Below are 42,762 nucleotides of genomic sequence, written 5' to 3'. Positions count from 1 at the left end.
GGCCTCGGCGGCCGCCGCCCAGGCGCGCACGGGCCGTGCCGCGTCGCGCGGCGCCGCGGGGTGGGCGCCGCCGCCCAGTTCGAGAGCCAGGACCGGAGCGCGGCGAGCGGGCGTGGTCACGAGGAACCTCCGTTCAGGAGTAGCGAGTTGAGGGGACGGCGCCATCGGTCCCATGCCGGGCGCGGGCGGGCGCGGGACAGCGCCGGGACCGCCGAAGCCGCTTCCCGCGGCGCCGCGTCACCCCTCCCCGCCGGGGGCACGCACGAGCAGGAAGGAGGTGCGGCGCCGCAGGGTGAAGCCGATGGACTCGTAGAGCCGGATGGCCGTGGTGTTCGCCGCCGACGCGTGCAGGAACGGGGTGTCCCCGCGTTCCCTGATCCCGGCCGCCACCGCGCGGACCAGGCGCGTGGCCAGGCCCTGGCCGCGGTGGTCCGGGTCCGTGCAGACCGCGCTGATCTCGGTCCACCCGGGCGGCCGCAGCCGCTCCCCCGCCATCGCCACCAGCCGGCCGCCGCGCCTGATGCCCAGGTAGGTGCCGAGCTCGACGGTACGCGGCAGGAACGGTCCGGGCCGGGTGCGGGCGATCAGGTCCAGCACCTCGGGGACGTCGTCGAGCCCCAACCGGACCGCCTCCGGGGCGGGTTCGGCATGCAGCGCCGTGTCGACCAGCTGCACGCCCTGCCCCGACTCCACGACCTGCCAGCCGTCCGGCGGTCGCGTCACTCCGTTCGCGGCCGTGAGGTTGCCGGGCCCGACCAGGGCGGCCAGGTCGTCCCACGCACGCGGGTCGTCCGGATCGGACAGCGCGGTGAAGGGCGAGACGTCGACCGGGTAGCGCGCGGCGCGGCCGACCCGTTCCGCGAAGCGGGCGTGCGGGCCGGTGAGCGCGGCCCAGGCGGGGTTGTCGAGGACGTGGGGTCCGACGGGGATGTGCGGGTGCGCGGGGTGGACGCTGGTGGACACCGGGATCTCCATGCTGAAGGCGGGCCGGAGGCGGTCCCGGATCGTTCCGGGACCGCCTCGGCACCGGGCGGGCTGTCAGGAGTTGCTGAGCGGCAGGCCCGGCGGGTTGATCTGCGAGGTGCTGACCGCCTCGTTGGACAGGTTCCACGCGGCCAGCCACTTCGCGTACTGGCCGTTCTTGATCAGGTAGTTGATGGCGTCCGCGACGGGCTTCACCAGTCCACTGTCCTTCTTGGTGGTCGCGGCGATCAGCCCCTGCAGGCTCGCGCCCGCGCCGGAGTACGTGCCCGCGTTGCGGGTGGGGTTCGGCGTGTTGGCGTCCTGCCTGATCTGGTAGGCGATCCCGGGGTTGGGGCCGAAGTAGGCGTCGATCTTGCCGCCCACCAGTGCCAGATGGGTGCTGTTGTTGTCCGGGAAGTACTTGATGGTCAGCTGCTTGCCGGCGGCCTTCAGCTTGGCCTGCCACTCCAGCAGGATCTTCTCCTGGTTGGTGCCGGAGCCGACGGCGACCGTCTTGCCCGCGAGCGTGGTGTAGTCGCCGTTGAAGTTCCAGGTGCTGCTCTTGACGACCTCGAAGGCCAGGTTGTCCTGGCGGTAGGAGGCGAAGTCGTACTTCCGCTTGCGCTCCTCGGTGTCGGTGATGTTCGAGAAGCCGACATCGGTCTTCCCGCTGTCGATGCCGACGAAGAGGTTCTCCCACGTGGCGTTCTCCAGGACCGGCTTGAGACCGAGGACCGCCGCGACCAGTCGGCCCAGGTCGGGCTCGGCCCCGGTGAGGGTCTTCTGGTCGCTGCCCACGTAGGCCAGGGGCGGGAAGCCGGCCGGCAGTGCGCCGACGCCGATGACCAGCTGGCCGCTCTTGGCCACCGAGGCCGGCAACTCGGCGTGCAGGGACGCGACTTCGGAGACCTTGAGGTCGGTCTGCGTGCCGGCGCCGTTGGACAGCGCGGCCACCGTGACGGTGCCGTTGGCGGCCTGGTCGGCGGAGGTGGCGGCGGTCGAGTCAGAGGCGGAGCTGCCGCAGGCGGCGAGGCCCAGGGCGAGCGTGGCGGTGGCCGTGCCTGCGGACAGGCTGCGGAGGAGTCTGGCGCTGCGGATGCTGGGCATGGGATGTCCTTGGTTCGGGTTTCGGTTGCGGGTTTCGGGTGTGGAGGGAATGCGTTCCGACGCACGCGCCGGGTCGGCGCGCCGGCGAACGAGGGGAACTGACCGAGGGGTTCAGAGCACCTTGCTCAGGAACTCCTGGGTACGGGGGTGCTGCGGCCGGTCCAACACCTGCTCGGGCGGCCCCTGTTCGAGGATCCGGCCGCCGTCCATGAAGACGACGCGGTCGGCGACCTCGCGGGCGAAGCCGATCTCGTGGGTCACGATGACCAGCGTGGTGCCGCTGGTGGCCAGGTCCTTGATGACCGCCAGCACCTCCCCGACCAGTTCGGGATCGAGGGCGGAGGTGGGCTCGTCGAAGAGGATCACGCCGGGCCGGAGCGCGAGGGCGCGGGCGATCGCCACCCGCTGCTGCTGCCCGCCGGACAGCTGCCGGGGGTAGGCACCGGCCTTGTCGGCCAGCCCGACCCGACCGAGCAGCGTACGCGCCGACTCCTGTGCCTCGGGCTTGCGCAGCAGGCCGGTGGCCACCGGGGCGGCGGCCACGTTCTCCAGCACGGTCAGGTGCGGGAACAGGTTGAAGTTCTGGAAGACGAAGCCGATCCGGCTGCGCTGGGCGAGGATCGCCCGCTCGCTCAACTCCTTCAGCCGCTCGCCGTGCCGGCGCACGCCGATCAGCTCGCCGTTCAGGCTGACATGCCCGATCTGCGGCTTCTCCAGGTGGTTGATCACGCGCAGCAGCGTGGACTTGCCCGAGCCGGACGGCCCGACGATCACCGTGACCTCGCCCGGACGCACCGTCAGATCGATGCCGTCGAGGACGCGGTGGGCCCCGTACCACTTGTGCACATCGCGGATCTCGATGGCCAGTGCGGGCGCGTCGGCGTCGGCGGGACGCGGCAGTTGGGACGTGGGGGTGCTCATATCGCGGTCTCCCTGCGGATGCGGGCCCGCAGCGCGGGCAGCCCGGCACGCAGGCGCTGCAGCGGGGTCGGCGGCAGGGTCCGCAGCGCGCCGCGCGAGTAGTGGCGCTCGACGTAGAACTGGACCACCGAGATCACGCTGGTGAGGATCACGTACCAGACGGTGGCGACGAGCAGCAGCGGCACGACGTCGCCGGGGTAGGTGCTGCCCATGCTCTGCACGGAGCCGAACAGGTCGAGCAGCGAGACGTAGAAGACCAGGGAGGTGCTCTTCACCAGGCCGATCAGCTGGTTGACGTAGGAGGGCACGATGGCGCGCAGGGCCTGCGGGAAGACGATCCGGGCGAACTGGTAGTGCCGGGGCAGGCCGAGCGCGGCGGCGGCCTCGTGCTGGCCCTGGTCGACGGAGAGGATGCCGGCGCGGACCACCTCCGCGGCGTACGCGGCCTCGTTGAGGCTCAGCCCGACGACGGCGATCACCATGTCGGTGGCCAGCTTGGACTCGTCGAAGTGCCAGAAGGCCGGCCCGAACGGCACGCCCAGGCTCAAAGTCCGGTACAACGCACTGAAGTTGTAGAGGAAGAGCAGCACCACGATCAGCGGCACCGAGCGGAACAGCCAGACGTACAGCCAGCTCGTCGCCCGCAGGACGGGGCTGCGGGAGAGCCGCGCGAGCGCGAGCACGACGCCCCCGGCCAGGCCGAGGACGGCGCTGAAGGCGGTCACCTCCAGGGTCACCACCAGGCCGTTGGTGATCACCGGCCGGGCGAACCAGTAGCCGAAGCGGTCCCACTGGTAGAACCGGTTGGTGGCCAGCCCGTGCACCACCTGGGCGGCCAGGACCAGCGCGACCGCGCTGCTGATCCAGCGGCCGGGGCTGCGCAGCGGGATCACCCGCTGGGCGGACAGCGCACGAGTGCCGGACTCGCTTGTGGTGGACGCGAGTTGAGGGGAAGGGGCCGGGTCCGGCGGACGTCCGGCGCCCGAGGGCACGGCAGGGGCGAGTGAGTCGCTCATGGGGGTACTCCAGCGAAGGCCGGCGGCGGGGCTCGTGCCGACGAGCCCGCGCACCGGGATACCGGGGGAGGGAAGCCGCCTCGGGGCGTGCCGGGGCACGCCGCAGCGCAGGCGAGAGGTCGAAAGGTGCACGCCCGAGGCGTGCGTCAGCCAGCTGTCGTCAGCGCGGACAGCGGGCGCAGCCGGCGCCCGTACACAGGGCGCTGTTGACGCGCAGCAGGTCGACGGCCCGGTTCAGGTACGGCGCGACGCGGCCGCGGTGCCGGCGTGCGGCCGTCCCCGACGCTGCGTCCATCACCGTCACCCTTGCCATTCCGCCCCGAAGGGCCTCGCGCTTACCGACAGTTCGGTCCGGTCCTCACCTGGGGCACCCCGCCGCGCGGGAGGGTTGCCGGTCAGCCAGCCAGGGCTTTGACGCCGACACTCATGACCGTTCTGGTCGGCAAAGCTAGAAGGCCTTCGCGACGAATGTCAACGGGCATCCGAAGCTTGAGATCCATGTCCGAACGATTCGTCAACCTTCGCATCCCGTCCGCCCCTTGGCACCGGTCCGCGCAACCGGCCGGGAAGAAGCGCCCGTTGATCGTTATTGCTTCAACGGGATTGTGCCCGAGGCCGCGGTCGGGCTACGGTGCAGCCAGGTCACGAGTGTCAGCGTCAAGCCCTGGCTTGCTGAACGGCAACCCTCCTCCGCGGCGGGGTGCTCCAGGTGAGGACCCGGCGGAGCCGAAGACGGCTCCGCAAGCGCGAGCTCGAGCCGGTGGCGACCGATCGGGACGGAGGTGACGAGAGTGCGACACGGCCTGCTGCTGCGGTCGGCCCCCGTCATGGTCAAGGACCGGTGCCGCGTCACCACCACCTGTGCGCGCCTCCACATCGATCTGCAGCGCGTCACCACCGCGCTGTGTCCGGCGTCCGACGACGCCCTCGCGCCGCGCACCGCCGCGCGGCACGCCGCTGCCTGACGCGCCCCAGCGCTCCTTTCGTTCCGTCCCCCGTCCGGCCCCGCATCGCCGGACGGCCGACGGCTGCGTCCGGAACTGCCGCCGCGCGTCTCCAGCCCCCGACTCCCCTTCGAGCAGGAAGCCGCTCCCGTGCCCGAATCCCCGGTGCCCGCACCTCCGGTGTCCCCGTCCCCCGTCACCGCATCCCACGAGCCCGCATCTCACGCGCCCGCGTCCCCGCCGCAGGCGGTGGCCCTGTGAGGTTCCTGACCATCACGTTGATCGCCCACGCACCCGACCCGGTGACCGGTGTGCGGAAGTCCACGCAGCAGCGCTTCCGGGAGGTGATCGACCACGCGCTGCTCGCCGAGGAGCTCGGCTTCGACGGCTTCGGCGTCGGCGAGCGCCACGAGCGGCCGTTCATCTCCTCCGCACCGCCCGTCGTCCTCAGCCACATCGCGGCACTGACCCGGCACATCCGCCTCTTCACCGCGGTGACGACACTGAGCCTGCTGGACCCGGTGCGTGCCTACGAGGACTACGCGACCCTGGACCACCTGTCCGGGGGCCGGCTCGAACTCATCATCGGCAAGGGCAACGGCGCCGCCCAGCGCGAGCTGTTCCAGGTGACCCCTGAGGACCAGTGGGACCGCAACGCCGAGTCCTACGAACTGTTCCGCACCATCTGGCGGCAGGACAAGGTCACCTACGCACCGCGCTTCCGGGCGCCCCTCACCGAGGCCGAGGTCTGGCCCAGGCCGCTGCAGCAACCCGTCCGGGTCTGGCACGGCAGCGCGACCAGCCGGGAGTCGGTGGACCTGGCCGCCCGCTACGGCGACCCGCTGTTCTCCGCCAACGTCACCAACCCCGTCGCGCCCTACGCCGAACTCGTCCGCCACTACCGCGAACGCTGGGCGCACTACGGCCACGACCCCGCCCTGGCCGCCGTCGGCGCGGGCACCGCCGGTTACTACGCCGCCCGCACCTCCCAGCAGGCGCTGGCCGTCTACCGGCCGATCTTCGAAGGGCGGCTCGCCTTCCAGAAGCGCCTCGGCCTGGAGCCGGTCTTCCTCACCCTGGAGGACTTCGTCGAGCGCAGCTCCGCGCTGATCGGCAGCCCGCAGCAGGTCATCGAGAAGGTGCACCGCTACCACGAACAACTCGGCCACAGCGTCCTGCACCTGCACGCCGACGGAGACGGCCTCACCGACGCCCAGCACCGGGACAGCCTGGAGCTGTTCCAGTCCGACATCGCCCCCGTGCTGCGCCGCGACATCCCCGACCCGCCGTGGCCCTGGGGCCCGGCCACCCCGCTCGACGGGACCGCCCCCCTCGATGGGACCGCCCCGGCCGCCCCCGCCGACGCAGCACCGGCACCGACCGCCGCGGCGCGCTGACGAAGGACCCGACTGATGGCCAACACCCCGCTCACCGTTCTCGACCTGGTCCCCATTTCCTCCGGCTCCACCCCGACCCAGGCTCTGCGCAACAGCGTTGACCTGGCCCAGCGCGCCGAGGCGGTCGGCTACGCCCGCTACTGGTTCGCCGAGCACCACCTCAACCCCGGCGTCGCCGGCACCTCCCCCGCCGTGGTGCTCGCGCTCACCGCCGCGGCGACCTCGACCATCCGACTCGGCGCAGGCGCCGTCCAGTTGGGCCACCGCACCGCCCTCGCCACCGTCGAGGAGTTCGGCCTGCTCGACGCGGTGCACCCGGGCCGGTTCGACCTCGGTCTCGGCCGCTCCGGCGGCCGCTCGGCGGCCACGTCGCGGCAGCCGGCCCTCGTCGGCGCCACGCCCGTCACCGACGGCCTGACGCCCGGCGGCCTGCGCATTCCGGCGCGGTTCTCCTACGAGCACCTGCTGGGCCACCCGCGCTTCGTGCTGCACCAGCGGCTGCTGCAACTACCAGGGGCCCAGTCCCAGCCCTACGACGAGCAGATCGCCGACATCCTCGCGCTGCTGTCCGGCAGTTACACCACCGCGGACGGCGTCGAGGCGCACGTCGTGCCCGGCGAGCACGCCGACCTCCAGGTCTGGATCCTGGGGAGCAGCGCCGGAATCAGCGCCGAGGTCGCCGGCGCGCACGGCCTGCGCTTCGCCGCCAACTACCACGTCAGCCCCGCCACCGTGCTGGAGGCCGTCGAGGCGTACCGCGCGGCCTTCCGGCCCTCCGCGGAACTGGACCGACCGCACGTCAGCGTCTCCGCCGACGTCGTGGTCGCCGAGGACGAGGCCACCGCCCGGGAACTGGCCACCGGCTACGGGCTGTGGGTGCGCAGCATCCGCAGCGGCGACGGCGCGATCCCCTTCCCCACCCCTGCCGAAGCCCGCGCGCACATCTGGACCGAGGCGGACCTGGCCCTGGTGGCGGACCGCACCGGGACCCAGTTCGTCGGCTCGCCGCCGCAGGTGGCCGACCAGTTGGAGACCCTGCGCGACGCCACCGGCGCCGACGAACTCATCATCACCACGATCACGCACCAGCACGAGGACCGGGTCCGGTCCTACCAGCTGCTGGCCGAGGAATGGGGGCGGCGATGACCGCGACACAGGAGGAGACGCGCGTGCTCGGACCCGCGCAGCTCCGGCACGCATTCGGCGCCTTCCCGAGCGGCGTCACCGCCGTCGCGGCCCTGACCGGGGGCACACCCGTCGGCCTGGCCGCCAGCTCGTTCACGTCCGTCTCGCTCGATCCGCCCCTGGTGTCCGTCTGCGTGGCCCACGGCTCGCGCACCTGGCCGCTGCTGCGCGACCGGGAACGCCTCGGCGTCAGCGTGCTCGGCGCCCACCAGGAACGCGCCTGCCGCCAGCTCGCCGCGCGCGAGGGCGACCGCTTCGCGGGGCTCGACTGGACCGCCACCGCCGACGGGGCGGTCCTCATCGACGGTGCCGCCGCCTGGTTCGACTGCAGCGTCGAGCAGGTCGTCCGCGCCGGGGACCACGACATCGTGCTGCTGCGGGTCCACGAAATCGACGCCGACCACGCTGTGGCGCCGCTGGTCTTCCACGCCAGCCGCTTCCACCGGATCACCTCCGCCGCACCGTCCACCGAGGAGCACCGATGACCGTTCCGGACACCCGCCAGGACGCCGTCCACGACGACCGCACCAGCGAGCTGACCCGCGACTTCACCCGTGACTGGGAGCAGTGGCACGCCGACCACGAGCGGGCGCTCGCGGATCCGCACGGGTTCCTCGCGGTGACCAGCCTGCGCTGGCTCGACGCCGAACCCACGCGCTTCTCCGACGCGCCGGGCGCCTGGTCCAGCACCGAGGACGGCGTCAGCGTCGAGCTGGACGAGGGCGAGGAGCTGGTGGTGGACGGCGTGGCCGTCAGCGGGCGCCACGACTTCGGGGTCCTCGCGGAGCGGACGAGCGTGTTCGCCGGCGCGGGCGAGGCCGTGATCGAGGTCGCCAAGCGCGGCGGTCACGACATCCTGCGGCCGCGCCACCCCGATCACAAGCTGCGCCTCGACTACACGCACACCCCTGCCTACGCCCCGGATCCCGCCTGGTCCCTGACGGGCCGTTACCTGCCCTTCGACACGCCGCGCGCGGTGACCGTGGAGGCGGCCGTCGAGGGCCTGGAGCACGTCTACGACGCCCCTGGCGAGGTCGAGTTCGCGGGGCCGGACGGCGGTCCGCACCGGCTGACGGTGTTCCACGGCGGCCGCTCCGGCAGCCTGCTGGTGCTGTTCACCGACGCCACGTCAGGGGTGACCACCTATGCGGCCAACCGCGCGATCACCGTCCCGGCGCCGGACGAGGAGGGCCGCGTCGTCCTCGACTTCAACCGGGCCACCAACCTGCCCTGCGCCTACACCGACCTGGCCACCTGCCCGCTCCCCCCGGCCGGGAACCGCCTGCCGTTCGCCGTCGAGGCCGGCGAGCGGATCCCGTACGAGCGTGGCGGAAGGCGGTAGCCCCCTACGCCACTGCGGTGACCTCCTGCTGACACTCCGTCAGCGCAGGGCGTCCGCACCTCGCGGACGCCCCTTCCTCCACGACGGCCGGCGATCCGCCGGTCGGGCAGTCCGCAACCGGCGGGCGCGTCGGGCGCGGTCCGTCGGAGCGCATGGGTGTCGGCACCCCTCCGGCCGACGGCGCCGACGCCGACGCGAACAGCCACGGAATCGGCACGATCAACGACATGGCGACCCTCCCCTCGAAGTCACAGCGGCAGCTCACAGCGCACCCGGCACGGAGCCGACGGTCGGCGGATCTCCGGCCCGCGTCCGTGGGCGGGGACGGAGACCGCTGGACACGAGGGCAGCGATGCCCGTGTGCGCGGGGTCGAGACTTCTGTCCATCCTTCACACCTTGCTTCGTGGCGCTCCGTCAACTGCGGGACGTGCCCGGGTACCTGCCCCCGGGCCGGGTCGTCCCACTGAGCTCATGCCGTCAGCCTGGCCGGAAGGTCCGCCGTGAACAACGGCCAAGTCCGCAAGGCACCGTTGCGCGGCGGGTCACCGATGCGCGTTGTGTCAACGCCGCGATGACCGCTAGGTTCACGATCAGGAGGGGGCATGGAACTGCGCGACATCGAGATCTTTCTGACCCTGGCGGAGGAACTGCACTTCGGGCGAACCGCGGAGCGGCTGCACATCACCGCCTCACGGGTCAGCCACGCCATCAAGAAGCAGGAACGGCGCATCGGCGCCCCGCTGTTCGAGCGCACCTCGCGCTCGGTCCGCCTCACCCCGGTGGGCGACCAGCTCTACCGGAGCCTGCACCCCGCCTACCGGCAGATCCTCGACGGCATCGAGGACGTGGCGGCGTCCACCCGTACCGGCGGCGGCACGCTCACGCTGGCCACCATGGGTCCGCAGGGCTGGATGATCCAGGACGTCCTCGCCCGTTTCCGCGCCCGCCACCCGGGCGTGCACCTGGTCCATCGCGACCTCAACCCGGTCGACCCGCTGACGCCGCTGCGCTCCGACGAGATCGACGTGGCACACCTGTGGCTGCCCGTGCGCGAACCCGACATCGTGGTGGGCCCGGTCACCCACACGTCGCCGGTGGTGCTCGTCCTGGCCGCCACCCACCCCTGGGCGGACCGGGACTCCGTATCGCTGGAGGACTACGGCGACCTGACCTTCGTCGCCCACCGGTCGCCGATCCCGCCGTCCATGGAGGAGGCGTTCCAGCCGCTGCGCACACCCTCGGGCCGCCTGGTCCCGCGCGGTCCGGAGGTCGCCAACTGGGACGACCAGCTCAAGGCGGTGCTCGCCGGCCAGGCGGTCATCGCCTGCCCCGCCGAGGCCGAGCGGTTCTACCCGTGGCCGGACCTGGTCTACCTACCCGTGCGCGACGCGCCGCCCTGCCGCTGGGCCTTCGCCTGGCGCAGCGGCAAGGACAACCCGCTGATCCGCGAGCTGGCCGCCGCGGTCGGCCCCGACTGCCTTGCGCCGCATGGCGGTTCACCCGCCTGAGCCGCGGCCGCGCCGACCGCCACGGCGGATCACAGGCCCGGTATGGGCCCCGTCCACACCAGTTCCGCCGCGGTGTGCTGGGCCTGCCGCAGTCGCGCCGCAGCGCGTTCGATGTCGGCGATCGCCTCTCCGAGTTCGAGCGCGACCCTCGCCTTGTACTCCTCCGGGGTCGGCGGGTCGGCATGGACCGCCAGGTGGTCCGCCGGAAGGGCGTGCAGTCCGGCGGCGAGCCGGTGCAGGGTGTCCGGCAGCTGTTCCAGCATCCCGGCCAGGGCTCCGAGGGTGTGGTGGACATCGGTCGGGAAGGGAAAGGCGTCCGGCCGCAGGGCGCGCCGGTTGAGGCAGCGGACCGTGTCGGCGGCCTGGACGGCGAGGTCCCACGGGGTGTGCTCGGAGCTCATCACGGCTCCCTCGCTGACGACGGCTGGGGGCGGCTGCCGGTCCGGCCGCGCCGTCCCGGCAGCCTGATGGTTACCGCTCGACCGGCAACGGGCCGTCCGACCGGGCCAGTTGGAACAGCCGGCGGACCGCCGCGCTGGGTCGGCGCACCGTCAGGCGGTGGCCGATCCGGGTTGCGTAGCGGTGGGCGTCCAGCAGGGGGCGCAGGCCGGAGCAGTCCATGAAGGGGACGGCGGACAGGTCCGCGACGACCTCCCGGTGCCCGGCCGGCGCACTGGACAGTCGCGTGCGCAGCGGCTCGGCGGCGGCCAGATCCAGTTCCCCGGCGACGACGACGGTCGCGCACTCCGCCACCTCGGCGGGCCCCGGCGCCGCGGTGCGGGAGGACAGGCCGCAGGTCTGTTCGGCGGGGATGGCGAGGGTCACAGCAGCCTCCTTGCCGCTGCGTGCGGGTGCCCTGCCGCGGAGGGCGGCAGGGCGACGCAGGGCCGTCTCAGGCCTGGATCTGCTTCCGGTCCGAGCCGCCGCTCTGGCTGATCTCGATCCGGCGGGGCTTGGCCCGTTCGGCGATCGGGATGCGCAGGGTGAGCACGCCGGCGTCGTAGTCGGCCTTGATCCGCTCGGTGTCCAGGGTGTCGGCCAGCATCACCTGGCGGGAGAAGACGCCCAGCGGGCGCTCGGAGAGTTCGACCTGGACGTCGTCGCCTTCGGCGCGCGGCCGGCGTTCGGCCTTCACGGTCAGCATGTTCCGCTCGACGTCGATGTCGATCGCGTCGGCGGGGACACCGGGGAGGTCGAGGACGATGACGTACTCGTCGCCGGAGCGGTACGCGTCCATCGGCATCAGCGACGGACGGGACCAGGTGCCGGTGCTGCCCAGCAACTGCTGGGTGAGCCGGTCGAGCTCGCGGAAGGGGTCGGTGCGCATCAACATCGCGGTACACCTCCTGCATCGGGTCGTGCCAATGCGCCTAACCTGTCTCCTTTGTAGCATGTCATCGGAACGATGACAAATGTGAAGTCGTGCGTTCCGCTACGCCGCGGTGCCGACCCCCGGCTCCCCGCGGGCCGCGGCTGGGTGGGGTCGTCAACGGCCAGGCGCGCCATGGTGCTTGTCCGCCTCGCGGCCGTTGCGCCCGGCCGGTTGCGGCGTCGGCGCGAACGCGCCCGGGCCGGGGGGCCCGAGCTGTTCGGGCTGGGTGTGCGCCTCCGCGCCGAGCAGCGGTGCGCCGCTGCGCTCGGAGCGGTGCTCGGCCGCGTCCAGGATCTGGTGACGCGGGGTCTGCTCCGGCCCGGGCGGCAGCGCGACGGGACGCCGGGCGACGATCCGGCCGACCCAGTGCCGCCCGCAGGCCGGGCAGGGGACCGCTCCGGCGGGGGTGTAGGGGGAGGCGGCGGGGATCCCGTCGCGGGAGAAGTACTCCCACTCCTCCCCGTTCTCCTCGTCGCGCCACTGCTGCACGTCGAAGTCGACACTCCACTGGTGCCAGCAGTGGCCGCATGCGAACTCCACCCGCTCCACGGCCAGTTCGGTGATCATCGGCTCGTCACCTCCGTGCCCGTGCGCCCAGCACACCGGCCGGGCCGCGCCCGGGACCGCAGTCGGATCCACTCCTCGGTTCCCGTATACCCCGACGACGGATTCCTGACAAGCACCGCCCGGACCCGCCCCCGCCGGTCGGCGCGTCAGGCGTAGAAGCGGGACAGGCTCTGCAGAACCGCAGCCGGCTTCGGCTCGCCCTCGATCTCGACGGTGCCGTCGACGGTGATCTGCAGGCCGCCGGGCACCTCCTCGACCTCGGCCAGCCGTGCGGCGAGGCGGATGCGGGAGCCGACCCGGACCGGGGCGGGGAAACGCACCTTGTTGAGGCCGTAGTTGACCTTCGTGGTGACCCCCTCCACCTCCAGCAGCTCGGTGAAGAGGGGGATGAACAGCGACAGCGTCAGGTAGCCGTGCGCGATCGGGGCCCCGAAGGGGCCGGCGGCCGCGCGCTCGGGGTCGGTGTGGATCCACTGGTGGTCGTCGGTGGCGTCGGCGAAGCCGTTGACGCGTTCCTGGGTGACCTCGATCCAGCCGCTGGTGCCGAGGTCGGTCCCGGCGAGGGCCTTGAGTTCGTCGAGTCCGTTGACGGTGAGGGCCATGGGGTGTGCTGCCTTTCGTGAGCGGGATGAGCGGGATCAGCGAGAGGTCTCAACTGCCGTGCTGGGCACGGATGTCGTTCTTGCGGAGCTTCCCGGACGCGGTCCGCGGCAGGCTGTCCACCAGGACGACCGACTTCGGGAGCTTGTACCGGGCGAGCACGCCGGCCAGGGCGGCCAGCACCTGCTCCGGGTCGAGCCGGACGCCGGGTTCGGGGACGACGACCGCGCGGCCGACTTCGCCCCACTTCTCGTCGGGGACGCCGATGACGGCGCACTCGGCGACCCCGGCCACGGCCAGCAGGGCGTCCTCCACCTCGGCCGGGTAGACGTTCTCGCCGCCCGAGATGTACATGTCCTTGATCCGGTCCGCGATGGTGATGTACCCGTCCTCGTCGGTACGGGCCGCGTCGCCGGTGCGGAACCAGCCGTCGGTGAAGGCCGCGGCGGACTCCTCGGGCAGGCCCCAGTAGCCGGGGCTGACGTGCGGGCCGCGGACCACGACCTCCCCCGACTCCCCCGGTGCGGCGGGCGATCCGTCCGGCGCGAGGACCCGGACGTCGCTGAAGAAGTGCGGGACGCCGGCCGAGCCGGCCTTGCTGACGGCGTGTTCGGCGTCGAGGAAGAGGGTGCCGGGGGACGCCTCGGTCATGCCGTAGCCCTGGAGGAAGGTGAGTCCGCGCTTCTGGTAGGTGGCGATCAGCGACGTCGGCACCGGCGCGCCGCCGCAGGTGAGCAGCCGCAGGCTGCTCAGATCCGCGTCGTCCCAGCCGGGTTGGCGGGCCACCAGGTCGAACATGGTGGGGACGCCGAACATGAAGGTGATCCGGTGCCGCTCGATCAGGTCGAGGGTGGCGGCGGGGTCGAAGGACTCGACGAGGACGCAGGCGCCCCCCTTGAGCAGCACCGGCAGGGTGAGCATGTTGAGCCCTGCGGTGTGGAACAGCGGGGCGGAGACGAGGGCGCGTTCGTCGGCGACCAGGTCGTGGTCGACGAGGACGTTGACGGCGTTCCAGGTGAGGTTGCCGTGGGTGAGCATGGCGCCCTTGGGGCGGCCGGTGGTGCCCGAGGTGTACATGATGAGGCACAGGTCGTCCAGGGCGACCGCCTCGTCGATGGGGTCGGTGCCGGCGTCGGCCAGCAGCTGCTCGTAGGCGGGCCCCACCTCGACCGTCACGTCGGGTCCGTCGCCCGCGAGTTCGGCGCAGGAGGGGGCGTACAGCAGGGCCTTGGCGCCGCAGTCGTGCAGTTGGTAGGCGATTTCGGGGGCGGCCAGGCGGATGTTGAGGGGGACGAAGACGGCCCCGAGCATGCCGGTGGCGAACAGCGTCTCCAGGAAGGCGGGATGGTTGGGCCCGAGGTAGGCGACGCGGTCGCCGCGCCGGATCCCGGACGCGCGCAGCCCGTGGGCCAGCCGGGTGCTGCGCTCGTGCAGGTCGGCGTAGCTGTACTGCAGGTCGCCGTGGACGAGAGCGGTGCGGTGCGGGGTCTTCCGGGCCCGGCGGGTGGGCCAGGATCCGATTCCCTCGTTGCGCATGGGCGGGTGCCCTTCTCAGGTGAGCCCGAGCAGCCGGGCGGCGTTGTCCTTGAGGATCTTGGGCCTGACCGAGTCCTTGATCGGCAGCTTCTCGAAGTCCGCGAGCCACCGGTCCGGGGTGAGCACGGGGTAGTCGGAGCCGAACAGGACCTTGTCCTGGAGCAGCGAGTTGGCGTACTGCACCAGTTGCGGCGGGAAGTACTTGGGCGACCAGCCGGACAGGTCGATGTGCACGCCGGGCTTGTGGGTGGCGACGGCCAGGGCCTCGTCCTGCCAGGGGAAGGACGGGTGCGCCAGGATGATCTTCAGGTGCGGGAAGTCCGCGGCGACGTCGTCCACGTGCAGCGGGTTGGAGTACTTCAGCCGGATGCCGCCTCCGCCGGGCACGCCGGCGCCGATCCCGGTCTGCCCGGTGTGGAACAGGGCGATGGTGCCGGTCTCCTCGATCAGCTCGTAGAGTCCGTACGCCATCCGGTCGTTGGGGAAGAAGCCCTGGATGCTGGGGTGGAACTTGAAGCCCTTGACCCCGAACTCCTCGACCAGGCGCCGGGCTTCGCGCACCCCGGCCTTCCCCCGGAAGGGGTCGATGGAGGCGAAGGGGATCAGCACGTCGGGGTGGGCGGCCGCCGCCTCGGCGACCTCCTCGTTGGGCACCGGCGGGGTGCCGGTGGCGTGCTCGGCGTCCACGGTGAAGACGACGGCGGCCATCCGGCGCTCGCGGTAGTACGCGGCCATCTCGGGGAGCGTGGGCTTGCGGGCGCCCTCGACCTTGAAATAGGCGCTGGATGCCTCGTGCAGTTCGTCGGCGAGCGAGGCCTGGCCGCGGGAGGAGACCTCGGCGTGGGTGTGCACGTCGAGGGCGGTCAGCTGATCGACGTTCACGTTCCGCTCACCTCGGGGAGCTTGGGGGCGGGGATGCCCACGGTCTGGGGCTCGCGGCCGACCGAGGTGTCCCAGGCGGCGGCGATGGTCTGCGGGGTCCAGCCGCCGTCGGCGTAGGCGACGGCGGTCTCCTGCGGGTGGGACCACAGGGCCAGTCTGTCCCCGCCGATGCCGATGCACTGCCCGGTGACGGCGCGGGCGGCGTCGGAGGCGAGGAAGGGGACGAGGGCGGCGCAGTCCTCGGGGGTGCCGAAGCCCTCCCCCTTGCGCAGGAAGTCGGGCAGCGGGCGCCCCTGCTTCATGGCCTCGATATAGGGGGCGAAGGCGGGGATGGTCTCGGTCATGGCGGTGGCGGCGACGGGCACGATCGCGTTGACGGTGATGCCGCTGCGGGCCAGCTCCATCGACCAGGTGCGCACCATGGCGGCGATGCCGGCCTTGGCGGCGGCGTAGTTGGTCTGGCCGAAGTTGCCGCGCTGGCCGGCCGGCGAGCCGACGAGGACGAGGCTGCCGCCCTCGCCCTGCTCGCGCATGCGCACGGCGGCGGCGCGGGCGCAGGTGAAGGTGCCGCGCAGGTGGGTGGTGACGACCGCGTCGAAGTCCTCGTCGGTCATCTTCCACAGCACCTTGTCACGCAGGATGCCCGCGTTGGTGACCATCACGTCGAGTCGGCCGAACTCGGCGACGGCCCGGTCCACCAGTTGCTGGGCGGCCTCGCTGGTGCCGACGGCGGCGGCCGCGGCGACGGCCCGGCCGCCGGAGGCGGTGATGCTCTTCGCGGCCTGCTCGGCTGCCTCGGCGTCCAGGTCGTTGACGACGACGGCGGCCCCGGCGCGGGCGAGGGCGGTGGCGTAGGCGAGTCCGAGGCCGCGTCCGCTGCCGGTGACGACGGCGACCTTGCCGGTCAGGTCCACGGGGTCGGTGGGGTGTTCAGCGCTCATGCCGATCGAAGCTAGGAGCAATCATTGTTCCCGTCAATAGTTGTTTCGAACCGGGGTTCTGCGCCATGATGCTCTCCATGAGTGACGCCCCCTGGATGCGCGGTCTGCACACCGACACCGGCTACCTGCTGTACCGGTTGGGCCTGCGCTCCGGCAGCCTGTTCAACGCCGGCCTGGAGCAGCACGGCCTCCGGCTGCGCCACTACGCGGTGCTGCGCTACCTGGCCACCGTCGAGGGCGTCCGGCAGCGGGAGTTGAGCGAGCGCCTGGGCTACGACCCCAGCGCCATCGTCAGCCTCGTCGACGACCTGCAGCGCCTGGGCCTGGCCGAGCGCCGGCCCGACCCGGGCGACCGGCGCAACCGCATCGTCGTGCTCACCGACGCCGGGCAGGGCCTGCTCCGCGACAGCGAGAAGGACGGCGCCCGGGTCACCGACGACCTGCTCGCCCCGCTGTCCGACCAGGAACGCACCACCCTGCACCGCCTGCTGCTGCGCATCGCCGAACCCGGCGACGCCGAGGGCTGAGGCCGGTGCCCGGCCCGGCCCGCTCCGCCGCCGACCGCCTGCTCGACGTGCTGGCCGCCTTCGCGCACGAGCACCCGGCGCTGACGCTCACTCAACTCGCCCGCCGTGCCGACCTCCCGCTGCCCACCGCGCACCGGCTGGTGGCCGCCCTCACCGAGTGGGGCGCCCTGGAACGCGACGACTCCGGCCGGTACCACATCGGCCTCCGACTGTGGGAGGTCGCCGCGCTCGCGCCCCGTGGTGTCGCCCTGCGCGAGATCGCGCTGCCGTTCCTGGAGGACCTCTACGAGGCCACCCACGAGAACGTCCACCTCGCCGTCCGCGACGGCCTCCAGGTGGTCTACCTCGAACGCCTCTCCGGCCGCTCCGCAGTCGGCGTGCACTCCCGGGTCGGGGCGCGCTGGCCGCTGCACGCCACCGGCGTCGGCCTGGTCCTGCTCGCACACGGCGGGTCCGAGCTCCAGGAGCGCTACTGCGCCGGGGAGTTGGCCTCCTTCACCCCCTACACGGTCACCGATCCGGCGCGGCTGCGCCGCATGCTGGCCGAGGTGCGGCGCAGCGGCTGCGCCGTGAGCGACCGTCAGATCACCGACGACGCCCTCTCCGTCGCCGCGCCGGTGCGCGGCGCGCGGGGCGACGTGGTCGCCGCCGTGTCCGTGGTCGTGCCCGTCGCGGCGGCGCGGACCCCCGCGCTGGTCCCCGCCGTCCGGCTGGCCGCGCGCGGCATCTCCCGCAGCCTGGGCTGGCAGCCGGCCCCGGGACCGGCGGGGCGCCCGGAGGCTTCCGCCTGACGGAAGTCCCGTTGTGGGCCACGGCGCCCGGTCGCGACGCTGTCCTGCAGCGCGGAGCACCGGCGCTCCGCCCCGAGGACAGGACGGGACCCTGCCATGACCGCACCCTCGCCCCAACCCCAGTCGCCCCAGGCGCAGTTCGCCCGCGACCAGTGGTACGTGGCCGCCTGGTCCGCCGAGGTCGGCCGGGACCTGCTGGGCCGCACGATCCTCGGCGAGCCCCTGGCCCTCTACCGCACCGAGGACGGCCGGGCCGTGGCACTGGCCGACCGCTGCGTGCACCGTCGCTTCCCCCTCTCCGCCAGCCGCCTCGACGGCGACCGCGTGGTCTGCGGCTACCACGGCTTCACCTACGACACCACCGGCGCCTGCGTCTCGGTGCCGGGCCAGCAGCGCATCCCGCGGACCGCGCGGGTGGCCGCCTACCCCGTCGTCGAGCAGGACTCCTTCGTCTGGGTGTGGATCGGCGACCCCGACCGCGCCGACCCGGCCGCCGTCCCGCGCGCACCTCACCTGGTCGAGCCGGGCTGGGTCACCGTCAGCGGCATGGAGCCGATCGACGCCGACTACGGGCTGCTGGTCGACAACCTGATGGACCTCTCCCACGAGACCTATCTGCACGGCGGCTACATCGGCACCCCCGAGGTCGCGGAGACCCCGATCACCACCGAGGTCGACGAGGACGCAAGCATCGTCCGGGTCTCCCGCCACATGCCCGACGCCGAGTGCCCGCCCTTCTACGCCCGCTCCACCGGCATCGAGGGACGCATCCGGCGACTGCAGGACATCGAGTACCACGCGCCGTGCCTCTACCTGCTGCACAGCCGGATCAGCCCGACCGGATCGGACACTCCCGTCTTCCGCACCGAGATCACCTACGCGATCACCCCGTCCGGCCCCGGCACCGTCTACGACTTCTGGGCCGTCTCCCGGGACTTCGCCCTGGACGACCAGGAAGTCACGGACTTCCTGCGGGAGTTCAACCACACCGTGGTGATGCAGGACGTGGACGCGCTCAACCTGCTCCAGCGCTGCCTGGACACCGAGCCCACCGGCTACCAGGAGCTGAGCATCAACATCGACACCGGCGGCCTGGCCGCCCGCCGGATCCTGGCCAAGCTGGCCGCCCGATGAGCGCGGTCCTGCGCGTCCACTGGCTCCCGGGCACCGACCGCCTTCTCGGCCGCTGCCACTGCGGCGCGGAGGCTGCGGCCGAGGACCCGGTCGAACTGTGGGCATGGCTGCTCGCCCACCCGGACCACCCGCACCCGCCGCGGACGTCGGCACCTGCCGTGCCCGCCGTGCCACCCGCACCCGAAGAGGACCCCGCGCCGTGAACGACCTGCTCGACCTCGTGGTCGCCGACCGCCGCCAGGAGGCGGTCGGCGTCGTCTCCATGACCCTGCGTCACCCCGACGGCCGTCCGCTGCCGCCGTGGACCCCGGGAGCCCATGTCGACCTGGTGCTGGACGACTCACTGGAACGCCAGTACTCGCTGTGCGGCTCACCCGGGGACCCGGACTGGCGGATCGCCGTCCTGCTGGAGCCCGGCGGCCGGGGCGGTTCCGCCCGCGTGCACGCCGACCTCCACCCGGGCACGCCGGTCCGCGCGCGCGGGCCGCGCAACCACTTCCCGCTGGAACCCGCGCCGGCCTACCGCTTCGTCGCCGGCGGCATCGGCATCACCCCGATCCTGCCGATGCTCGACGCGGCAGGCGGCTCCCCCTGGTCCCTGCTCTACGGCGGGCGAGCACGCGAGACCATGGCCTTCACCGCCGAACTGACGGCCCGTCACCCGGCGGACCGGGTGCGGCTGCACGAGGGGCACCTCGACCTCGCGGCGCACCTGGCCGGCCTCGCGCCGGGCGAACTCGTCTACGCCTGCGGGCCGGCCTCGTTGCTGGCCGCAGTCGAGGCCCTGGTCCCGGCCGAGGCGCTGCGCACCGAGCGGTTCTCCCCGGTGGCCGCCGACACCTGGGGTGACGTGCCCTTCGAGATCGAACTCGCCTCCAGCGGACGGGTGCTGACCGTGCCCGCGGACCGGTCCATCCTGGCCACTCTGCAGGCGGCGGGCGTGGACGTGCTCTACTCCTGCACCGAGGGCACCTGCGGGACCTGCGAGACGGACCTGCTGGCGGGCGAGGCCGACCACCGCGACAGCGTGCTCACGCCGCAGGAGCGGGCGGCGCAGGAGACGCTGATGGTGTGTGTCTCGCGTTCGTGCGGCGGGCGGTTGACCCTGGGGCTGTGAGTGCCGCGAGCTTGATTGGGCAAAACTTTTACAGCCGATGAACATGCGACCGGCATCGGCCCCGCTACCCTGAGCAGGTGATCGCCACCACGCCCGCCGAGACCGATGCCGCGCCCGAGCCGCGCACGCAGTCGCTGATGCTGTCCTTCTTCGGCATCTACCTGCTGGACCGGCCGCTCGCGGTGGCCACCGGCAGCGTGATCGCCGCGCTGGGCCGCACCGGCAGCTCGGAGGAGGCGGTCAGGTCCACCCTCAACCGCATGGTCAAACGGGGCCTGCTGGTCCGTCAGCGGCAGGGGCGGAAGACCTACTTCGGGCTCACCCCGCGCGCCAACGAGGTGCTGGCCGACGGCCGCGACCGGGTCTGGCGGACGGGCGCGGTGAACCGCGACTGGGACGGCTGGTGGACGCTGGTCGGCTTCTCGCTGCCCGAGGCGTGGAGCAGCGAGCGCCACGACCTGCGCTCGCGGCTGGTCTGGGCGGGTTTCGGCCCCCTGCAGAACGGGCTGTGGGCCGCCCCCGCCCAGGTCGACGTCAAGGCGGCTGTGGCGGGCCTGAACCTGGAGCCGTACCTGCGGGTGTTCCGCGCGGAGGTGACGGCGCCGACGGAGGTCCGGGAGATCCTGGAGCAGGCCTTCGACGTGCCCGGCATCGCGGCCCGCTACCGCGCGTTCCTGGACCGCTGGGACCGCACCGAGCCGTTGCCCGCGACCGTGGCCGGCGACCAGCTGGCGGGCCAACTGCTGCTGCACACGGACTGGTTGGAGCTGGTGCGGCAGGACCCCCACCTGCCCGCCGAACACCTGCCGGCCGACTGGCCGGCCGCCCGCGCCGAGTCCGTCTTCCGCGGTTTGGCGCGCCGCTGGGACCGCGCCGCGGCGTCCGCGGCGGCGGCCCTTCTGGACACCTGCCCCGCTTAGCCGACGCCGCCGGCGCCGGCCAGGCATCTCCTGGGGCGCGAGGTTCCCCCACCCTTCGGGCGGGAGGTGCCCCCACCTCGACCAGCCCACCACCCGGGGAGGTCCGACCCGCAGACGGGGACGGACCTCCGCGGGTGGTGGGCTGGTCGCGCACTTCCTCGCACCCCCGCGGGGCCCCCGAGGCGAATCTCGTGCAACTCATTGACTCCCGTCAGGGAACCGCCATACATTCGCGGCACGCTTACGGCACGCTCCCCACCCACTGACTCTCTCTCGCGGAGCCTCCATGCCCTTCTCGCGTTCCTCCGTTCTGGCCGCCGCCTCCGGCGCGGCCGCCGCCGCTCTCGTCGTGGCTCCCGCCTGCACCGGGGCGGCCCAAGCCGCGAACGCGGTGAGCCACTCCACCGGCACCCTCGCCGACGGCGCCACCTGGATCGCCGACACCCCCGCGGACTGGAACGGCACGCTGCTGCTCTTCAGCCACGGCTTCGGTCCCACCAGCGCCGCCGACGCCCCCTCCGCCGCCGCGCAGAGCGCGCTCCTCGCCGAGGGCTACGCCCTCGCCGGCTCCTCCTACGACCCGCACGGGTCCATGTGGGCGCTCACTTCCGCCGAGCGGGACCAGTTCGCGACCCTGGACGCCTTCCGCAGCCAGATCGGCCGGCCCAGCCGCGTGATCTCCGTCGGGCAGTCCATGGGCGGTCTGATCAACGCCCAGATCGCCCGCGACGGAGCCGGGCGGGTGGACGCCGCGCTCGGTCTCTGCGGGCTCGTCGCCGGGGGCGTCGACCTCGACAACTACCAGCTGGACGCCGAGTACACGCTCGCCACCTTCTTCGACCCGGCCGACGCCGACAAGCTCGTCTCCCTCCCCAGCGCAGCCGACGGAGCCGCCCTCGCTGACCGGCTGACCCAGACGGTCACCACAGCCCAGCAGACGCCCGCCGGGCGCGCCCGCATCGCGCTCGCCGCCGACTACCTCAACCTCAGCGACTGGGCACCGGGCCAAGTCCCGCCCGCCACCGACGACTTCGCAGGACAGGAGGTCCAGCAGTACGACTGGATCGCCAACGGCCTGCTCTCCTTCATCGTCCCGGCCCGGTGGTCCGTCGAGCAGTCCGCCGGGGGCAACACCTCCTGGAACAAGGGCGTCGACTACGCCGCCCTGCTGCGCAAGTCGGCCCACGCCCCGCAGGTCGAGGCGCTGTACCGGACGGCGGGGCTGAACCTGTCGGCCGACCTCGGCCGGCTGACCCGGGGCGCACGGATCACCGCCGACCCGGCCGCCGTCGCCCGGTTGCGGCTCAGCTCGACGGCGGGCCAGGGCCTCTCGGTGCCGCTGCTCGACCTGCACACCACCTCCGACCAACTGGTGCCCGTGGAACAGGAGTCGGCCTTCGCCGGCCGCGTCCGCCGGGCCGGGGACCAGGCGCTGCTGCGCCAGGCCTATGTCGCCCGTCAGGGGCACTGCAACTTCACCACCGCCGAGGTCGTGGCCGGGGTGCACGCCGTCGAGCAGCGGCTCGACTCCGGCCACTGGGGCGACGCGGCCGACCCGGCCACCCTCCAGCGCAGTGCCGAGCAACTCGGCCTCGACGGCGCCGCCTTCGTCCCCTACCGCCCCGCCCGCCTCTCGGGCGTCCGCTGACCGCCGCGCTCCCCCGCGCTGCCACACCCACCCGCTCGCTCCGACAGGAGACCCGCCGTGTCCGCCACCGTCGACACCTCCTCCAGAACCACCGCCACCGGCCCGGGACTGACCACCGGCACCCTCGTCGCCGGACTGCTCGCCGTCTGCCTGGCCCAGATCGGACTGGCCATCCCGGCCACGCTCAACGGCCTGTTCCAGACCGACCTGCATCCCGTCGGCTCCCAACTCACCTGGATCTCCGACGCGTTCCTGCTCCCGGTCGCCGTGCTGGAGCTGACCTTCGGCCTGCTGGGCGACCTGTTCGGCCGCAAGCGGCTGCTCGTCGGCGGCGCGGCGCTGCTGGCCGTCGGCGAACTGGTGAGTACCACGGCCTCGGGCATCCACCAGCTGTGGGTCGGCCAGGCCCTGGCCGGTCTGGGCGCCGCTGCGCTCTTCCCCACCTCGCTGGCGATCCTCGCCGCCGGGACCACCTCCCCCACGCAGCGGGCGCGGGTCATCGCGGCCTGGGCGGCGCTGCTGTCCACCGGCGGTTTCGTGGCTCCGCTGCTGGGCGGGATCACGGCCACCTACGGCTCGTGGCGCTGGTCGTTCATCGTGGTCACCGTGATCGCCGCGGCGAGCGCCGTCGTCAGCGCCCTGTTCGCGGTCAACTCCCGCGCTCCGGAGGGGCGTTCCCTCGACCCGGCCGGTCAGGTCACGATCGGTCTCGGCCTGTTCGCCCTGCTCTACGCGATCATCCAGGGCCCGACCGACGGCTGGGGCTCGGCCTCGATCGTCACCGCTTTCGTGCTCGCCGCCGTGTTCCTCGCCGCGTTCGTGCTGGCGGAGCTGCGGGCCAAGTCCCCGCTGCTGCGGCTGGACCTGTTCCGCAACCGGTCCTTCGCGGTCGCCTCGGCCGTGGCCGTGGTCGGCATGTTCGCCTTCCTCGGCACCGCCTACGCCGTCAGCATCCGGCTCGGCCCGGTGCAGGACCAGCCGCCGATGCGCACCGGCCTGGCGTTCCTGCTGCTGAACGGCATCGCACTGGCCATGCTGCCGGTGACGGAGCGTCTGCTGCGGGCGGTGGCGCCCCGGTTGCTGCTGGGCGCGGGCCTGGTGCTGATCGCGGCGGGCGACTACTGGGCGGCGACGCTGCCCATCACCGACCGGGCGTTCACCTCGCTGGTGCTGCCGCTGGGTCTGGTCGGCCTCGGCTTCGCCGTCACCGTCTCGTCCATCACCGCGACCGCCGTCAACACCGTCCCCTTGCACCTGGCCGGCATGGCCAGCGCGACGACCAATCTGCTCCGCGACTTCGGCTTCACCCTCGGCCCGGCCGTCATCGGCGCGGTCGCGCTCAGCCGTGCGGGGGACCGCTTCTCCGCCTCCCTGCACGCCTCGTCCGTGCCGGACGCCCTCAAGGGCGCGGGCTCGGCGATCCTCCAGGAGGGGGGCCCGCTCGCGGTCAACGGCGCCTCGGCGGCCTCGCCCAAGCTGGCCGACCTGCACCCGCTGGCCCTGGACGCCCTCGGCCACGGCTACGCACTGGGCTTCGTCGTCTGCGGCTCGGCGGCCCTGTTCTCGGCGCTGCTGTCGCTGCTGGCCCTGCGCGGGCGCGGCGACTGAGGACCGGCGGTGCCTGGGCGGCGTCCACTGACGGCCGTCCAGGCACCGCCGTTCGGTGCGTCACCGTCACCGTCACCGGAGCAGCGTCCCGCAAGGACGTGCTCCCGGCTGACAGCCCGTCAGTCGGCGATCAGCCCGCCGGTGAGATTGGCGATGGGCCCGGTGACGGCCGCGGCCCGGTCGGAGGCGGCGAAGACGGCCACCTCAGCGATCTCGACCACGGTGGGCAGCCGCTTGCGCAGGGTCTGGTGCGCGACCCCCGCCTCGAAGTCGCGGCGGCTGATGCCGTGGGCCCGGGCGTGGAGCTCGTAGACCTCCGTCAGCTGGGGAGTCTCCGGCATCCCGGCGGCGTTCAGCACACGACCCGGACTCCGCCGGGACTCAGCTCGGCGGCCAGCCCCCGGGAGAGCGCCTCGATCGCCGCCCACGCCGGAGCCATGCCGCCCATGAGCGGCACCGCCGTCCGCGACGGGCTCGCGGTGATCGTCACGATCACGCCGGATCCCTGCCCGCTCATCCGCCGCCCGGCGGCCGTGGCGGTCAGGAAGTTGGCCCGGGTGTACGTCGACAGCGGCAACGCGAAGGCATCGGCGGACAGTTGCAGGAGTTCACCGTCCGCTTCGTGGCCGCCTTCACCAGCGGCGACGTCTCGCGTCCGGTCGGCCTGATGACCGACGACGCCTGGGTGCGGATGCCCCCGCTGCCCTTCGAGTACCACGGCACCGAGGCGGTCACCCGCTTCTTCCTGGCGGGCGAGGCACACCCGCGCTGCCCGGTCACCCTGATGCTGCCGGTCCGCGCCAACGGCCAACCGGCCTGGGGCTGTACGCCCGCGACCCGGTGACCGGCGTGCTGCACGGCGCGGGCATCCTCGTGGCCGCGTGCTGCGCCGAGGGCGTCAGCGAGCTGACCCACTTCGAGGCGGGGCTCGCCCCGCACTTCGGCCTGCCCCGCACGGCGCCCCAAGTGCGCCTGGAGCGTGGGTAGTCGACCCGATCGATCGACTGGGCCCAGCACCCGCTCCCTGGGATGCCGGGGGTACCCCCGGAGGAGGTCCGGGGGGAGGAACTGCGCGACCGGCCCACCGCCCGGGAAGGTCGTGCTGAAATCAGGGGTCTGACCTCCCTCAGTGGCGGGCCGGTCGAGGTGGGTGATCCTCCCGCCCGAAGCGTGGCTGATCCTCCCGCCGAAGGGTGGGGGATCCTCGCGCCCGCGAAGGGGGGCGAGGTCAGGCGGCTGCGCTCCCCACAGCCCGCCTGCGGGACAGGAGCAGCCCCAGCGCGACGCAGGCCACCGCCGCCGCGAGGACCCCGACGGCCGCCGCGAGGGTGCCGACCGCGGCCTCCAGGGCGAGCAGGAGCAGGGGGCAGGCGAACTCCCCGCCGAAGAAGGCCGCGGTCCACAGGCCCGTGCCCCGTCCCCGGTCCGCGTAGTCCAGCCGGGACATGGCCCGGGTGAGCAGGGAGGGCAGCAGCAGGCCGGTGCCCACGCAGTTGACGACCGCTCCGGCCACCAGCAGGACCGGCCCGCTCGCGAGGCACATGACCGCGAAGCCGGCCGCGCACAAGGTGAACACCAGCGGCAGGTACGGCTCACCGCCGTTCCGCAGACGGGTGAAGAGGACGGCCCCGGCGACCGTGGCGGCACTGGCGAGCGCGGTGGCCAGCCCGATCACGCCGGTGGTCTTCACTCCCAAGTCGTCGAGGAGATAGGGAAGTTCGACGGGAACGCTGTAGAAGACCATCGCCCCGAACACGGTCAGCGCACACGTCGTCGCCAGCGGCCGGAACGGGAACGGACGCCGCTCCCGGGCCACCGCCGCCGAGGCCGTCGCCGAGCCGTCCCCCGCCGGGCGCGGCAGGAAGGCCGCCATCGCCGGGGCGAGGAGGAGGCTGACGGCGTAGATCCAGAAGGGCGCCCGCCAGCCGGCGGAGCCCGCCGCACCGCCGACGACGAAGAAGGCGGTCGCCGAGGCGGACGCGCACATCGTCTGCAGGGCAAGGTACTTCTCCCGCTGCCGGCCTGAGTAGTAGTCACCGATCAAGGTGGTGCAGCAGGTCATGATGGCCGCCTCGGCGATGCCGACCAGCACCCGGCTGACCAGGATCGCGGCCAGCGACTCCAGCCACAGGGGCGCGGTGCCGAGGACGCCGTAGGCGAGCGTCGCGGCGACCAGCAGCCGCTTGCGGCCGAGGCGGTCCACGACCAGGCCGGCGACGGGCGCGAGGATCGCGAGCGCCAGCGCGGGGACGGTCAGCACCAGCGGGACCAGGGCATTGGCGCCGGGGACGTGGGCGTAGTGGTCCTGGATCCGCGGCAGCACCGGGCTGATCAGCACGGCCCCGAGGATCGGGAGGCAGCTTCCGGCCATCAGCAGCCACAGCCGCAGCAGGTGCGCGGGGCGGGAATCGGAGCCGACGGGTACGGCGGTGGGGTCGGAGAGCGGCGGTGAGGGCAGCGGGGTGGGCACGGGTCCTCCACGGCAGGCAGGGGGAGCGCATGCGACCGGCCGCGCCGAGCGGGCGGGTGGCGTGCGGCGGGAACGGGGGCCCTGCGCCGGGCCGTTCGGCTGACGAAGCGGCGGCGTGGGGCGTGGGCGTGGGGACGACTATGGGGTCCGGCCTCCGCGCACGCCTAGCCCGCAGGTCATCGATATTCCGTATCCCGCTGATCCAGCCGGTGGATCGCCTCAGCGCGCCATGGCCGCGCCGACCCGGGCGGCGGTCTCGCGCAGCCAGATGTGGCCGGCGTCGTGCGTGTGCACGGGATGCCACCACAGCGCCTCCCGCACCGGGACCGCCTCGAACGGGCACTCCAGCACGCGCACCCCGGCCGAGTCGCCGAGCCGTTCGGCGAGCAGTCCCTGCACCACCGCGATCCGCCGGGTGCCGACCACCAGCGCGGGCAGCAGCTGGAAGCTGCCGACGGAGACCTCGACCCGGGGCTCGATGCCGAGCATGCTGAGCTGCCGCGCCACCGGGGCGTCGTAGGTGCGCTGGTAGACGACCCAGGGCAGCGTGCCGAGCTGATCCAGCGTCAGTTCCGCGCCGATCTCCGGGTTCTCCGCCGCCGCGACGACCGTCCAGCGGTCCTGGTACAGCTCGACTGCGGGCAGGTCGCTGATCACGCCGTGCGGCATCAGCAGTCCGTCCACCCCGCTGAGCGCCGCCGCCGGGTCCTCGGTCACGGTGGCGGGCGTCGGCCGGAAGGTGAGCCGGACGCCCGGGGCCTCCTCGTGGCACAGCCGGGCCAGCTCGACGCCGAAGACGGCGATCGCGTAGTCGGAGGCGAACAGGGTGAACTCCCGCTCGTCGTGCGCCGGGTCGAACTCGGCCTGGCTCGCGAAGACCCGTTCCAGCAACTCGCAGGCGACGACCGTGCGGTCGAGAAGCGCAGCTCCGAGGGGGGTGAGCTCGTAGCTGTTGCCGGACCGCGTGAGCAGCTCGTCGTCGAAGTGCCGGCGCAGCCGCGCGAGGGCGGCGCTCATCGCGGGCTGGCTCAGGCCGACCCGCCGCCCCGCGCGGGTGACGTTGCGCTCCTCGAGCAGCGCCCGGAGGGCGACGACGAGGTTCAGGTCCAGGGTGGCCAGGTTCATGCGGCCCATTGTGGTCCGGTCACGCCCTCTCGTCATCCATCACTTGGATGATCCGCATCACAACAATCGATTTCCCAAATCGGATGCCGCAGTCCACATTGGTCGCAACGCATCTGGAGGTAACGCCGTGGCAACACCACCGCAACGTCAAGTCCCCTTCGCCCTGGTCCGGTTGGCCGCCGACGCCGGAGCGCCGTTCCCCGGCCTCGTCGTCGGCGACCACGTGCTGGACCTCCGCGCCGCGCTGCCCGGCGAGGCGGACACCGTCGCGGGGCTGCTGGAGCACTGGGACGCGTCCCTGCCCCGGCTGCGCGCCCTCGCCGGCGACCCGGCCCAGCCCTGGCAGGCGCTGGACGGGCTGCGGGTGCTGGCTCCGGTCGAACCGCGGCAGATCTTCCAGTCCGGCGCGAACTACCGCCAGCACGTGATCGACCTCGAGGTCGCCCACCGGCCGAAGGACGACCCCCGCCCGGTCGAGCAGGCCCGCGCCGAGGCCGCCGCCCTCATGGACCGGCGCGCGGCAGAGGACCTCCCCTACGTCTTCGTCGGCCTGCCGTCCTCGGTCACCGGCCCCTACGACGACGTCGTCCTGCCCGCCTGGGCCGAGAAGCCGGACTGGGAGCTGGAGTTGGCGGTCGTCATCGGCCGCCGGGCGCACCGGGTGAGCGAGGCCGCGGCCCTGGACCACGTCGCCGGCTACACCATCGCCAACGACCTCACCGACCGCGCCACCGTCTTCCGCCGGGACATGCCCGCCATCGGCACCGACTGGCTCCGCTCCAAGAACGCTCCCGGCTTCACCCCGCTCGGCCCCTGGCTGGTGCCCGCCGAGTTCGTCGACGATCCCGGGAAGCTGCAGGTCACGCTGAAGCTCAACGGCGACACCATGCAGGACGAGTCCACCGCCGACATGCTGTTCGGGGTCGCCCGGCTCATCTCCTACATCTCCGAGTCCGCCGAACTCCTGCCCGGCGACCTGGTGTTGACCGGATCGCCGGCCGGAAACGGCATGCACTGGGGCCGGCTGCTGCGCGACGGCGACGTGATGGAGGGGACCATCACCGGCCTGGGTACCCAGCGCACCCGCTGCGTCGCCGAAGCGGCGGCGACGTCATGACCGCCCTGGACCGGACGGACCCGGAGGCGGAGATCGCCAAAGCCGCCCAGGCGTACTCCAACTGGGGCCGCTGGGGCGCGGACGACGTGCTCGGCACCGTCAACTTCCTCACCGCCGACAAGCGCGTCGAGGCCGCCCGGCTGGTCCGACGCGGCGTCAGCTTCTCGCTCTCGCAGCGTTTCGACACCGACGGCCCGCAGAAGGGCTGGCGCCGCCGCACGAACCCGGTGCACACCATGACCGACACCGGCACCGACGCCGCGCTCGGCAACCAGGGCTTCCCGCACGGGATCGGCGGCGCGGACGACGTGATCGCCATGCCGCTGCAGTGCTCCACCCAGTGGGACGGCCTGGGCCACATCTTCGACCGCGGCCTGGCCTGGAACGGCCGGGCCGCCGAGAAGACCGTGACCTCGGACGGCGACCTGGTGACCGGCATCGAGCACCTGGCCCCGCACATCACCGGCCGCGGCGTCCTGCTGGACGTCGGCCGCGTCTTCGGAGATCCCGGTCTCGGCGACGGGCACGGCGAGCTGCCGGACGGCTTCGCCATCACCGAGGAGCACCTGACCGCCACCGCCGCCGCCCACGGCGTCACCGTCGGGCGCGGCGACCTGGTCGTGGTCCGCACCGGCCAGTACGCCCGCACCCGCCGCGAGGGCTGGGGCGACTACGCCGGCGGCGACGCGCCCGGCCTGTCGTTCACCACCGCGGGCTGGCTGCACCGCAGCGAGATCGCCGCGATCGCCACCGACACCTGGGGCTTCGAGGTGCGGCCCAACGAGTTCGACGTCCCGGCCTTCCAGCCGCTGCACCAGGTGGTCATCCCGAACATCGGCCTGCTCGTCGGCGAGATGTGGAACCCGGAGGAACTGGCCGCCGACTGCGCTGCCGACGGCGTGTACGAGTTCCTGCTCACCGCCGCGCCGCTGCCGATCACCGGGGCCGTGGGCTCGCCCGTCAACCCGATCGCCGTCAAGTAGCCACCGCCGCAGGCCGCTTGACGCCACCGACCGGCCGGGCGGGCCTGCCACGGACAGCGCCTGCCGCCCGCCCGGCCACCCTTCCCTCCCCCGTCCCAGCGCCGCTCGACGCCGCGCGGCCCACCCCGCAGGAGCACCCCCATGACCCAGCCCCGCAGAGTCCTCGTCATCGGCGGCGGCGCGGCCGGCAACGCCGTGACCGTCCTGCTGCGCAGAGCCGGTATCCAGGTGGACCTGGTGGAGGCCCGGGCCGACTGGAACGCGACCACCGGCTCCGGTATCACCGTCCAGGGCAACGCCCTGCGGGTGCTGCGCGAACTCGGCGTCGGGGACCAGGTCCTGGCCTCCGGCTACGCCTTCGACGCCGTCGGCATCACCACCGTGGACGGCACCGTCCTGCACGTCCAGGAGGACGCCCGAACCGGCGGCGACGACCTGCCTGCCACGGTGGGCATGCAGCGGCCCCGACTGCAGCGGATCCTCATCGACGCCGTGCGGGCGAGCCGCGCCGACATCCGGCTCGGCACCACCGCCGAGGCGATCGAACAGCAGGGCGAGCAGGTGCTCGTGCGCTTCTCCGACGGCAGCGAGCGGCGCTACGACCTGGTCATCGGCGCGGACGGCATCAGCTCCCGCACCCGCGGCCAGATCGGCATCACCGACAAGCCCGAGCCGACCGGCATGGCCATCTGGCGTGCCCCCGCCCCGCGCCCCGCGTCAGTGGTCCGCACCGATCTCGCCTACGGCGGCCCGGCGTTCATCGCCGGTTACTGCCCCACCAGCGCCACCACGATCTATGCCTACGTCGTCGAGGCCAACCGGGACCGCGCCTCCATCCCCCCGGAGCACTTCGCCGACGAGATGCGCCGCCTGGCCCGCGAGTACGGCGGCGCCTGGACCGAGATCACCCCGCACCTGACCGACCCGGCGCAGGTCAACTACACCTGGTTCGACCGGCTGCTGGTCGAGGGCTCCTGGCACCGCGGGCGCGTGGTGCTGGTCGGCGACGCCGCCCACGCCTGCCCGCCCACCATCGCGCAGGGCGCGGCCATGTCGCTGGAGGACGCGCTCGTCCTGGCCGAGCTGCTGACCACCCGTCAGGACTGGGACGAGCGGCTGCTCCAGGACTACTACGAGCGCCGCATCCCGCGCGTACGCGCGGTGGTGGAGGCGTCGGTGCAGATCGGCCAGTGGCAGCTGGACGGCGTCCGCGGCGACGTGCCCGGCCTGATGTACCGCACCATGATCATGCTCAAGGAGGCCCCGTGACCCGCCCCGTCGGCCGTGTCGTGGACGTGCACGCCCACGTGCTGTTCCCCGAGGTGGACGCCCTGGTCGCCGGCCATCCGGGGCTCGCCGCCGCCCGCGCCCTGGACGCCCGCCGCAACGGCCCCGAGGCGCTCGCCGTCAACGGCCCGATGGTCGGCTCGCGCATCCCGAAGCTGACCGACGTCGGCGTGCGACTGGCCGCGATGGACGCGCAGGGCGTGGATGTCCAGCTCGTCTCCCCCTCACCCTCCCACTACCACTACTGGACCGACGAGCTGACCGCCCGCCGGCTGTGGGAGAGTGCCAACCAGGCCACCGCCGACCACTGCGCGAAGGCCCCCGACCGGCTCCGCGGCCTCGGCCTGGTCCCACTGCAGCACCCCGGCCAGTGCGCTGCGGCCCTCGACCACGCCCTGTCGCTGGGCCTGCTCGGCGTCGAGATCTCCTCGCACGCGCCGGGACGCGAACTCTCCGACCCGGCCTACGAACCCTTCTGGGCCCGCGCGGCCGAGACCGGCGCCGTGCTCTTCCTGCACCCCTTCGGCTGCACCCTCGACGAGCGGCTGGACCGCTGGTACCTGTCCAACACGGTCGGCCAGCCCGCCGAGAACGCCGTCGCGCTCTCCCACCTGGTCTTCGGCGGCGTCCTGGACCGCCACCCCGGCCTCAAGCTCCTCGCCGCCCACGGCGGCGGCTACCTGCCGACCCACATCGGCCGCTCGGACCACGCCTGGCGGGTCCGGCCGGACGCCCGCAACTGCGCCCAGCCGCCGAGCAGTTACCTGCGCCGGATCTGGTTCGACTCGCTCGTCCACGACCCCGCCGTGCTGCGCCACCTCGTCGCCGCCGCAGGCGCCGACCGCGTCCTGCTCGGCTCCGACTTCCCCTTCGACATGGGCAGCGAGGACCCCCTCGGCGCGCTCCGCGACGCCGACCTGCCGCCCGCCGTCCTCGACGCCGTCGCCGGCGGCAACGCCGCCGCGCTGCTCGGCCTCGGCTGACCCCTGGAGTCCCCGATGAACCGCTACCTCACCCACCTGCGCCACGTGGACCTGGCTGTCCCCGACTACGACCGGCAACTCGACTTCTACTCCGGCGTCTGGGGCCTGACCACGGTCGCCGAGGACACCGGCATCTCCTTCCTCGCCGCCGAGGGCTCACCCGAGCAGTACGTCGTCCGGCTGCGCAAGTCCGCCGAGAAGCGCCTCGACCTCGTCTCCTACGGCGCCGCCACCCCCGCCGACGTGGACGCCCTCGCCGAGCAACTGCTCTCCCAGGGCGTGCAGTTGGTCTCCCAACCGGGCGCGGTGGACACCCCCGGCGGCGGCTACGGCTTCCGCTTCTTCGACTGCGACGGCCGCACCGTCGAGGTCTCCGCCGACGTCGCCGCCCGGCAGCACCGCAGGATCGAGGCCCAGGAGGCCATCCCGGTCCGCCTCTCCCATGTCGTCCTCAACTCCCCGGACCTCGACCGGACCCGGCAGTGGTACGAGCGGCACCTCGGCTTCCGCCTGTCCGACACGCTGTCCTCGCCGCACCTGGGCGAGGTCATGCACTTCATGCGGATCAGCAACCAGCACCACTCCATGGCCCTGGCCAAGGGACCGCACACCTCGCTGCACCACGTCTCCTTCGAACTGCGCGGCCTGGACGAGTACATGTACGGCACCGGCCGGGTGATCCGGGCCGGCGTCCGCAAGATCTGGGGCCCCGGCCGCCACCTGGCCGGCAACAACACCTTCAGCTACTTCCTCGACCCCCACGGCAACACCGTGGAGTACACCACCGAGCTGGAACTGCTGGACGAGGACAGCTGGCACCCCCACGTCTACGACTTCTCCCGGCCCGAGGTCACCGACCAGTGGGGAACCGCCAACCCCATGAACGAACTGGTCGCCAAGGAGTCCTTCAACGACGTGGACCCCGGCCTCTTCGTCGCCCCGCCGGTCTGACCAGTTCCGTGTCCGGACAGGTTTCGCCGGGTCGCGCGCCGCAACCCGGTGGACCTGTCCGGACACGGCACCGGCCGACCCGACCCCACCGACAGGAGGACCATGCGCTTCGTCAGCTACCAGCACGGTGACACGCGCCGCAGCGGCGTCGTCCACGCCGAACGGATCCATCCGCTGCCGGACGGCGGTGACCTGCTCGCCCTGCTGCGGGCCGGGGGCGGCGACGCGCTGCGGGCGGCCGGGGCGGCCGCGCTCGCCGCCCCGGCGGGCCCGGCCCTCACCGAGGTACGGCTGCTGGCGCCGCTCCAGCCGCCCACCGTCCGGGACTTCGTCACCTTCGAGGAGCACGTCGAGGGCGTCCGCCGCTCCATCGACCACGCGGCCGGCGTGCCGGAGCAGTGGTACGCCGCCCCCACCTTCTACTTCACCAACCCCTACGCCGTCATCGGCCCGCACGACGACGTGCCGGTGCCGCCGGGGTCCGCCGTGCTCGACTTCGAGCTCGAGGTCGCCGCCGTCATCGGCCGCGCCGGACGGGACCTGACGCCCGCTCAGGCGCGCGAGCACATCGTCGGCTACACCATCCTCAACGACTGGTCCGCCCGCGACCTCCAGTCGGCGGAGATGACGGTCGGCCTCGGCCCCTGCAAGGGCAAGGACACCGCCGCCACCCTCGGCCCGGCGCTGGTCACCGCCGACGAGCTGGAGCCGTACCGCGACGCGGAGGGGTTCCTGCGCCTGGCCCTGACCGCCGAGGTCAACGGCGAGGTGGTGGGCGGCGACCTGCTCTCCCACATGGGCTGGACCTTCGAGGAGATGGTCGCCTACGCCTCGCGCGGGACCTGGGTCCGCCCCGGCGACGTGCTCGGCTCGGGCACCTGCGGCAACGGCGGCTGCCTCGCGGAACTCTGGGGCCGCAACGGCCGCCAGGACCCGCCCCCGCTGCGGCCGGGCGACACCGTCGCCCTGACCGTCGAGGGCATCGGACGCACCGTCAACACCGTGGTCACGGGCGCCGATCCGGTCCCGCTGCCCCACGCCCGGACACGGAAGGAGCGGTCGTGAACGGCCTGCTCGACCTGGCCGGGCGGACCGTCGTCGTCACCGGCGCCGCCCGGGGCATCGGCCGCGCCGTCGCCGACACCCTGACGGCGCTGCACGCCGACGTCGTCACCGCGGACCTCGCCGGTGACGTGGACCACCGCCTCGACGTCACCGACGAGACCGGCTGGGCCGCGCTGGCGGCCCAACTGCGCGCCACGCGCGGGCAGATCCACGGCCTCGTCAACAACGCCGGCGCCACCTGGCGTGCCCGCCTCGACACCGTGACGCCCGCCGACGTCCACCGCGTCCACGACGTCAACCTCGTCGGGCCCCTGCTCGGCATCCAGCACCTCGCGCCGCTCATGCCCGCGGGCGGCTCCATCGTCAACATCGGCTCCACGGCCGCCCTGACCGGGCACTACCCGATCGCCTACACCACCAGCAAGTGGGCCCTGCGCGGCCTGGCCCGCGCCGCCTGCGTGGAGCTGGGACCGCGCGGCATCCGGATCAACACGGTCCACCCGGGCTACATCGACACCGAGATGACCGCCTCCGCCCCCGGGGCCTTCCGCGAGGCCCAGCTCCGCGAAACCCCTCTCGCCCGCACCGGCGCCCCCACCGAGGTCGCCGCCGCCGTGGCCTTCCTGCTCTCCCCGGCCGCCGGCTACGTCACCGGCACCGACCTGCCCGTCGACGGCGGCTTCACCGCCCACGCCGGCGCCAAGACCATCTCCGACGCCCTGAGCCCGGACGCCGGCTGACCCTCCCGCCGACTCGTGCTCCCCCGAATCCGAGGACCCTCTCGGGCCAGTCCGTGTCGGGCTCTGCGTCGTCGAGCGCCGCGCCGATCGTCCGCTCTCCGTAGCCGAAGTGGGATTCCATGATCGCCGCCAGGCCGTCGAGCTCGTACCCGATCGCGTCCAGGACCGAGCCGCGCGATTCGGCGGCCGGTCCGTCACCGGCACGCGATGCCGCCCGCAATCCGATCACGCGCCGCGGCGGCACGGCACGCGCGTTGCCCGCGCGGACCGCCCGCCCGGCGCTCTGCCGGCGAAGGTACCCGCCCACGGGGAGGCGGACGCCTCCCGCCGCTGCGGGCGGGGGCGCTCTCCTCCGCTCGGGTGGTCAGAAGACCGGCAACCCGGCGTAGTTCTCGGCAAGTTCCGCCGCCGCGTGCGGGGAGGACGCGATGCGGTCCAGCTGGGAGAGCTGCAGGCGGGTGTCGAACTCGCTCTGTCCGGGGGCGGTGTGGAGGGTGGTGGTCATGAACCAGGAGAAGTGCTCGGCCCGCCAGACGCGCCGCAGGCAGGTGTCGGAGTAGGCGTCCAGCTCCGCTGTGGAGCCCGTGCGGGCCAGGGCCGTGAAGGCGCGGGCGAGGACGATGACGTCGGAGGCGGCGAGGTTGAGGCCCTTGGCGCCGGTCGGCGGGACGATGTGGGCGGCGTCGCCCGCGAGCAGGACGCGGCCCCAGCGCATGGGCTCGGTGACGAAGCTGCGCATCGGCAGCACCGCCTTCTGGGTGATCGGGCCGCGTTCCAGCTTCCAGTCGCCGTCGATGGCGAAGCGCGCCTCCAGCTCGTCCCAGATCTGCTCGTCGGTCCAGGCGGCCGGGTCGGTGCCGTTGGGCACCTGGAGGTAGAGGCGGCTGACGGTCGGTGAGCGCATGCTGTGCAGGGCGAACCCGCGCGGCGAGTGGGCGTAGATCAGTTCGTCGCAGGACGGGGGCACGTCGGCCAGGATGCCGAACCAGGAGTAGGGGTAGACCCGTTCGAAGGTCCGCAGCTCACCGTCGGGGATCGCCTGGCGGACCACCCCGTGGAAGCCGTCGCAGCCGACGACGTAGTCGCACTCCAGGGTGCGCTCGACGCCCTCGTGCCGGTAGTGGACCACCGGCCGGCCGGTGTCCGCGCCGGTCACGGCGGTGACCTGTGCCTCGAACAACAGCGGCGCGCCGTCGGCCAGTTGCAGTGCGATCAGGTCCTTGACCACCTCGGTCTGGGCGTAGACCCACACCTTCCGGCCCCCCGTCAGCGAGGGGAAGTCGATGCGGTGGCCGCGCCGGTCCCAGCGCAGCTCCACTCCGTCGTGGACCAGGCCCTCGCGGTCCAGGCGGTCGGCCGCGCCGCAGGCCCGCAGCGCGTCGACGGTGCCCTGCTCCAGGATGCCGGCGCGCTGCCGCTGTTCGACATAGGCGCGGTCGCGCGACTCCAGCACGACGCAGTCCACGCCGGCCCGGTGCAGCAGGCGGGCGAGCAGGAGCCCGGCAGGGCCGCCGCCGACGATGCCGACGGTGGTGCGGGTGGGGAGGGTTCTCATGGCGTCAGGCCTCTTCTTCACGGTCTTCGGGTCGTTCGAGCTCGTCGAGGACGCGGCGGGCGATGGCGAAGGCGGTGTTGGCGGCGGGGACCCCGCAGTAGATCGCCGTCTGCAGCAGCACCTCCTGGATCTCCTCCGCGGTCAGGCCGTTGGTGCGCGCGGCGCGGACGTGCATGGCCAGTTCGTCGTGGTGGCCCAGAGCCACGAGCGCGGTCAGCGTGACGCAGCTGCGGGTGCGGCGGTCCAGTCCGGGCCGGGTCCAGATCTCGCCCCAGGCGTAACGGGTGATCAGGTCCTGGAAGGGTGCGGTGAACGCGGTGGTGCCGGCGACGGCGCGGTCCACGTGCGCGTCCCCGAGGACGGCACGGCGCACGGTCATGCCGTCGCGGTACGCCGTCGAGCCGAGGTGGTCGAGCATCGCCCGCAGTACCCGCTCCGGTTGCTCGGCGGGCGCGAGATGGGCGGCCCCGGTGATCTCGACCAGCGTGGAGTCGGCGATGCCGTCGGCGAGTTGGCGGGCGTGCCCGGGCGGCGTGGCCGCGTCCTGGCGGCCGGCCACGACCAGCGTCGGGGCGGTGATCCGGCCGAGGTCCGCACGCAGGTCGAAGCCCGCGAGGGCGTCGCAGCAGGCGGCGTATCCGGCCGGGTCGGCTTCGGCGTGGTCGGCGATCAGCGCGCGACCGGCGTCCGTGCCTTCGTAGCCCGGGGTGAACCAGCGCGCCGGCGCGGTCCGCACCAGCCAGTCCAGTCCCTCCGCGCGGACGCGGGCGGCGCGCTCGTGCCAGGCGCCGGGCTCGCCGAAGCGGGCGGAGGTGCAGACGAGGACGAGCGAGGCGACCCGCTCCGGGTGGTGGACGGCGAGCCAGCTGCCGACGGCCCCGCCGAGGGAGTCGCCGGCGTAGGCGAAGCGGTCGATGCCGAGGGAGTCGGCCAGCTCCAGGACGAGGGCGGCGAGAGCGGCCACGGTGGGCTCGCCGAGGACGGCCGCCGGGGTGCCGCCGTGGCCGGGCAGGTCGTAGCGGACGACGCGGTGGCCGCGGGCCAGCCCGGGGACCAGGGCGTCCCACAGGCGCAGGCTGGTGCCGAGGGACGGTCCGAGCAGCAGCGCGGGGGCGTCCCGGCGCCCGTCGTCGGTGTGGTGCAGCAGCGGGGAGGTGGTCATGGTCGTCGGCTCACGGCTTCCTCTGGCGGCGCAGCGCACGGTCCGTCAGTTCGGGTGCGGCGCCGAGGTAGTGGGTGGGGTCGAGCAGCTCGCGCAGCTGCGCGAGGTCGAGCGCGCCGTTGAGCTGGGGCTGCTCGGCGAGGGCGTCCTCGAGGGGCAGGCCCTCGGCTGCGGCCGCGCTCGCGGCGCGGGTGAGCAGCCGGCGCGCCTCGGCGGCGCCGAGGTGCGGGGTGAAGGCGGCGACCAGCCGCTCGGAGACGATCAGTCCTTCGGTGAGGTCGAGGTGCGCCCGCATCCGGTGTTCGCTGACCTGGAGCCCGGCCAGCAGCTCGCGGGCGTCGCGGGCGGCTCCCCCGGCCAGGCGCAGGGCCTCGCGCAGCGGCTGCCACTCGGCGTGCCACGCCCCGGCGGGGCGTTCGTCCTCCGCCGCGAGGGATCCGAACAACACCGCTGCCAGGGCTGGGAGTTGGCGGGCGGCCGCGGCGATCAGGGTGGCCCGGACCGGGTTGGCCTTGTGCGGCATCGCGGAGGAGCCGCCGCCGCTGCCCTCGGCCAGTTCGGCGGTCTCGGTGCGGGTCAGCAGCAGCACGTCTGCGGCGATCTTGCCGAGCGCCCCGCCGGTCAGGGCGAGGGCCGCGCCGAGGTCGGCGACCGGGGTGCGCAGCACGTGCCAGGGCAGCGCCGGTGCGACGAGCCCGGTCTCGGCCGCGTAGCGGTCGAGCAGGTCCGGATCTCCGCCGAGGGCGGCCAAGGTGCCTGCGGCGCCGCCGAGTTGCGCGGGCAGCGCGACGGCCGCGAGGCGGTCGCGGGCGTCCAGGAGGAGGCTGCGCCAGCCGGCGGCCTTGAGGCCGAAGGTGGTGGGGACCGCGTGCTGGGTGAGGGTGCGGCCGGGCATGGGCGTGGCCCGGTGGCGTGCCGCCAGCACGGCGAGCGTGTCGGCGGCGGCGTCCAGATCGGCGAGGATCAGCTGCCGGGCCCGGGCGGCCACCAGCATCAGCGCGGTGTCGAGGATGTCCTGGCTGGTTGCGCCCCGGTGCACCCAGGCCGCCGTCTCCGCGCCGACGGCCGCGCTCAGGTCGGCGACCAGCGGGATCACCAGGTTGCCGCCGGGGCGGGCGCGCAGCGCGAGCCCGCGTGCGTCGAAACGGTCGGCGCGCGCCGCGTCCGCCAAGCGGGCGCGGACATCGGCGGGCGCGCCGAGGGCGCGGGTGAGCGCGGCCTCGGCGTCGAGCAGCGCCTGGGGCAGCGCGCTGTCGCCGGTCGCCGCCTCGACGTCGGAGCCGGCTCGGCCCGGGCTGAGCAGCCCGAGGTCGGCGGCCGGGTCGACGACCGGATCGACGGACTGATCGCCGGGCAGATCGATGGGCGTGTGGTCAGCGGAACTCAAGGAAGACCGTCTCCTCCGTGGCGTCCCCCTGGATGCGGATGTCGAAGCGGTAGGTCCCGGACGCCTCCTGACGGGCGATCAGGGTGCGCCGCCGTTCCTCGGGCAGCGAGGCGAGCAGCCCGTCCGCCACGTCGTCGCCGAGGTAGGCGCGGGTGTACAGGTGGTGCAGCAGGCCGCGCGCGAAGACGACGACAGAGAGGTACGGCGTCTGCGCGGGCGGTGGCAGCGTCCGTACCGCGTAGTGCCCGTCGGCGTCCGTGGGCACCCGGCCGAAGCCGGTGAAGGCGAGGCCGTCGCGGCCGATGACCGCGCCGGTGACCGGGTCGCGGCGCAGCGAGCCGGGCGCCCCGGCGCGCGAGCCGTCGGGGGCTGCCTGCCAGACCTCCAGCAGCGCGTCGGGGATCGGCCCTCGCCGTCGCGGACGGTGCCGTGCACGGTGACGGTGCGCGGGTCGCCCTGCGGGGCGATCTCGCCGCCCCGGGCGAAGGGCAGCGCGTAGCCGTAGAAGGGGCCGACGGTCTGCGCCGGGGTGATCGCGGCCTGGGTCACAGCTGCTCCTCGTCCTCGGTCCAGGTGGCGTGGGGGCCGTCGAGCACGATGTCCCACTGGTAGCCGAGGGAGAACTCGGGCTCGGACAGCTCGTGGACGTACTCCGCGACCAGCCGGTCGCGGGCCGCCGGGTCGGTGACGGACTGGAGGATCGGGTCGTAGCGGAACAAGGGGTCGCCGGGGAAGTACATCTGGGTGACCAGCCGCTGCGTGAACGCGGTGCCGAACAGTGAGAAGTGGATGTGCGCGGGCCGCCAGGCGTTGAGGTGGTTGCGCCAGGGATAGGGGCCGGGCTTGATGGTGGCGAACCGGTAGCGGCCCTGATCGTCCGTCAGGCAGCGGCCGACGCCGGTGAAGTTGGGGTCGAGCGGTGCGGGGTGCTGGTCGCGCTGGTGCGCGTAGCGGCCGGAGGCGTTGGCCTGCCAGATCTCCACGAGCTGTCCGCGCACGGGCCGCCCGTCCCGGTCGAGCACCCGGCCGCTGACCGTGATCCGCTCCCCCAGCGGCTCGCCGGTGTGCTGCCGGGTCAGGTCGCTGTCGAGGTCGGTGACGTCGGTGACGCCGAACACCGGCCCGGACAGCTCCACCGCCTCCGGGTCCTTGACCACGATGAGCGGCTGCGTGGGGTGCCGCAGCACGCTGCTGCGGTAGGGGGCGTAGGCGCGGGAGGGGTGTGCCGATCCGTCCGGGCGGACCGCGGCCATCTCCGCGTCGATGGTCTTCTGATCCGGTGTCGGATCGAGGTTGGTGCTGTGGGTCATGTCGTTCAGCGCTCCAGGACGAGGGCCAGTCCCTGGCCGACGCCGATACAGAGGGTGGCCAGGCCGGTGCCGGACCCGGCCGCGGCCAGCTGGTGGGCGAGGCTTCCGGCGATCCGCGCGCCGGACGCGCCCAGGGGGTGGCCCAGGGCGAGGGCGCCGCCGCGCGGGTTGACCACGGCGGGATCGAGCTCGGGCAGTTCGGCGAGACAGCCGAGGGCCTGGGCGGCGAAAGCCTCGTTGAGCTCGACCACCGACAGGTCGTCGAAGCCGACGCCCGCCTTGGCGAGCGCCTGCCGCGAGGCGGCGACCGGACCCAGCCCGAACCACTGCGGCTCGATCGCCGTCACCGCGCTCGCCCGGATCCGGGCGAGCGGTTCGGCTCCCAGCTCCCGCAGGCCGGCCTCGTCGGCGAGCAGCAGGGCCGCGGCGCCGTCGTTGAGCGGGGAGGAGTTGCCGGGCGTCACCGAACCGTCTTGGCGGAAGGCGGGCTTGAGGCGGCCCATCGACTCCGGGGTGCCGCCGTCGCGGATGCACTCGTCGCGCTCCAGCTCTACGCCCGGCAGCTGCACCACCTCGGCGTCGTACCCGCCGTCCTTCCAGGCGCGGGCCGCCTTCTCGTGGCTGGCGAGGGCGAAGGCGTCCTGCTGCTCGCGGGAGATCGCGTGCTTGCCCGCGATCAGTTCGGCGCTCTCACCCAGGGGCACCGTCCACTCGGGCGGCATGGCCGGGTTGACCATGCGCCAGCCGAGCGTGGTCGAGTACAGCTCCTGGTGGCCTGCGGGGAAGGCTCGTTCGGGCTTGGGCAGCACCCAGGGGGCCCGGCTCATGGACTCCACGCCGCCGGCGACCACGATGCTGTGGTCCCCGAGCGCCACGGCGCGCGCCGCCTGGATCACCGCCTCGAGCCCGGAACCGCAGAGCCGGTTGACGGTCACACCGGGGACGGTCACCGGCAGGCCGGCCAGCAGCACCGCCATCCGGGCCACGTCCCGGTTCTCCTCCCCGGCGCCGTTGGCGTTGCCGAAGAAGACGTCCCCGATCCGGGCCGGGTCGAGCTGCGGGGCGCGCGCCACCAGGGACCTGACGACATGTGCGGCGAGGTCGTCGGGCCGCACCCCGGCCAGCGCGCCCGCGTACTTGCCGATCGGCGTGCGCACGGCGTCGACGACGTAGACGTCCTTGATCTCCCCGACGCCGTTGGTGTGGCCGCTCACCGCTCCGCCTCCAGGATCTTCGTGCCGCTGCGCTCGCGGACCTCCGCCAGGCTGACGCCCGGGGCGAGTTCGACCAGGCGCAGCCCGTCCTCGGTGACGTCGAGGACGGCGAGGTCGGTGATGACGCGGTGGACGCAGCCGCGGCCGGTGAGCGGCAGCGTGCAGTCCTCGACGAGCTTGGCGCCGCCGTCCTTGGCGTTGTGCTCCATCACGACGATGACCTTGCGGGCGCCGTGGACCAGGTCCATGGCCCCGCCCATCCCCTTGATCATCTTTCCGGGTACGGCCCAGTTGGCCAGGTCGCCGCGGGCGGACACCTGCATGGCCCCGAGCACGGCGACGTCGATGTGGCCGCCGCGGATCATCCCGAAGGACAGGGCCGAATCGAAGAACGCCGCGCCGGGCGCGACCGTGACGGTCTCCTTCCCGGCGTTGATCAGGTCCGGGTCCACCTGGGCCTCGGTGGGGTAGGGGCCGACGCCGAGGATGCCGTTCTCCGACTGGAGCACCACATCGACACCCGGGGGAAGGTAGTTGGGGATCAGCGTGGGCAGGCCGATGCCCAGGTTGACGTAGGCGCCGTCCGGCAGTTCGCGCGCGGCGCGGGCGGCCATCTCGTTGCGGTTCCAGGGCATCAGCCGCGCACCGTCCTCTCGCCCGTCACGGGCTGCGAAAGCGTCCGCCGTTCGATCCCCTTGTCGGCGGCCTGAGCGGGCGTCAGTTCCAGGACCCGCTGCACGAACACTCCGGGGAGGTGCACCTCGTCCGGGTCGATCCCGCCCGGCTCGACCAGCTGCTCGACCTCGGCGACCGTGATCCGGCCGGCCATCGCCGCGAGCGGGTTGAAGTTGCGGGACGCCTTGGCGAAGACGAGGTTGCCGTGCCGGTCCCCCTTGGCGGCGCGCACCAGGGCGAAGTCGGTGGTGATGCCGCGCTCCAGGACGTAGTCGCGCCCGTCGTACTCGCGGACCTCCTTGGGCGGGGAGGCGAGGGCCACGCTGCCGTCCGAACCGTACCGCCAGGGCAGGCCGCCCTCGGCGACCTGGGTGCCGACGCCCGCCGGGGTGAAGAACGCCGGGATGCCCGCGCCCCCGGCCCGCAGCCGCTCGGCCAGGGTGCCCTGCGGGGTCAGCTCCAACTCCAGCTCCCCGCTGAGGTACTGGCGCGCGAACTCCTTGTTCTCACCGACGTAGGAGCCGGTCACCCGGACGATGCGCCCGGCCGCCAGCAGCAGGCCGAGGCCGCCGCCGTCCACGCCGCAGTTGTTGGAGACGACGCTCAGCCGCCCGGCACCCTGCCGGTGCAGGGCCTCGATGAGCACGTTCGGGACTCCGCTGAGCCCGAATCCGCCCACAGCCAGCGAGGAGCCGTCGCCGATGTCGGCGA

48 protein-coding genes, 1 pseudogene and 2 riboswitches are annotated in these 42,762 nt (G+C 73.4%); of the genes and pseudogenes, 23 read left to right on the top strand and 26 right to left on the bottom strand.

What is annotated here, in order from left to right; genetic code table 11:
* The 6 genes from ACFP3V_RS10130 to ACFP3V_RS10105 all read right to left on the bottom strand — a co-directional run.
* On the bottom strand, positions 1–165 hold a 165-nt coding region (locus tag ACFP3V_RS10130), incomplete at its 3' end, for a hypothetical protein (RefSeq protein WP_380582159.1).
* A gap of 72 nt (positions 166–237) precedes the next feature.
* Complete coding sequence (locus tag ACFP3V_RS10125; protein ID WP_380582141.1) at positions 238–963, bottom strand: GNAT family N-acetyltransferase; 726 nt, start codon at positions 961–963, stop codon at positions 238–240.
* A gap of 75 nt (positions 964–1,038) precedes the next feature.
* A complete protein-coding gene (locus tag ACFP3V_RS10120) occupies positions 1,039–2,070 on the bottom strand; it encodes an ABC transporter substrate-binding protein (protein WP_380582139.1) in 1,032 nt (343 codons plus the stop codon).
* A gap of 111 nt (positions 2,071–2,181) precedes the next feature.
* Positions 2,182–2,991, bottom strand: a complete 810-nt coding sequence (locus ACFP3V_RS10115) for an amino acid ABC transporter ATP-binding protein (RefSeq protein ID WP_380582137.1) — start codon at positions 2,989–2,991, stop codon at positions 2,182–2,184.
* On the bottom strand, positions 2,988–4,007 hold the full coding sequence (locus ACFP3V_RS10110; protein ID WP_380582135.1) for an amino acid ABC transporter permease: 1,020 nt from the start codon (positions 4,005–4,007) through the stop codon (positions 2,988–2,990). Before ACFP3V_RS10110 ends, ACFP3V_RS10115 begins: the two co-directional genes overlap by 4 nt.
* Positions 4,008–4,167: 160 nt before the next feature.
* A complete protein-coding gene (locus ACFP3V_RS10105) occupies positions 4,168–4,302 on the bottom strand; it encodes a hypothetical protein (protein WP_380582133.1) in 135 nt (44 codons plus the stop codon).
* 31 nt (positions 4,303–4,333) lie between these two features.
* Positions 4,334–4,439: riboswitch (SAM riboswitch) on the bottom strand.
* Positions 4,440–4,647: 208 nt separating this feature from the next.
* A riboswitch (SAM riboswitch) is annotated at positions 4,648–4,760 on the top strand.
* 29 nt (positions 4,761–4,789) lie between these two features.
* Here ACFP3V_RS10105 and ACFP3V_RS10100 point away from each other — a divergent pair.
* The 6 genes from ACFP3V_RS10100 to ACFP3V_RS10075 all read left to right on the top strand — a co-directional run bounded on the left by ACFP3V_RS10100 (position 4,790) and on the right by ACFP3V_RS10075 (position 10,384).
* The gene (locus ACFP3V_RS10100; RefSeq protein ID WP_380582131.1) at positions 4,790–4,972 is read left to right on the top strand and encodes a hypothetical protein; all 183 of its coding nucleotides are present in this window, start codon (positions 4,790–4,792) and stop codon (positions 4,970–4,972) included.
* Between the two features lie 236 nt (positions 4,973–5,208).
* Positions 5,209–6,348 (top strand): LLM class flavin-dependent oxidoreductase, encoded by a 1,140-nt coding sequence (locus tag ACFP3V_RS10095; RefSeq protein WP_380582129.1) that lies wholly within the window; start codon positions 5,209–5,211, stop codon positions 6,346–6,348.
* Between the two features lie 15 nt (positions 6,349–6,363).
* Entirely contained in the window at positions 6,364–7,494 is a 1,131-nt protein-coding gene (locus ACFP3V_RS10090) for an LLM class flavin-dependent oxidoreductase (protein ID WP_380582127.1), read from the top strand.
* Positions 7,491–8,018 carry a flavin reductase family protein gene (locus ACFP3V_RS10085; protein ID WP_380582125.1) on the top strand — a complete coding sequence of 176 codons (528 nt, stop codon included), beginning with the start codon at positions 7,491–7,493 and terminating at the stop codon, positions 8,016–8,018. Before ACFP3V_RS10090 ends, ACFP3V_RS10085 begins: the two co-directional genes overlap by 4 nt.
* A complete protein-coding gene (locus ACFP3V_RS10080) occupies positions 8,015–8,875 on the top strand; it encodes a DUF1684 domain-containing protein (RefSeq protein WP_380582123.1) in 861 nt (286 codons plus the stop codon). The genes ACFP3V_RS10085 and ACFP3V_RS10080 overlap by 4 nt, the downstream gene beginning before the upstream one ends.
* A 603-nt stretch (positions 8,876–9,478) precedes the next feature.
* Positions 9,479–10,384: a LysR family transcriptional regulator gene (locus ACFP3V_RS10075; protein WP_380582121.1), complete on the top strand. Its 906-nt coding sequence runs from the start codon at positions 9,479–9,481 to the stop codon at positions 10,382–10,384.
* A gap of 29 nt (positions 10,385–10,413) precedes the next feature.
* Here the strand turns inward: ACFP3V_RS10075 and ACFP3V_RS10070 are convergent, their stop codons facing one another.
* From ACFP3V_RS10070 to ACFP3V_RS10035, 8 genes are all read right to left on the bottom strand, one after another.
* The gene (locus ACFP3V_RS10070) at positions 10,414–10,785 is read right to left on the bottom strand and encodes a hypothetical protein (protein WP_380582119.1); all 372 of its coding nucleotides are present in this window, start codon (positions 10,783–10,785) and stop codon (positions 10,414–10,416) included.
* Positions 10,786–10,855: 70 nt separating this feature from the next.
* Positions 10,856–11,209, bottom strand: a complete 354-nt coding sequence (locus ACFP3V_RS10065; RefSeq protein ID WP_380582117.1) for an STAS domain-containing protein — start codon at positions 11,207–11,209, stop codon at positions 10,856–10,858.
* Between the two features lie 67 nt (positions 11,210–11,276).
* Positions 11,277–11,717 (bottom strand): Hsp20/alpha crystallin family protein, encoded by a 441-nt coding sequence (locus ACFP3V_RS10060; protein WP_380582115.1) that lies wholly within the window; start codon positions 11,715–11,717, stop codon positions 11,277–11,279.
* Between the two features lie 153 nt (positions 11,718–11,870).
* On the bottom strand, positions 11,871–12,323 hold the full coding sequence (locus ACFP3V_RS10055; protein WP_380582113.1) for a hypothetical protein: 453 nt from the start codon (positions 12,321–12,323) through the stop codon (positions 11,871–11,873).
* A 146-nt stretch (positions 12,324–12,469) separates the two neighbouring features.
* The gene (locus ACFP3V_RS10050; RefSeq protein ID WP_380582111.1) at positions 12,470–12,925 is read right to left on the bottom strand and encodes a MaoC family dehydratase; all 456 of its coding nucleotides are present in this window, start codon (positions 12,923–12,925) and stop codon (positions 12,470–12,472) included.
* 49 nt (positions 12,926–12,974) lie between these two features.
* Positions 12,975–14,459, bottom strand: coding sequence for an acyl-CoA synthetase (locus tag ACFP3V_RS10045; protein WP_380582109.1), 1,485 nt, complete (start codon positions 14,457–14,459; stop codon positions 12,975–12,977).
* Positions 14,460–14,474: 15 nt separating this feature from the next.
* Complete coding sequence (locus ACFP3V_RS10040; RefSeq protein ID WP_380582107.1) at positions 14,475–15,341, bottom strand: amidohydrolase family protein; 867 nt, start codon at positions 15,339–15,341, stop codon at positions 14,475–14,477.
* The gene (locus tag ACFP3V_RS10035; RefSeq protein ID WP_380582105.1) at positions 15,338–16,282 is read right to left on the bottom strand and encodes an SDR family NAD(P)-dependent oxidoreductase; all 945 of its coding nucleotides are present in this window, start codon (positions 16,280–16,282) and stop codon (positions 15,338–15,340) included. Before ACFP3V_RS10035 ends, ACFP3V_RS10040 begins: the two co-directional genes overlap by 4 nt.
* 77 nt (positions 16,283–16,359) lie before the next feature.
* Here ACFP3V_RS10035 and ACFP3V_RS10030 point away from each other — a divergent pair, with 77 nt between their 5' ends.
* The 8 genes from ACFP3V_RS10030 to ACFP3V_RS09995 all read left to right on the top strand — a co-directional run bounded on the left by ACFP3V_RS10030 (position 16,360) and on the right by ACFP3V_RS09995 (position 24,027).
* Positions 16,360–16,809 carry a MarR family winged helix-turn-helix transcriptional regulator gene (locus ACFP3V_RS10030; protein ID WP_380582103.1) on the top strand — a complete coding sequence of 150 codons (450 nt, stop codon included), beginning with the start codon at positions 16,360–16,362 and terminating at the stop codon, positions 16,807–16,809.
* Between the two features lie 5 nt (positions 16,810–16,814).
* Positions 16,815–17,600, top strand: coding sequence for an IclR family transcriptional regulator (locus tag ACFP3V_RS10025; RefSeq protein ID WP_380582101.1), 786 nt, complete (start codon positions 16,815–16,817; stop codon positions 17,598–17,600).
* 96 nt (positions 17,601–17,696) lie between these two features.
* Entirely contained in the window at positions 17,697–18,734 is a 1,038-nt protein-coding gene (locus ACFP3V_RS10020) for an aromatic ring-hydroxylating dioxygenase subunit alpha (RefSeq protein ID WP_380582099.1), read from the top strand.
* Positions 18,731–18,937 carry a hypothetical protein gene (locus tag ACFP3V_RS10015; RefSeq protein ID WP_380582097.1) on the top strand — a complete coding sequence of 69 codons (207 nt, stop codon included), beginning with the start codon at positions 18,731–18,733 and terminating at the stop codon, positions 18,935–18,937. Before ACFP3V_RS10020 ends, ACFP3V_RS10015 begins: the two co-directional genes overlap by 4 nt.
* Positions 18,934–19,851, top strand: a complete 918-nt coding sequence (locus tag ACFP3V_RS10010; protein WP_380582095.1) for a PDR/VanB family oxidoreductase — start codon at positions 18,934–18,936, stop codon at positions 19,849–19,851. Before ACFP3V_RS10015 ends, ACFP3V_RS10010 begins: the two co-directional genes overlap by 4 nt.
* Positions 19,852–19,928: 77 nt before the next feature.
* Complete coding sequence (locus ACFP3V_RS10005) at positions 19,929–20,771, top strand: PaaX family transcriptional regulator (RefSeq protein ID WP_380582093.1); 843 nt, start codon at positions 19,929–19,931, stop codon at positions 20,769–20,771.
* A 286-nt stretch (positions 20,772–21,057) separates the two neighbouring features.
* A complete protein-coding gene (locus tag ACFP3V_RS10000; RefSeq protein WP_380582091.1) occupies positions 21,058–22,419 on the top strand; it encodes an alpha/beta hydrolase in 1,362 nt (453 codons plus the stop codon).
* 57 nt (positions 22,420–22,476) lie between these two features.
* Entirely contained in the window at positions 22,477–24,027 is a 1,551-nt protein-coding gene (locus ACFP3V_RS09995; protein WP_380582089.1) for an MFS transporter, read from the top strand.
* 119 nt (positions 24,028–24,146) lie between these two features.
* Here ACFP3V_RS09995 and ACFP3V_RS09990 read toward each other — a convergent pair whose 3' ends face one another.
* The gene (locus ACFP3V_RS09990; protein WP_380582087.1) at positions 24,147–24,368 is read right to left on the bottom strand and encodes a Rossmann-fold NAD(P)-binding domain-containing protein; all 222 of its coding nucleotides are present in this window, start codon (positions 24,366–24,368) and stop codon (positions 24,147–24,149) included.
* An 11-nt stretch (positions 24,369–24,379) separates the two neighbouring features.
* On the bottom strand, positions 24,380–24,604 hold the full coding sequence (locus ACFP3V_RS09985) for an SDR family oxidoreductase (protein WP_380582085.1): 225 nt from the start codon (positions 24,602–24,604) through the stop codon (positions 24,380–24,382).
* A 21-nt stretch (positions 24,605–24,625) separates the two neighbouring features.
* Here ACFP3V_RS09985 and ACFP3V_RS09980 point away from each other — a divergent pair, with 21 nt between their 5' ends.
* Together ACFP3V_RS09980 and ACFP3V_RS09975 are read left to right on the top strand one after the other, a co-directional pair.
* Entirely contained in the window at positions 24,626–24,871 is a 246-nt protein-coding gene (locus ACFP3V_RS09980) for a sigma-70 family RNA polymerase sigma factor family protein (RefSeq protein WP_380582083.1), read from the top strand.
* Positions 24,868–25,014: a hypothetical protein gene (locus ACFP3V_RS09975; protein ID WP_380582081.1), complete on the top strand. Its 147-nt coding sequence runs from the start codon at positions 24,868–24,870 to the stop codon at positions 25,012–25,014. The genes ACFP3V_RS09980 and ACFP3V_RS09975 overlap by 4 nt, the downstream gene beginning before the upstream one ends.
* A gap of 241 nt (positions 25,015–25,255) precedes the next feature.
* Here ACFP3V_RS09975 and ACFP3V_RS09970 read toward each other — a convergent pair whose 3' ends face one another.
* Positions 25,256–26,497, bottom strand: coding sequence for an MFS transporter (locus ACFP3V_RS09970; RefSeq protein WP_380582079.1), 1,242 nt, complete (start codon positions 26,495–26,497; stop codon positions 25,256–25,258).
* Between the two features lie 219 nt (positions 26,498–26,716).
* On the bottom strand, positions 26,717–27,622 hold the full coding sequence (locus ACFP3V_RS09965; protein ID WP_380582077.1) for a LysR family transcriptional regulator: 906 nt from the start codon (positions 27,620–27,622) through the stop codon (positions 26,717–26,719).
* A 127-nt stretch (positions 27,623–27,749) separates the two neighbouring features.
* Here ACFP3V_RS09965 and ACFP3V_RS09960 point away from each other — a divergent pair, with 127 nt between their 5' ends.
* From ACFP3V_RS09960 to ACFP3V_RS09930, 7 genes are all read left to right on the top strand, one after another.
* Entirely contained in the window at positions 27,750–28,739 is a 990-nt protein-coding gene (locus ACFP3V_RS09960; protein ID WP_380582076.1) for a fumarylacetoacetate hydrolase family protein, read from the top strand.
* A complete protein-coding gene (locus ACFP3V_RS09955; RefSeq protein ID WP_380582074.1) occupies positions 28,736–29,722 on the top strand; it encodes a cyclase family protein in 987 nt (328 codons plus the stop codon). The genes ACFP3V_RS09960 and ACFP3V_RS09955 overlap by 4 nt, the downstream gene beginning before the upstream one ends.
* Positions 29,723–29,863: 141 nt before the next feature.
* Positions 29,864–30,991 (top strand): FAD-dependent oxidoreductase, encoded by a 1,128-nt coding sequence (locus ACFP3V_RS09950; RefSeq protein ID WP_380582072.1) that lies wholly within the window; start codon positions 29,864–29,866, stop codon positions 30,989–30,991.
* Entirely contained in the window at positions 30,988–31,992 is a 1,005-nt protein-coding gene (locus tag ACFP3V_RS09945; protein WP_380582070.1) for an amidohydrolase family protein, read from the top strand. The genes ACFP3V_RS09950 and ACFP3V_RS09945 overlap by 4 nt, the downstream gene beginning before the upstream one ends.
* Positions 31,993–32,007: 15 nt before the next feature.
* Positions 32,008–32,943 (top strand): VOC family protein, encoded by a 936-nt coding sequence (locus ACFP3V_RS09940; protein ID WP_380582068.1) that lies wholly within the window; start codon positions 32,008–32,010, stop codon positions 32,941–32,943.
* A 102-nt stretch (positions 32,944–33,045) separates the two neighbouring features.
* On the top strand, positions 33,046–34,008 hold the full coding sequence (locus tag ACFP3V_RS09935; RefSeq protein ID WP_380582066.1) for a fumarylacetoacetate hydrolase family protein: 963 nt from the start codon (positions 33,046–33,048) through the stop codon (positions 34,006–34,008).
* Positions 34,005–34,748, top strand: a complete 744-nt coding sequence (locus ACFP3V_RS09930; protein ID WP_380582064.1) for an SDR family NAD(P)-dependent oxidoreductase — start codon at positions 34,005–34,007, stop codon at positions 34,746–34,748. The genes ACFP3V_RS09935 and ACFP3V_RS09930 overlap by 4 nt, the downstream gene beginning before the upstream one ends.
* A gap of 364 nt (positions 34,749–35,112) precedes the next feature.
* Here ACFP3V_RS09930 and ACFP3V_RS09925 read toward each other — a convergent pair whose 3' ends face one another.
* From ACFP3V_RS09925 to ACFP3V_RS09890, 8 genes and pseudogenes are all read right to left on the bottom strand, one after another.
* The gene (locus ACFP3V_RS09925; protein ID WP_380582062.1) at positions 35,113–36,303 is read right to left on the bottom strand and encodes a 4-hydroxybenzoate 3-monooxygenase; all 1,191 of its coding nucleotides are present in this window, start codon (positions 36,301–36,303) and stop codon (positions 35,113–35,115) included.
* Positions 36,304–36,307: 4 nt separating this feature from the next.
* Positions 36,308–37,465 (bottom strand): bifunctional 3-oxoadipate enol-lactonase/4-carboxymuconolactone decarboxylase PcaDC, encoded by a 1,158-nt coding sequence (gene pcaDC / locus ACFP3V_RS09920; protein ID WP_380582060.1) that lies wholly within the window; start codon positions 37,463–37,465, stop codon positions 36,308–36,310.
* Positions 37,466–37,475: 10 nt separating this feature from the next.
* A complete protein-coding gene (pcaB, locus tag ACFP3V_RS09915) occupies positions 37,476–38,822 on the bottom strand; it encodes a 3-carboxy-cis,cis-muconate cycloisomerase (RefSeq protein WP_380582157.1) in 1,347 nt (448 codons plus the stop codon).
* Positions 38,823–38,838: 16 nt separating this feature from the next.
* Positions 38,839–39,401 (bottom strand): annotated as a pseudogene (gene pcaG, locus ACFP3V_RS09910) (protocatechuate 3,4-dioxygenase subunit alpha).
* On the bottom strand, positions 39,398–40,162 hold the full coding sequence (gene pcaH / locus ACFP3V_RS09905) for a protocatechuate 3,4-dioxygenase subunit beta (RefSeq protein WP_380582058.1): 765 nt from the start codon (positions 40,160–40,162) through the stop codon (positions 39,398–39,400). The pseudogene pcaG and the gene pcaH overlap by 4 nt, the downstream one beginning before the upstream one ends.
* A 5-nt stretch (positions 40,163–40,167) precedes the next feature.
* Complete coding sequence (locus ACFP3V_RS09900) at positions 40,168–41,376, bottom strand: thiolase family protein (protein WP_380582056.1); 1,209 nt, start codon at positions 41,374–41,376, stop codon at positions 40,168–40,170.
* A complete protein-coding gene (locus ACFP3V_RS09895; protein WP_380582054.1) occupies positions 41,373–42,011 on the bottom strand; it encodes a CoA transferase subunit B in 639 nt (212 codons plus the stop codon). Before ACFP3V_RS09895 ends, ACFP3V_RS09900 begins: the two co-directional genes overlap by 4 nt.
* Positions 42,011–42,762: CoA transferase subunit A (locus ACFP3V_RS09890; protein WP_380582052.1), on the bottom strand; the 752-nt coding region annotated here is incomplete at its 5' end. The genes ACFP3V_RS09890 and ACFP3V_RS09895, both read right to left, overlap by 1 nt.

It is taken from the genome of Streptacidiphilus monticola (assembly GCF_042658505.1).
Taxonomy (GTDB): domain Bacteria; phylum Actinomycetota; class Actinomycetes; order Streptomycetales; family Streptomycetaceae; genus Streptacidiphilus; species Streptacidiphilus monticola.
Note: the sequence above shows the minus strand (reverse complement) of the source record. Positions and strands in the feature narration are given on the sequence as shown.

Excerpts from the sequence above, each read along its gene's own strand:
- ACFP3V_RS09990 (WP_380582087.1), bottom strand. The coding sequence starts at position 24,368 with ATGCCGGAGACTCCCCAGCTGACGGAGGTCTACGAGCTCCACGCCCGG.
- ACFP3V_RS09895 (WP_380582054.1), bottom strand. The coding sequence starts at position 42,011 with ATGCCCTGGAACCGCAACGAGATGGCCGCCCGCGCCGCGCGCGAACTG.
- ACFP3V_RS10085 (WP_380582125.1), top strand. The coding sequence starts at position 7,491 with ATGACCGCGACACAGGAGGAGACGCGCGTGCTCGGACCCGCGCAGCTC.
- ACFP3V_RS10115 (WP_380582137.1), bottom strand. The coding sequence starts at position 2,991 with ATGAGCACCCCCACGTCCCAACTGCCGCGTCCCGCCGACGCCGACGCG.
- ACFP3V_RS10000 (WP_380582091.1), top strand. The coding sequence starts at position 21,058 with ATGCCCTTCTCGCGTTCCTCCGTTCTGGCCGCCGCCTCCGGCGCGGCC.
- ACFP3V_RS10035 (WP_380582105.1), bottom strand. The coding sequence starts at position 16,282 with ATGAGCGCTGAACACCCCACCGACCCCGTGGACCTGACCGGCAAGGTC.
- ACFP3V_RS09940 (WP_380582068.1), top strand. The coding sequence starts at position 32,008 with ATGAACCGCTACCTCACCCACCTGCGCCACGTGGACCTGGCTGTCCCC.
- ACFP3V_RS09950 (WP_380582072.1), top strand. The coding sequence starts at position 29,864 with ATGACCCAGCCCCGCAGAGTCCTCGTCATCGGCGGCGGCGCGGCCGGC.
- ACFP3V_RS09965 (WP_380582077.1), bottom strand. The coding sequence starts at position 27,622 with ATGAACCTGGCCACCCTGGACCTGAACCTCGTCGTCGCCCTCCGGGCG.
- ACFP3V_RS09935 (WP_380582066.1), top strand. The coding sequence starts at position 33,046 with ATGCGCTTCGTCAGCTACCAGCACGGTGACACGCGCCGCAGCGGCGTC.
- ACFP3V_RS10120 (WP_380582139.1), bottom strand. The coding sequence starts at position 2,070 with ATGCCCAGCATCCGCAGCGCCAGACTCCTCCGCAGCCTGTCCGCAGGC.
- ACFP3V_RS10050 (WP_380582111.1), bottom strand. The coding sequence starts at position 12,925 with ATGGCCCTCACCGTCAACGGACTCGACGAACTCAAGGCCCTCGCCGGG.
- ACFP3V_RS10080 (WP_380582123.1), top strand. The coding sequence starts at position 8,015 with ATGACCGTTCCGGACACCCGCCAGGACGCCGTCCACGACGACCGCACC.
- ACFP3V_RS10110 (WP_380582135.1), bottom strand. The coding sequence starts at position 4,007 with ATGAGCGACTCACTCGCCCCTGCCGTGCCCTCGGGCGCCGGACGTCCG.
- ACFP3V_RS10015 (WP_380582097.1), top strand. The coding sequence starts at position 18,731 with ATGAGCGCGGTCCTGCGCGTCCACTGGCTCCCGGGCACCGACCGCCTT.
- ACFP3V_RS10045 (WP_380582109.1), bottom strand. The coding sequence starts at position 14,459 with ATGCGCAACGAGGGAATCGGATCCTGGCCCACCCGCCGGGCCCGGAAG.
- ACFP3V_RS10030 (WP_380582103.1), top strand. The coding sequence starts at position 16,360 with ATGAGTGACGCCCCCTGGATGCGCGGTCTGCACACCGACACCGGCTAC.
- ACFP3V_RS10075 (WP_380582121.1), top strand. The coding sequence starts at position 9,479 with ATGGAACTGCGCGACATCGAGATCTTTCTGACCCTGGCGGAGGAACTG.
- ACFP3V_RS10070 (WP_380582119.1), bottom strand. The coding sequence starts at position 10,785 with ATGAGCTCCGAGCACACCCCGTGGGACCTCGCCGTCCAGGCCGCCGAC.
- pcaDC (WP_380582060.1), bottom strand. The coding sequence starts at position 37,465 with ATGACCACCTCCCCGCTGCTGCACCACACCGACGACGGGCGCCGGGAC.
- ACFP3V_RS09925 (WP_380582062.1), bottom strand. The coding sequence starts at position 36,303 with ATGAGAACCCTCCCCACCCGCACCACCGTCGGCATCGTCGGCGGCGGC.
- ACFP3V_RS09955 (WP_380582074.1), top strand. The coding sequence starts at position 28,736 with ATGACCGCCCTGGACCGGACGGACCCGGAGGCGGAGATCGCCAAAGCC.
- pcaH (WP_380582058.1), bottom strand. The coding sequence starts at position 40,162 with ATGACCCACAGCACCAACCTCGATCCGACACCGGATCAGAAGACCATC.
- ACFP3V_RS10060 (WP_380582115.1), bottom strand. The coding sequence starts at position 11,717 with ATGTTGATGCGCACCGACCCCTTCCGCGAGCTCGACCGGCTCACCCAG.
- ACFP3V_RS10020 (WP_380582099.1), top strand. The coding sequence starts at position 17,697 with ATGACCGCACCCTCGCCCCAACCCCAGTCGCCCCAGGCGCAGTTCGCC.
- ACFP3V_RS10055 (WP_380582113.1), bottom strand. The coding sequence starts at position 12,323 with ATGATCACCGAACTGGCCGTGGAGCGGGTGGAGTTCGCATGCGGCCAC.
- ACFP3V_RS10090 (WP_380582127.1), top strand. The coding sequence starts at position 6,364 with ATGGCCAACACCCCGCTCACCGTTCTCGACCTGGTCCCCATTTCCTCC.
- ACFP3V_RS10105 (WP_380582133.1), bottom strand. The coding sequence starts at position 4,302 with ATGGACGCAGCGTCGGGGACGGCCGCACGCCGGCACCGCGGCCGCGTC.